General features: G+C 61.4%; 54 protein-coding genes and 2 pseudogenes (2 of these 56 only partly in view). 24 read left to right on the forward strand and 32 right to left on the reverse strand.

The window, feature by feature from the left end; translation table 11 throughout:
- A protein-coding gene (locus AC56QQ_RS17405) for a monovalent cation:proton antiporter-2 (CPA2) family protein (RefSeq protein WP_497122797.1) crosses the window boundary here: on the reverse strand, window positions 1–672 show its 5' end (the start). It extends 1164 nt beyond the left edge of the window; 672 of the gene's 1836 nt are visible here — the first part of the coding sequence; the start codon lies at window positions 670–672; the stop codon falls past the left edge of the window.
- Between the two features lie 455 nt (window positions 673–1127).
- Between AC56QQ_RS17405 and AC56QQ_RS17410 the strand changes: the two genes are divergently transcribed.
- Window positions 1128–1394, forward strand: a complete 267-nt coding sequence (locus tag AC56QQ_RS17410) for a hypothetical protein (protein WP_172228649.1) — start codon at window positions 1128–1130, stop codon at window positions 1392–1394.
- A gap of 80 nt (window positions 1395–1474) precedes the next feature.
- On the opposite strand, the gene AC56QQ_RS17415 is transcribed toward AC56QQ_RS17410, so the two are convergent.
- From AC56QQ_RS17415 to AC56QQ_RS17430, 4 genes are all read right to left on the reverse strand, one after another.
- Window positions 1475–2029: a hypothetical protein gene (locus AC56QQ_RS17415; RefSeq protein WP_497122798.1), complete on the reverse strand. Its 555-nt coding sequence runs from the start codon at window positions 2027–2029 to the stop codon at window positions 1475–1477.
- A gap of 123 nt (window positions 2030–2152) precedes the next feature.
- Entirely contained in the window at window positions 2153–3244 is a 1092-nt protein-coding gene (locus tag AC56QQ_RS17420) for a YcjF family protein (RefSeq protein WP_497122799.1), read from the reverse strand.
- Window positions 3241–4719 (reverse strand): YcjX family GTP-binding protein, encoded by a 1479-nt coding sequence (locus tag AC56QQ_RS17425; protein ID WP_497122800.1) that lies wholly within the window; start codon window positions 4717–4719, stop codon window positions 3241–3243. Before AC56QQ_RS17425 ends, AC56QQ_RS17420 begins: the two co-directional genes overlap by 4 nt.
- Before the next feature lie 76 nt (window positions 4720–4795).
- Window positions 4796–5299, reverse strand: a complete 504-nt coding sequence (locus tag AC56QQ_RS17430; RefSeq protein WP_497122801.1) for a SixA phosphatase family protein — start codon at window positions 5297–5299, stop codon at window positions 4796–4798.
- Between the two features lie 259 nt (window positions 5300–5558).
- Between AC56QQ_RS17430 and dksA the strand changes: the two genes are divergently transcribed.
- Complete coding sequence (dksA, locus tag AC56QQ_RS17435) at window positions 5559–5975, forward strand: RNA polymerase-binding protein DksA (protein WP_010909647.1); 417 nt, start codon at window positions 5559–5561, stop codon at window positions 5973–5975.
- A 161-nt stretch (window positions 5976–6136) separates the two neighbouring features.
- Here the strand turns inward: dksA and AC56QQ_RS17440 are convergent, their stop codons facing one another.
- Window positions 6137–6877 carry a hypothetical protein gene (locus AC56QQ_RS17440; RefSeq protein WP_497122802.1) on the reverse strand — a complete coding sequence of 247 codons (741 nt, stop codon included), beginning with the start codon at window positions 6875–6877 and terminating at the stop codon, window positions 6137–6139.
- Window positions 6878–7098: 221 nt separating this feature from the next.
- On the opposite strand from AC56QQ_RS17440, the gene cckA reads away from it, so the two are divergent.
- Together cckA and AC56QQ_RS17450 are read left to right on the forward strand one after the other, a co-directional pair.
- On the forward strand, window positions 7099–9672 hold the full coding sequence (gene cckA, locus AC56QQ_RS17445) for a cell cycle histidine kinase CckA (protein ID WP_497122803.1): 2574 nt from the start codon (window positions 7099–7101) through the stop codon (window positions 9670–9672).
- Between the two features lie 86 nt (window positions 9673–9758).
- A complete protein-coding gene (locus AC56QQ_RS17450) occupies window positions 9759–10469 on the forward strand; it encodes a purine-nucleoside phosphorylase (RefSeq protein WP_497122804.1) in 711 nt (236 codons plus the stop codon).
- Window positions 10470–10478: 9 nt separating this feature from the next.
- Here AC56QQ_RS17450 and AC56QQ_RS17455 read toward each other — a convergent pair whose 3' ends face one another.
- The 5 genes from AC56QQ_RS17455 to AC56QQ_RS17475 all read right to left on the reverse strand — a co-directional run bounded on the left by AC56QQ_RS17455 (window position 10479) and on the right by AC56QQ_RS17475 (window position 15291).
- Entirely contained in the window at window positions 10479–11696 is a 1218-nt protein-coding gene (locus tag AC56QQ_RS17455) for a c-type cytochrome (RefSeq protein WP_497122805.1), read from the reverse strand.
- Entirely contained in the window at window positions 11693–13459 is a 1767-nt protein-coding gene (locus AC56QQ_RS17460) for a GMC family oxidoreductase (protein WP_497122806.1), read from the reverse strand. Before AC56QQ_RS17460 ends, AC56QQ_RS17455 begins: the two co-directional genes overlap by 4 nt.
- 2 nt (window positions 13460–13461) lie before the next feature.
- Window positions 13462–14298, reverse strand: coding sequence for a gluconate 2-dehydrogenase subunit 3 family protein (locus AC56QQ_RS17465; RefSeq protein ID WP_497122807.1), 837 nt, complete (start codon window positions 14296–14298; stop codon window positions 13462–13464).
- A 449-nt stretch (window positions 14299–14747) separates the two neighbouring features.
- Window positions 14748–15053 (reverse strand): ribbon-helix-helix domain-containing protein, encoded by a 306-nt coding sequence (locus AC56QQ_RS17470; protein WP_091575035.1) that lies wholly within the window; start codon window positions 15051–15053, stop codon window positions 14748–14750.
- A gap of 67 nt (window positions 15054–15120) precedes the next feature.
- On the reverse strand, window positions 15121–15291 hold the full coding sequence (locus AC56QQ_RS17475) for a hypothetical protein (RefSeq protein ID WP_489863717.1): 171 nt from the start codon (window positions 15289–15291) through the stop codon (window positions 15121–15123).
- Here AC56QQ_RS17475 and AC56QQ_RS17480 point away from each other — a divergent pair.
- From AC56QQ_RS17480 to AC56QQ_RS17505, 6 genes are all read left to right on the forward strand, one after another.
- Window positions 15269–15664 (forward strand): VOC family protein, encoded by a 396-nt coding sequence (locus AC56QQ_RS17480; protein WP_497122808.1) that lies wholly within the window; start codon window positions 15269–15271, stop codon window positions 15662–15664. The genes AC56QQ_RS17475 and AC56QQ_RS17480 overlap by 23 nt on opposite strands.
- 81 nt (window positions 15665–15745) lie before the next feature.
- Window positions 15746–16276 (forward strand): gluconate 2-dehydrogenase subunit 3 family protein, encoded by a 531-nt coding sequence (locus AC56QQ_RS17485; protein ID WP_497122809.1) that lies wholly within the window; start codon window positions 15746–15748, stop codon window positions 16274–16276.
- A gap of 48 nt (window positions 16277–16324) precedes the next feature.
- A complete protein-coding gene (locus tag AC56QQ_RS17490; RefSeq protein ID WP_497122810.1) occupies window positions 16325–17896 on the forward strand; it encodes a GMC family oxidoreductase in 1572 nt (523 codons plus the stop codon).
- Between the two features lie 381 nt (window positions 17897–18277).
- Window positions 18278–19981 (forward strand): sensor histidine kinase, encoded by a 1704-nt coding sequence (locus tag AC56QQ_RS17495; protein WP_497122811.1) that lies wholly within the window; start codon window positions 18278–18280, stop codon window positions 19979–19981.
- A complete protein-coding gene (locus AC56QQ_RS17500) occupies window positions 19981–20616 on the forward strand; it encodes a response regulator (protein WP_497122812.1) in 636 nt (211 codons plus the stop codon). Before AC56QQ_RS17495 ends, AC56QQ_RS17500 begins: the two co-directional genes overlap by 1 nt.
- Window positions 20609–21634: a lysylphosphatidylglycerol synthase transmembrane domain-containing protein gene (locus AC56QQ_RS17505; protein ID WP_497122813.1), complete on the forward strand. Its 1026-nt coding sequence runs from the start codon at window positions 20609–20611 to the stop codon at window positions 21632–21634. Before AC56QQ_RS17500 ends, AC56QQ_RS17505 begins: the two co-directional genes overlap by 8 nt.
- Before the next feature lie 57 nt (window positions 21635–21691).
- Here AC56QQ_RS17505 and AC56QQ_RS17510 read toward each other — a convergent pair whose 3' ends face one another.
- The 6 genes from AC56QQ_RS17510 to AC56QQ_RS17535 form a co-directional block, all read right to left on the reverse strand.
- Window positions 21692–23116 carry a GMC family oxidoreductase N-terminal domain-containing protein gene (locus AC56QQ_RS17510; RefSeq protein WP_497122814.1) on the reverse strand — a complete coding sequence of 475 codons (1425 nt, stop codon included), beginning with the start codon at window positions 23114–23116 and terminating at the stop codon, window positions 21692–21694.
- A 16-nt stretch (window positions 23117–23132) separates the two neighbouring features.
- Entirely contained in the window at window positions 23133–24227 is a 1095-nt protein-coding gene (locus tag AC56QQ_RS17515; RefSeq protein ID WP_497122815.1) for an HAD family hydrolase, read from the reverse strand.
- Window positions 24224–25219: a UbiA family prenyltransferase gene (locus AC56QQ_RS17520; protein WP_497122816.1), complete on the reverse strand. Its 996-nt coding sequence runs from the start codon at window positions 25217–25219 to the stop codon at window positions 24224–24226. Before AC56QQ_RS17520 ends, AC56QQ_RS17515 begins: the two co-directional genes overlap by 4 nt.
- Before the next feature lie 44 nt (window positions 25220–25263).
- On the reverse strand, window positions 25264–26823 hold the full coding sequence (locus tag AC56QQ_RS17525; RefSeq protein WP_497122817.1) for an ArnT family glycosyltransferase: 1560 nt from the start codon (window positions 26821–26823) through the stop codon (window positions 25264–25266).
- 35 nt (window positions 26824–26858) lie between these two features.
- Complete coding sequence (locus AC56QQ_RS17530) at window positions 26859–28337, reverse strand: aspartate aminotransferase family protein (protein WP_497101023.1); 1479 nt, start codon at window positions 28335–28337, stop codon at window positions 26859–26861.
- A gap of 137 nt (window positions 28338–28474) precedes the next feature.
- Window positions 28475–28873 carry a hypothetical protein gene (locus AC56QQ_RS17535; RefSeq protein ID WP_489861673.1) on the reverse strand — a complete coding sequence of 133 codons (399 nt, stop codon included), beginning with the start codon at window positions 28871–28873 and terminating at the stop codon, window positions 28475–28477.
- 313 nt (window positions 28874–29186) lie between these two features.
- Here AC56QQ_RS17535 and urtA point away from each other — a divergent pair, with 313 nt between their 5' ends.
- The 6 genes and pseudogenes from urtA (at window position 29187) to AC56QQ_RS17565 (ending at window position 35404) form a co-directional block, all read left to right on the forward strand.
- Complete coding sequence (gene urtA / locus AC56QQ_RS17540; protein ID WP_489861672.1) at window positions 29187–30497, forward strand: urea ABC transporter substrate-binding protein; 1311 nt, start codon at window positions 29187–29189, stop codon at window positions 30495–30497.
- A 110-nt stretch (window positions 30498–30607) separates the two neighbouring features.
- A complete protein-coding gene (gene urtB / locus AC56QQ_RS17545) occupies window positions 30608–32224 on the forward strand; it encodes an urea ABC transporter permease subunit UrtB (RefSeq protein ID WP_497122818.1) in 1617 nt (538 codons plus the stop codon).
- Window positions 32221–33449, forward strand: a pseudogene (urtC, locus tag AC56QQ_RS17550) (urea ABC transporter permease subunit UrtC). Before urtB ends, urtC begins: the two are co-directional and overlap by 4 nt.
- A 5-nt stretch (window positions 33450–33454) precedes the next feature.
- Entirely contained in the window at window positions 33455–34201 is a 747-nt protein-coding gene (urtD, locus tag AC56QQ_RS17555) for an urea ABC transporter ATP-binding protein UrtD (protein WP_256750362.1), read from the forward strand.
- A 69-nt stretch (window positions 34202–34270) separates the two neighbouring features.
- A complete protein-coding gene (gene urtE, locus AC56QQ_RS17560; RefSeq protein ID WP_056576776.1) occupies window positions 34271–34966 on the forward strand; it encodes an urea ABC transporter ATP-binding subunit UrtE in 696 nt (231 codons plus the stop codon).
- A 261-nt stretch (window positions 34967–35227) separates the two neighbouring features.
- On the forward strand, window positions 35228–35404 hold the full coding sequence (locus AC56QQ_RS17565) for a hypothetical protein (RefSeq protein ID WP_489861668.1): 177 nt from the start codon (window positions 35228–35230) through the stop codon (window positions 35402–35404).
- A 222-nt stretch (window positions 35405–35626) separates the two neighbouring features.
- On the opposite strand, the gene AC56QQ_RS17570 is transcribed toward AC56QQ_RS17565, so the two are convergent.
- Window positions 35627–35836: a hypothetical protein gene (locus AC56QQ_RS17570; RefSeq protein ID WP_497122819.1), complete on the reverse strand. Its 210-nt coding sequence runs from the start codon at window positions 35834–35836 to the stop codon at window positions 35627–35629.
- A gap of 134 nt (window positions 35837–35970) precedes the next feature.
- Here AC56QQ_RS17570 and AC56QQ_RS17575 point away from each other — a divergent pair, with 134 nt between their 5' ends.
- The 4 genes from AC56QQ_RS17575 (at window position 35971) to AC56QQ_RS17590 (ending at window position 38219) form a co-directional block, all read left to right on the forward strand.
- Window positions 35971–36504 carry an inorganic diphosphatase gene (locus tag AC56QQ_RS17575; protein WP_497122820.1) on the forward strand — a complete coding sequence of 178 codons (534 nt, stop codon included), beginning with the start codon at window positions 35971–35973 and terminating at the stop codon, window positions 36502–36504.
- 216 nt (window positions 36505–36720) lie between these two features.
- Entirely contained in the window at window positions 36721–37005 is a 285-nt protein-coding gene (locus AC56QQ_RS17580) for a PRC-barrel domain containing protein (RefSeq protein WP_497122821.1), read from the forward strand.
- A gap of 72 nt (window positions 37006–37077) precedes the next feature.
- Window positions 37078–37629 carry a DUF6894 family protein gene (locus AC56QQ_RS17585; RefSeq protein WP_497122822.1) on the forward strand — a complete coding sequence of 184 codons (552 nt, stop codon included), beginning with the start codon at window positions 37078–37080 and terminating at the stop codon, window positions 37627–37629.
- A complete protein-coding gene (locus AC56QQ_RS17590; RefSeq protein WP_497122823.1) occupies window positions 37611–38219 on the forward strand; it encodes a cysteine hydrolase family protein in 609 nt (202 codons plus the stop codon). Before AC56QQ_RS17585 ends, AC56QQ_RS17590 begins: the two co-directional genes overlap by 19 nt.
- Window positions 38220–38236: 17 nt before the next feature.
- On the opposite strand, the gene AC56QQ_RS17595 is transcribed toward AC56QQ_RS17590, so the two are convergent.
- The 9 genes from AC56QQ_RS17595 to AC56QQ_RS17635 all read right to left on the reverse strand — a co-directional run bounded on the left by AC56QQ_RS17595 (window position 38237) and on the right by AC56QQ_RS17635 (window position 47037).
- On the reverse strand, window positions 38237–39388 hold the full coding sequence (locus AC56QQ_RS17595; protein ID WP_489861662.1) for a GGDEF domain-containing protein: 1152 nt from the start codon (window positions 39386–39388) through the stop codon (window positions 38237–38239).
- Window positions 39389–39586: 198 nt separating this feature from the next.
- The gene (locus tag AC56QQ_RS17600) at window positions 39587–40390 is read right to left on the reverse strand and encodes a DUF72 domain-containing protein (protein ID WP_497122824.1); all 804 of its coding nucleotides are present in this window, start codon (window positions 40388–40390) and stop codon (window positions 39587–39589) included.
- A gap of 72 nt (window positions 40391–40462) precedes the next feature.
- A complete protein-coding gene (locus AC56QQ_RS17605) occupies window positions 40463–41059 on the reverse strand; it encodes a hypothetical protein (RefSeq protein ID WP_489861660.1) in 597 nt (198 codons plus the stop codon).
- Between the two features lie 18 nt (window positions 41060–41077).
- Window positions 41078–41530: a GNAT family N-acetyltransferase gene (locus tag AC56QQ_RS17610; protein ID WP_497122825.1), complete on the reverse strand. Its 453-nt coding sequence runs from the start codon at window positions 41528–41530 to the stop codon at window positions 41078–41080.
- Between the two features lie 35 nt (window positions 41531–41565).
- Window positions 41566–44487 carry an excinuclease ABC subunit UvrA gene (uvrA, locus tag AC56QQ_RS17615; RefSeq protein WP_497122826.1) on the reverse strand — a complete coding sequence of 974 codons (2922 nt, stop codon included), beginning with the start codon at window positions 44485–44487 and terminating at the stop codon, window positions 41566–41568.
- Between the two features lie 714 nt (window positions 44488–45201).
- Complete coding sequence (locus AC56QQ_RS17620) at window positions 45202–45498, reverse strand: hypothetical protein (protein ID WP_497122827.1); 297 nt, start codon at window positions 45496–45498, stop codon at window positions 45202–45204.
- 100 nt (window positions 45499–45598) lie between these two features.
- Window positions 45599–46204: an ATP-dependent Clp protease proteolytic subunit gene (locus tag AC56QQ_RS17625; protein ID WP_489861656.1), complete on the reverse strand. Its 606-nt coding sequence runs from the start codon at window positions 46202–46204 to the stop codon at window positions 45599–45601.
- 21 nt (window positions 46205–46225) lie between these two features.
- Window positions 46226–46708, reverse strand: coding sequence for an SRPBCC family protein (locus AC56QQ_RS17630; RefSeq protein WP_497122828.1), 483 nt, complete (start codon window positions 46706–46708; stop codon window positions 46226–46228).
- Between the two features lie 14 nt (window positions 46709–46722).
- The gene (locus AC56QQ_RS17635; protein WP_497122829.1) at window positions 46723–47037 is read right to left on the reverse strand and encodes an ArsR/SmtB family transcription factor; all 315 of its coding nucleotides are present in this window, start codon (window positions 47035–47037) and stop codon (window positions 46723–46725) included.
- 226 nt (window positions 47038–47263) lie between these two features.
- Here AC56QQ_RS17635 and AC56QQ_RS17640 point away from each other — a divergent pair, with 226 nt between their 5' ends.
- The gene (locus AC56QQ_RS17640; RefSeq protein ID WP_497122830.1) at window positions 47264–47782 is read left to right on the forward strand and encodes a single-stranded DNA-binding protein; all 519 of its coding nucleotides are present in this window, start codon (window positions 47264–47266) and stop codon (window positions 47780–47782) included.
- 136 nt (window positions 47783–47918) lie between these two features.
- The gene (locus AC56QQ_RS17645) at window positions 47919–48344 is read left to right on the forward strand and encodes an OsmC family protein (RefSeq protein ID WP_489861653.1); all 426 of its coding nucleotides are present in this window, start codon (window positions 47919–47921) and stop codon (window positions 48342–48344) included.
- A 25-nt stretch (window positions 48345–48369) separates the two neighbouring features.
- On the opposite strand, the gene AC56QQ_RS17650 is transcribed toward AC56QQ_RS17645, so the two are convergent.
- From AC56QQ_RS17650 to AC56QQ_RS17660, 3 genes are all read right to left on the reverse strand, one after another.
- Complete coding sequence (locus tag AC56QQ_RS17650) at window positions 48370–48999, reverse strand: MarC family protein (RefSeq protein ID WP_489861652.1); 630 nt, start codon at window positions 48997–48999, stop codon at window positions 48370–48372.
- A gap of 111 nt (window positions 49000–49110) precedes the next feature.
- A complete protein-coding gene (locus tag AC56QQ_RS17655; RefSeq protein ID WP_497122831.1) occupies window positions 49111–49488 on the reverse strand; it encodes a VOC family protein in 378 nt (125 codons plus the stop codon).
- A gap of 32 nt (window positions 49489–49520) precedes the next feature.
- Complete coding sequence (locus tag AC56QQ_RS17660; RefSeq protein WP_497122832.1) at window positions 49521–50072, reverse strand: hypothetical protein; 552 nt, start codon at window positions 50070–50072, stop codon at window positions 49521–49523.
- 85 nt (window positions 50073–50157) lie between these two features.
- Between AC56QQ_RS17660 and AC56QQ_RS17665 the strand changes: the two genes are divergently transcribed.
- Window positions 50158–51057 carry a helix-turn-helix transcriptional regulator gene (locus AC56QQ_RS17665; protein ID WP_497122833.1) on the forward strand — a complete coding sequence of 300 codons (900 nt, stop codon included), beginning with the start codon at window positions 50158–50160 and terminating at the stop codon, window positions 51055–51057.
- On the opposite strand, the gene AC56QQ_RS17670 is transcribed toward AC56QQ_RS17665, so the two are convergent.
- Entirely contained in the window at window positions 51021–51641 is a 621-nt protein-coding gene (locus AC56QQ_RS17670) for a ParB-like protein (protein ID WP_497122834.1), read from the reverse strand. The genes AC56QQ_RS17665 and AC56QQ_RS17670 overlap by 37 nt on opposite strands.
- Window positions 51638–53404, reverse strand: a pseudogene (locus tag AC56QQ_RS17675) (SulP family inorganic anion transporter). The gene AC56QQ_RS17670 and the pseudogene AC56QQ_RS17675 overlap by 4 nt, the downstream one beginning before the upstream one ends.
- A gap of 132 nt (window positions 53405–53536) precedes the next feature.
- Here AC56QQ_RS17675 and gyrA point away from each other — a divergent pair.
- A protein-coding gene (gyrA, locus tag AC56QQ_RS17680) for a DNA gyrase subunit A (RefSeq protein ID WP_497122835.1) crosses the window boundary here: on the forward strand, window positions 53537–55812 show its 5' portion. 529 nt of this gene lie beyond the right edge of the window; the window shows 2276 of its 2805 coding nt (coding positions 1–2276); it begins with the start codon at window positions 53537–53539; its stop codon lies off the right edge, out of view.

Raw genomic sequence — 55812 nt, forward strand, 5'->3', positions numbered from 1 at the left:
CGTCATCACTTCGCGGGCACGGGCATCCGCCAGGATGCGGAAGAACGGATTGAGCAGATAGCGTCCGGCCAGCACCAGTCCGACGATCGCCGCAAGGCCGATGCCGATCTCGGTCAGGCGTTCCGTCAGGCTGGTATCGGCACCACCGGGCGCCAGGAAGGCAATCAAGGCCAGCAGTGGCACGATCGCCAGATCCTCGAGCAGCAGGATGGAGACAATGCGCTGGCCTTTTGGCGCGGCGATTTCGCCGCGCTCCTCGAGCAGTTGCATGACGATTGCCGTCGAGGTCAGCACGAAGCCGGCGCCGGCGATGAAGGATTGCGAGATTGGAAAGCCTCCGGCCACGCCGACACCGGTCAGCAAAACGGCGCAGACGCCGACCTGCAGCGCACCGAGGCCAAAGATCTCGCGGCGCAGGCCCCAAAGCCGTGATGGCTGCATTTCCAACCCGATGATGAACAGGAACATCACCACGCCGAGTTCGGCGACATGAAGAATGGCTCCTGATTCGGAAAAGATGCGAAGACCGAAGGGGCCGATCACCACGCCGGCGGCCAGATAGCCAAGAATGGAGCCCAGGCCCATGCGCTTGAAGATGGGAACGGCGACAACGCCGGCAGCAAGCAGTGCCACCACCTGGACCAGATCGCTGCTCGATGCCTCTACCGCCATGCCCGCCATTCCGCTCGTTTGAGGACCGCAGCCTTATGCAGCCGGAGTTGCAGCACAAGACAGTCCTCGCGGACTTCCAAAAGACGCTGCAGCACTTCAATTTTGCGCATTATCCCAGCGAAAATCGATTCCGATTTTCGTAAGGCAGCATTTTGTTTTTGCACATGGATCCCAGCGAAAATCGATTCCGATTTTCGTAAGGCAGCATTCTGATTTGCACATGGCCGCCGCGGAAATCACTCCGATTTTCGCGGGTATGCGCCAAGCGGCACAGGTGGGAGCCTCGGCGGGGCGCGAACAGTGCAAATCCCACCGGCCATGTTGGAAGCGCGTTGCACAAGTTTACGCCAAACGCGCGTTGCTTGTTGCCACAATCGAAGGCTAAGGACGATTGGCTTCGGCCATTGGAGGGCGAGCGACGATCAAGTCGTGCCCTTTTTGAGGAGATGACTGACATGAAGAAGTTTTTGTTTGTTGCCGTCGGCTTGGCGGTGCTTGCTGGCTCGGCTTGTTCGAAGGCGCCGGAGTGCACGACCGAGATCGCGACCAAGAAGGCGCAGGACATGGCTGCGGCGCTGCAGGAGGCGATCACCAAGGATCCGTCCAAGGCGGCCGATCTGACGGCCAAGGTCCAGGCGGTGACGACCAAGTATCAGGGCGCCACGACACTGGCCGACGCCTGCAAGGCCTATGACGAGGTGACAGCCGCGATCAAGGGCTAAGTGCCCTGATTAAAACGGTTTCCAACGAGGCGGTGACCGTTGGGTCGCCGCCTTTTCTGTAGCAGGCGACCGATGATTGTTCAGTTCGGCGCGATGGAGCCGACTTCGACCGTATCAACGCGCTTCAGGCTCATGCCGATCACCGGCACCAGCTGATCGGAGACCCGGACCGCAACGGTCACCGTCATCGAATTGTCGTCGGGAATGCGAGCCTGCATGACACCGCGCAGCTGATTGCGATTGATGGTGAAAACCACCTTGCGGGCATCGACCACATTGCCGCCGATGATATCGAGACCGGCGCCGGCCGCGCCGCCCATGAAGCTGCCTCTGTAGCCTTCGCGGCCCTTGCGCTCGATCCTGGCCGACATTTGCTGGGTGAACATGCCGACCCGGCAGCCACCATCGAGCGTCATGCCCATCTTGCCGTCGGGCGTCGAGCCGGTGAAGCTGCAGTTGAATTTCGTGCCCTTGTACTTGCCGGCGACGATTTCTCCCGGGCCGACCCACTTGCCTTCGGCCGACTGGAAGAATTGCTTGTCCGGTTCCGCCGCGGACGCCCCTGAGGCAATACCGACGACTGCGGCGATCGCGGCCGCCAAGGGCAGGACGCTGGACAGAATTACGCTTTTCATCGACGACACCCGGCAACAAAGAGGCTGTTTGGAACCCGTCTGACCATGAACAAGATTGGTTAATGCTTCGTCACTGCCAGGCCTCGAAACCGCAATCCGGCAGCCGTGCGGAAGGCGCGGGCGTTATTTGCCGGGTTCGGTTGTTTCGGCGTCTTTCCTTGTTGCAAATGAGGTCAGCGCGGACAGGAAATCGCCCAGTCCCGGACGCCTGGCGGCGCTGAAGGGCAGGGGTCTTGCTGTCTCCATCGCGGCGATGCCGATGCGCGCCGTCATCATGCCGTTGATGACACCCTCGCCAAGCTTTGCCGAAAGGCGTGCAGCCAGGCCGTGGCCGACGATCTGCTGGACAAAACTGTCGCCAACCGCGATCGAGCCGGTGACCGCCAGATGGGCGAGCACGCTGCGTGCCAGGCGGAAGAAACCCAGCGTTCCTGGCCGCCCTCCATAGAGTTCCGACAGGCGGCGAATGAGGCGCCCGGCCTCGAACACGACATAGGCGACATCGACGAGCGCGCGCGGGCTGACCGCCGTCACCAGCGAGACGCGTTTGGCGGCCTCGAGAATCATCACCTTTGCCCTGGCATCGAGAGGGCCAAGAATTTCCGCTTCGGCCAAGCGCACCAGATTGCCGCCATCGATGATCTCGCCGCGCAGTTCGGCGAGCGCGCGCCGGCCGGCCGCGGTCTCGGGTTTGGCCGCGACAAAGGCCGACAGCTCGTCAACAACCGACCGTGCCGCCCTGGGATCGTCACGCGCGATCGCATCGAGAGCCCGCTTTTGCAGCTTTTCGACTTCGGCGAGGCGGGCGATGGCCAGGAACTCGCGAATCAGGATGACCAGGAGTGCCAGTACGGCGATGGCCGCCATGCCGGCTGCCAGCCAGCCCAGCCATTCGGCGCGCGCGAACAGCTCGCGTATCAGCTGATCTGTCCACAGGCCGACAGCCAGCGAAACCAGCACCCCAAACGCGCCGAAGAAGATGCTGCCGAGCAGCGAGCCTTTTCTGGGGGCGATCGCTGGTGGCGGTTCAGCGGCGACAATGTCGGGCTCGTCGAAGACGTCGACCTGTGCCGGTATGACCAGCGCGGTGTCGGCCTTCATCGCGCGGGGTTTCCGCGGGGTCTCAGCCGGGGCGCGGCGCGCCTCCGGCGCCTCTTGTCTTGATACGGCTTCCGGCTCGATGCGGAATGCAGCCGGCTTGCGGGGCGCGGTCATGCCAGACGATCTCCAATCAGGAACTGCAAGGCGCGGTCGAGCCGGATATGCGGCAGCGACAGCGTGACGCCTTCGGCCGTGCGTTCGAGCTTTGGCGGGCGGAAGCGGACGAAGCGGATTGTCGGATCGGCGGAGTCCTGTCTGTGGTCGGGTCCCGAAACATCGAATACAGCATCAATGTTCTCCGGCAAGTCACCGGGAAATATGGCCGTTTCCGTCTTTCCATCAAACATTTCGCCATTGATCTTCTCGCCAGCGATCGGGGTGCCCATAATGACTGGAAGCGTCTCCCGGCCTTGCTTGACGGTGCCCTCGCGCGTCGCGCGCACCGCCGCCATGGCGACCACATCGACATCGGCGCCGGTGAAATTCGCACGCGCCACGGCGCGGTCGGCCAGCCGCCGTACGATCGCCTGCAGACGGTCATGGCTTTCATGGTGCAGGTGATCGGCCTTTGTCGCGGCGACCAGAATGCGGTCGATGCGCCGCGAAAACAGGTCGGTGAGGAAGCTGCCCCGGCCAGGACGGAAACAGCTGAGGATCTCGGTCACCGCACGCTCAAGGTCAGCCATGGCGCCAGGGCCGGCGTTCAGCGCCTGCATGGCGTCGATCAGCACGATCTGGCGATCCAGACGCGCGATGTGTTCGCGGAAGAAAGGCTTGACGACATGGGTCTTGTAGGCCTCGTAGCGCCTTTCCATCATGGCGTGCAACGACCCGGGGCGCGGGCGCCTGTCGCCGACATCGGCCAGGGGCGCGAAGGTCAGCGCCGGAGAGCCTTCGAGATCGCCAGGCATCAGGAAGCGACCGGGCGGCAAGGTCGAAAGCGCCCGCTCGTCGAGCTTGCATGCTTTCAGGTAGGCGGCGAAGCTTTCGGCGAGACGGCGCGCGGTCATCTCGTCGGCGTCGGCGTTCGGGTCGATTTCGGCTGAGATTGCCCGCCAGACTCGCGACAGGTCTTCGCGCACCGGCAGAGCGGCCAGTTCGAGCGCCTCGCGCGAAAAGTCGCCGAAGGATTTGCCCAGCAGCGGCAGGTCGAGCAGCCATTCGCCCGGATAGTCGACGATATCGACCGACAGTTTGCCGGAGGAAAACATGCGGCTCCAGCCCGAGGCCGATTCGTATTCGATGGTCAGCCGCAGCTCCGAAATGGCGCGTGTCGAGTCAGGCCAGGCGCGGTCGTTGACCAAGGCGGCGATGTGATCTTCGTACTGGAAGCGCGGTACGGCATCGTCCGGCTGCTGCTCAAGGAAGGCGCGGGCGATGCGCCCGGACTTCTGCGCTGCGAACAGCGGCAGGCGCCCACCATGGATCAGGTTGTGAACAAAGGCGGATATGAAGACCGTCTTGCCGGCGCGTGACAATCCCGTCACGCCAAGTCGCAGCGATGGAGAAAAAAGCCCGGTGGCGCGGCCCGAGAGCGTGTCGAGTGCAATTCTCGCCTCGTCGGTGAAGGTGGTCAGCGATGATGCCAAAATATGATCTTTCGGGCTTCGGTCCGTCCGATATAGGCTCTGGAACCCGGCTTTGAAATGGCGCCGGAGACCGACATCAGAGATCGGCCGGTGTCAGGAAGGCCTCGAGATAGCCGGCGCCCTGAGTGGCTTTCGCCAGATCGCCGCCGAAGCGCACGACTGCCAGTCCCGAAGTCGGGAAACCGTGGCTCAGCATCGCCCGGGCCATCTCGTCGCCGTCGCCCGAAACCGCCAAGGCGAGATCTTCCGTCATCGGGTTGTGGCCGATGACCAGCAACGAGCCGGAGCCGCCATTGCCTCGTATTATGGACAGGTATCCGGCAGCGTCTTCGCTGTAGAGCGTATCGAGGAACAGAACCTTGCCAGTGTCGGTCTGGTTGGCCAGCCCCTCCAGCGTCTCGCGCGCGCGTTTGGCATTGGAGCAAAGGGTGAGGTCCGGAATATAGCCCCTGGCGCGCATGGCTGCCCCCATAGCCTCGGCATCGGCGCGGCCGGATGCATCGAGCGGACGATCGAAATCGCGCACGCCGGGCAGCGCCCAGCCGGCCTTGGCATGTCTCAACAGATAAAGTCTGTTCACCGAACCCCCGTTGGTGTCGCGTGGCGAAGCCCAAGACGTTGCCGGATTAGCCATGAGAAAGGCTGGGCGCACAATGGCCCTTTCCCATCAAGCATAACGAATCACATGTGAATTTGCTCGCATCGATCTCGGAAAGGGCGCCGCTGATGCTCCGCTACCTGACATTAACAATTGCGTGAGACGGCGGCCGATTGCGCTTGTGCAGGCGTCTGGCGGCGAATATATAGGCCCCAAATTTGGGGCAGTTTGGGTGAGTCGAATGAACGACATCGTTACCGCCGATTACGTACCCTCCGAAGACGAGCCGTTCATGAACGAACGGCAGAAATCCTACTTCCGCCTGAAGCTCGTCACTTGGAAGAATGACATATTGCGCGAAGCGCGCGAAACTCTCGAAATCCTGCAGCAGGAAAACGCCAACCACCCCGATCTCGCCGACCGCGCCTCTTCGGAAACCGACCGCGCCATCGAGCTCAGGGCCCGCGACCGTCAACGCAAGCTCATTGCAAAGATCGATTCCGCCTTGCAGCGCATCGACGAAGGCACCTATGGCTATTGCGAGGAGACCGGTGAGCCGATCGCGTTGAAGCGGCTCGATGCGCGTCCAATCGCGACGTTGTCGATCGAAGCGCAGGAGCGGCACGAGCGCCGCGAAAAAGTCTATCGCGACGACTGACGCATCGCCCAAAAGGGCGGCGGCCAGGACAGTTTGCGGCGATGTTGATGTTGGAATGGCCGGCTTTTCGGTTATTCCATGGCCACGCCACGCATCGGTGCAAAGAAGCCCAAGGCCTTGACCAGTCCAGTTCCACCGGCGGGCGGCGACCCGGGAACCGATTATCTCTTGTGGCTGGCGAGCTCGCCTAGAAGCTTGGTCATTTCATCGTCGAGCGACGGCGGTGTCTTTGCCGCCGGTTTGCCCACCGGGCCGCCCGAACGGGGCTGGTCGAGCGAGACTTCGAGCTCCTTCATCAACGTATCGTCGATGCTGTCCTGGATTGGCGGCGGCGGCGCGTGCCGAATGACATTGGCGTTCGCTGACCCATAGGCTGGCAACGGCGTGACGTTGGTCGGCTGGTAGCTTTGCGTCACCGGTTTCGGGGCTGGCGCTGGAGCCGGCTCGGCCGGACGCGGACGGGCAGGCGCCGCCGTGGTCACGGGCTGCGGAGCCTGTCTTGGAGGCGGTGGAGCGGGTTGAGGCGCACGCGGTCGCGCCGCCGGGGCGGCGGTAGCCTGGACCGGTTGCAAGCCGCCATCTCCGGTCAGCGCCGGACGGCGCGGCGCCGACAGCCGGATATCGCGTTCGACGACGACGTCGGTCGGGCCGCCAATCAGAATCAGATGTTCGATGTCATCCCGGCGCACCAGCACCAGGCGGCGATGACTATCGACGGCGGTCGCGTCCATGACGGCCAGCCGCGTCTTGCGGTTCCTGCCGCCGGCGACAAAGGTTCCGAAGGTCAGGTTGCGCACGAGCTTGATGACGACGAGAACGATGACCAGCAGAATAAGAGCTGCAAAAGTCCACAGCAGTGCCGCGGCATATCCGGGGCCCGCCACGCTATCCAGCCATTGCATTGGTTTCCCCTGATCGCCTTTGGAAGTGAAGCGACTCTAGACCGTAGCGACTGGCTACCGCAAGTTGCCATTCATGCTCGTGAACAGCTTGAAAACTCCAAAGGCCGAAGAACGTCATTTTTATCTGACATTTGCCGCCCAGGCCTTTTCCGGACTAGGAGAATGTGATTCAACCCGCTAGGGGCGGGTGTCGGACACCGGAATTCACGAGCAGGGGGCACATGGCCAAGGAAGCGCGCGGCGATTTCTATCCGGTACCGATCGTCGACCAGAACACGCGACCGGGCGCGGTCACCCGGCTTATCATTTTCATCGTCGTTCTGACTGGGGCCGCGATCATCTTCGGCCTCTTCCGCGAGCGCCTCGGTGATCCTTTCCTGCTCGGCATGCTCGGCGTGCTGGCGATGATCGGTGTCGGCTTCCTGTTCGCCACGGCGATCGGCTTCGTGCAGATCACGCCACGCTCGACAGGCGATGAACTGTCGAAGGCATTCGTTGATTCGATGTCGCAGGGCCTTCTGGTGACGGATACCAAGGGCCGTGTCGTCTACGCCAATCGATCTTATGCCGACATGACCGGAGCGTCGTCGGCGGCCGACCTGAAGACGGTCGAGGGCTTGCTCTCGGATGTTCCCGAAGCCTCCGTGACGATTTATCGTCTGGCGTCCGGCCTGCGCGACGGCCAGCCGGGTGATGGCGAGTTTCGGCTCGCGCAGTCCATTCGGCCAGGCGCCGAGCCGGGCGCCCGCTGGTACCGGGCCCGCGCCCGCACCTTCAGCGTGCCGGGTCAGCGGCTGCCGATGCTGGCCTGGCAACTTGCCGACATTTCGCAGGAGCGGGCCGAGCAGGAGCGCTTCTTCCTCGACCTGCAGAAGGCGATCGATCACCTCGACCACGCGCCGGCCGGCTTCTTTTCGGCCGACCAGGATGGCCGCGTCACCTACATCAACGCCACGCTTGCCGAATGGTTGGGTATCGACCTCACCAGCTTCACGCCCGGCTCCGTCACCTTGCCGGAGATCGTAGCCGGCGATGGCATGGCACTGGTCCGCTCGGTCAAGGCCGATCCGGGCACCACGCGCAACGCAGTCCTCGATCTCGATCTGACGACAACGAAAGGCGAGGCGCTGCCGGTACGCTTCATGCATCGCGTTTCAGCCAGCCGCGAAGGTGTCAACGGCCCGACGCGCACGATCGTGCTCAACCGCACGCAAGGCGAGGATGCCTCCGCCGATCTTCGCGCCTCCGAGGTCCGCTTCACCCGTTTCTTCAATTCGACGCCGATGGCCATTGCCGCTGTCGACAAGAGCGGGCGCATCCTGCGCACCAACGCGCCGTTCCTGTCGCTGTTTTCCTCCGTCGTCGATGGGGACGCGGTCGATCGCCGCGTGCGGCTGGACACGGTGATCCACGAGCGCGACCGGCCGGCCTTTGCCTCCGCTTTCGAAAAGGCCCGGCAGCGACAGGCCGACATCGAGCCGATCGACACCTTGTTGCCCGGCAATGATGAACGGCACATTCGTTTCTACGTCAATGCCGTCGCCGACGGGACCGGCGGCGAGGGCGCCGAGGAGTCGGCCATCGTCTACGCCGTCGAGACCACGGAGCAGAAGGCACTCGAAGGCCAGATGGCGCAAAGCCAGAAGATGCAGGCGGTCGGCCAACTTGCCGGCGGCATCGCGCACGACTTCAACAATGTGCTCACCGCCATCATCATGGCCTCGGACCTGCTGTTGACCAACCACCGCCCGTCGGACCCATCCTTCCCCGACATCATGAACATCAAGCAGAATGCCAACCGGGCAGCCTCGCTGGTGCGGCAACTGCTGGCGTTCTCGCGCAAGCAGACGCTGCGGCCCGAGGTGCTCAACCTGACCGACGTGCTCGCCGACCTCAGGATGTTGCTGGCCCGTCTTGTCGGCAATGACATCAAGCTGAAGGTCGACCATGGCCGCGACCTGTGGCCGGTCAAGGTCGATATCGGGCAGTTTGAACAGGTGGTGGTCAACCTTGCGGTCAACGCCCGCGACGCGATGCCGGCCGGCGGCGATCTCACCGTGCGCACCCGCAATGTGACCGCCGAGGAATGCAAGGCCTTTTCCTACCGCGAACTCACTGCGGCCGACTATGTCGTGGTCGAAGTCGAGGATACCGGCAGCGGCATCGCGCCCGACGTGCTGAAAAAGATCTTCGAGCCCTTCTTCACCACCAAGGAAGTCGGCAAGGGCACCGGCCTTGGCCTGTCGATGGTCTACGGCATCATCAAGCAGACCGGCGGCTTCATCTTCTGCGATTCCGAGGTCGGCAAAGGGTCGACTTTCCGCATTTTCCTGCCGCGCCACATCGCGGAAGTGAGGAAAGCGGGCGAGCCCGGCGATGTGCCGGCGGTGCCGGCGAAGGTTGTCGATACGGCCAAGGATCTGTCAGGCTCCGCCACGGTGCTGCTCGTCGAGGACGAGGACGCCGTGCGCATGGGCGGCATGCGGGCGCTGGTGTCGCGCGGCTATACCGTGCACGAGGCATCCTCGGGCGTCGAGGCGCTGGAAGTGTTCGAGGCGCTGGGCGGCAAGGTCGACATCGTCGTGTCCGACGTGGTGATGCCGGAGATGGACGGGCCGACGCTGCTTGGTGAACTGCGCAAGCGCCAGCCGGATATCAAGTTCGTCTTCGTGTCCGGCTATGCCGAGGACGCCTTCGCCAGGAACCTGCCGGCAGATGCGCATTTCGGCTTCCTGCCGAAGCCATTTTCGCTCAAGCAGCTGGCAACGATCGTCAAGGACGTGCTGGAATCCTAGGTGCTTCTGATGCTCTGCCCTTGCGTAATGCCGTGCCAACGCCATGATTGTGGGTGAAACGGCACGCGGGCTTGGGAGAGCAGCGGTTGACGCCACATATCGAGGCAGACAAGGGCGACTATGCTAGTACGGTGTTGCTGCCGGGCGACCCGCAACGCGCCGAGTGGATGGCGGAAACATTCCTGGAAGCGCCGCGCTGCATCAATCGCCGGCGGGGCGCGCTTGGCTTTACCGGATTGTTTTGCGGCAAACCGGTCAGCATTCAGGCGACGGGCATCGGCGTCTCCTCGTTTCTGATCTATGCGCATGAGCTGCTGGATTTTTATGGTGCCCGGACATTGATCCGCACCGGTACCTGCGGCGGCCTGACCGCCAAGACAAAACTGCGCAGCCTTGTCATCTCGCAATCAGCACGAGCCGAAAGCGCCCAAAGCGGTCAGGTTTTCGGCCTTTATGAAGCCGCTGCCGGCCCGGATCCGGCGCTGCTTGCCCGCGCCTTGGCCAAGGCGGCCGAATTTGGCATCGACCCCCACGCAGGCCTGACGGTTTGCAGCGATATCTTCTATCATCCGGAAGGCCGCGCCCGCTTTGTCGAAGCGCAGGCAGCCGGAGCTCTGGCCGTGGATATGGAAACCGCCGCGCTTTATCGCATCGCGGCTTATTTCGGCGCCCGGGCGCTGTCGATCCTGACCGTGGTCGACAATATCGTCACCGGTGAACAAACCGACTATTCCGAACGCCAGGCGCTCTTCACCGATATGAGCCGGCTGGCGTTCGCTGTCGTTGCAGAGAGCTAAAGTGCGGACTTACGGCAGCAGTTCCTTGCGTGTGGCTGCCACGTCGTCGGATGAGATCTCCGGAGCTGAATTGCCCCAGCTAGCGCGCACGTAGGTTAATACGTCGGCGATCTGCTGGTCTTTCAGGCGCCAGGCCAAAGAGGGCATGGCGGGCGTTGTCGGCGCATCCGCCGTGTGCACGGCCTGACTTCCGGCGAGGACGAGCCGGGCCAACGTTTCAGGATTGCCCTGCGCGACGATTGAGTTGCCGGCGAGGGCCGGGAAGAGCACTCCCGATCCGGCACCATCGCCACCATGGCAAGCCGAACAATTGTCACGGTAGATTGCTTCGCCCGCGACCATCCGTGTTTGGGCAGGCTTTGCCGGCTGGGTGGTGCCGGCGTCCGAGTTCAGGCCCTTGAGGTAGACGGCGACGGCTTTCAGATCTGAATCGGTCATTTTCGAGGTAGAGTTCTCGATGGCCTCAGCCATGGGACCCGATGCGATCGAATGCGCGTTGACGCCGGTCCTGAGGTATTTGACCAGATCCTCTTCGGACCATTTCCCAAGACCCGTTTGTGCATTGTTGGTGATGTCCGGGGCGAACCAGCCCTGCAGGGATGCGCCCTGCAGGAAACCGCTATCCTCGTCGGCTCCAAGGAAGGATTTGGGCGTATGGCAGGTGCCGCAGTGACCGGGGCCCTGGACAATATAGGCTCCGCGATTCCAGTCGGCCGGCTTGGAGGGATCGGGCTTGAAGGTTGCTTCGGTGAAGTTGAGGGCATTCCAACCCAACATCGCCAGCCGAATGTTCAGCGGGAATGGCAGCTGATTGGCCTCGACCTTGTTCGAAACCGGCTCAACGGTTGTCAGATAGGCCCACAGGTCGGCGATATCCTGCTCGTTCATCTTGGTATAGGCCGGATAGGGCATGGCGGGGTAGAGCCGCACGCCATTGTGGCCAATGCCGATTTTCATCGCGTTGCGGAAGTCGGTCTCCGACCAATTGCCGATGCCCGTCTGACTGTCGGGGGTTATGTTGGGCGCCACAAGCGTGCCGAAGGGTGTCTCGAGCGCCAGTCCGCCGGCCAGAGGCTTGCCACCGGGTTGAGTGTGACAACCCGCGCAGTCGCCGAGCACGGCCTGATACTGTCCGCGTATGATCTGGTCGGCCTGGTCGGCACCCGCGGCCGGGCCGATAGCGAGCGCCGCAACGCCAACGGCGAGTGTGAGAATGAGCTTCTTCATGCTTGCACCAATCGTGCCCCCGGATTGCGCAGATATTGGTTGCGGATGGCATCGGCGGCGCGAAAGGCCAGGGCGCCGACCGTGCCTGTCGGGTTCTTGCCGGCGTTCTGCGGGAAGGCCGAGGCGCCAACGACAAAGACGTTGGGGACATCCCAGCTTTGCAGGAACGTGTTGACCGCGCTTTTCTTCGGGTCCGTTCCCATGATGGCGCCGCCCGTATTGTGGGTGCTCTGATAGGGAACGCTATCCCAGCCCTTCTTGCGGCGGCTGACGCTGTATTGCTTGCCTCCCAGCGTCTTGGCGATTTCCTCCATCCGGTCGCTCACATAGGTCGACATCCGGATATCGTTGTCGGGAAAATCGAACGTCATGCGCATCAGCGGCCGGCCGAAACGATCCTTGTAGGTCGGGTCGAGATCGAGATAGTTGTTGCGCGTCGCGTAGCTGCTTCCCTGGGACGAGTAGGCAAGCGTGCTCTTGTAGCCCTCGACCGTCGCCTTCTTCCAGGCGCTGCCCCATTTCGGTGTGCCGGGCAGGGTCGGTCTGGTCCCGATCGGGCGCCCATTGGTGGGTATGCAGTTGATGCCCGCGCCGCCGACGAAATCCAGTGCGCCATGATCGAAAGCGTCACCATTGTAATCGTCGATTGTCTGGCCGAGCGCCCCTGCCGCGATGAACGGATTGAAGTTCTTGTCGTCAAAGAACACCTGCACGCCGGCATTGGTCTGATAGCAGTAGTTGCGTCCGATCGTTCCTTCGCCGCTGGTCGGGTCGTAGATCTTTCCGATGCCCGACAGCATCATCAACCGGGCATTGTGCAGGCCGTAGGCACACAGCAGCACGAGATCGGCGGGCTGGAAGTACTCCTGCCCCGAGGTGTCGACATAAGTCACGCCGCGCGCCGACTTGCCTCCGGCGGCGAGATCGACATGCAGTACTTCGCTGTCGGTCCGGACCTCGAAATTGGCCTTCTTCATCAGGACGGGAAGGATGGTGGTCTGGGCGCTTGACTTGGAATAGTTGGCGCAGCCAAAACGTTCGCAGAACCCGCAATAGGTGCATTGACCCATGGAGATGCCCAGCGGGTTCACGTAGTTTCGCGACATGTTGGCGGATGGTGTGGGGAAAGGGTGCAATCCCATCGATCGGCAGACCTCGGCGAACAGGGTCGGCGCGTAGGTCATCTCCATCGGCGGGTTCGGATAATCCCGGGACCGCGGATCCTCGAACGGATTGCCGCCTTCCTGAAGCTTCCCCTTGATGTTGCCGGCCTTGCCCGAAATCCCGGCCAGGTATTCGAACCTGTCGTAGTAGGGCTCCATTTCGGCACCTGTCACGCCCCAGTCCTCGACCTGGAGATCGGCTATTCTCGACGCGCCGTATTTCCTGGTGAGATTGGTCCTTATCTGAAAGTCCGAATCCCAGAATCGCCAAGTGTGGCCATTCCAGTGCACACCTGCACCCCCGACACCGTTGCCGGGTAGAAAGGAGCCGAAATCGCGCATCGGCAGCGCCATCTGCGACGGGTCGTTGCGGACGGTCATGGTCTCAACGGCCGGCTGCAGAAAGAGGTCGCGCCGAACGCCGTAGCGCAGTTCATCCTGGACATACCCGATGTTGAAATCGGTTGCCGTGTCGCGCCATGGACCGCGCTCGATGGCCAGCACGTCCAGGCCATGATCCGTCAATTCGTGGGCAAGGATAGCTCCTGTCCAGCCGAGGCCGACGATCACGACGTCTTTGCGAGGCAGTATCGTTGTCATGGTCAGGCGCCTTTCCTGAGCCACTCAGGGCGCCCGAAGATCGAGACAGGCGGCTGCGGGTATGGCTGGTTGTGTTTGCTGACGTGATCCCGATAGTCATAGCGCGCACCCGGAAAACCGAGCATGCGCCACGAAACCATGTCCTTGTTGCCGCCATAGACCGGGTCGGCAAAGAACCCTTCCATCGTGTTCTGCAGCAGAAGCGCGAAGAAGCCTGGGGCTTTGACACCATTCGGCAGGTCGACCTTTCCGGCTTCCATCGCCGTCAGGAATGCATCCTGGTCCGCAGGCTGAAGCTGAACGAATGTCTTGCCATCCCGTTGCTTCAGGAAAGCGTCGATCGCGGCGAGGCCAGTGCGGTAGCGCTGGGCGGGATTTGCCTCGCCCTGATAACCTTGCGTGGGCAACCCCGGCAGGAATGGCCCTTGAGTATAAAGCCGGCTCGATGTCCCGAACGCACCCATCAATTGCCTGTCGATATAGATGGCGCAACCGGCTTCTTTGCCACCCATGCTGAGGTCATCGGCGGGAATGATACGGTCGACAATGGCCTCGACGAGCGCGGCTTCCTGTGGCGTGAAAAACTGCCAGCCCTCGGGCAAGACCTGCGTTGGCGGATCGGCTGCGAATGGCGCCCAGGGCAGAGAGCCCGAGAAGGATCGCGCAAAGCCCGCCGATGTCGCGGTTGCGGTAAACATTGCGACTGAAGAGAGGAAAAGACGCCGATTCATTCGGATGGGGTTGCGATGGCTCATTTTAGGAACCTTGAAAGTAAGCAGAAGCACTCGGGAAGTGACGCCCAAGTAAACATGACAAATACAGTTAAGTTTAAGCCGCACTCATCGAATATCGGTAAACTGCGAGATGAAAATGGTCCCGTCAACCACATCACAAAATCGTTAGTGCGATCCGCTTTGCTGTAGATCGGGCTAATAAATGGCTGACGGGCCTTGCTCCGAGGCCCGAGTGGAAGATCACTTATCTGGCTAGGTCGCGGTCAGCGAAGCTGCCGCAGTCGCCTTCCACACCGGAGGGCTACCGGCCAACACTTTCGCGGAGCAGGGTTTCGGTCGGCCGTGTGCCAACCGGGCCGCATCCTTGCCGGGGATGCGCCATCGGGCGCCTGGGCGGCCGGCCGTCCCTGAAATGGGCTGCGGCGTCGTGGCCTTGTCGAGTATCCCGGCGTCTTCGGCCGGATGCTGGACCGATAGAAACAGCGTCGTGCCATCAGGCATGTGAAGCGCCGGCCGTGGCGTCGACCCGATGCGAGCGGATGACGCGGCCAGCGCTAGGCGGCTTGCCGCTTCGGCGCCATCTGCTCCTCCATGCCCGGCCGATGGCCGCGCAGATAAAGGGCACAGGTGGTGCGCAGCATCGACGCGAAGTTTGGAATGGCGCCATTGATCTCGATGGCTTCGTCATAGAGCTTCGAGATGAATTTCGGCGTCGTCAGCCCCTGGCTTTCGGCAATCTCGTCAAGCAGTGCCCAAAATGTGGCCTCGAGCTGAATGCTGGTCGAATGCCCGTCAATGCGGATCGACCGGTTGATCTGGCGATAGCCTTCGGGGTCCTGGCCCGCAAATACCCTGCACATCCGACAAACCTCCCATGATTGTTGGTTTTGGGTGGACGCGCCGCACTGCTCGTCCCCAATGGTACTTTCAGGCAAAAATGCCGTTACGGCAATCGGACTTTCGTCCCTGATGGGGCGGGCGGGACATTTCACGGGCCTGGGCGTGGTAACCGGCTGCCACCATCTTTTGCCCGCGCCGCTCATAATCGCTTCCGTTCACCACGGCGGAGACTGATTTGGCAAAGGCGATCCACAGCATGATCCGGGTTCTCGAGGAGGCCCGATCCGTCGACTTCTACAGACATGCCTTCGGGCTCGATGTCGCCGACAGGCTGGACTTCGAGACATTCACGCTCATTTATCTCAGCAACGCCGAGACAGGGTTCGAGGTCGAACTGACAGTGAACAAGGGGCGGCGGGAGCCCTATGTGCTTGGCGACGGCTACGGCCACCTCGCGGTCTCGGTCGTCGATCTCGACAGCGAACATGATCGCCTCGGCGCGCTTGGCCTCAACCCCAAAAAGATCGTCGAGTTCAACCACGACGGTTCGCTGATCGCCCGCTTCTTCTTCATCGAGGACCCCGACGGCTACAAGATCGAGGTTCTGCAACGCGAAGGTCGTTTCAAATAGGAGACATCGCGGCCGCACCGGGAGGCGCGGCGCCAGCAACGGCACTCTCAACGGGTGCAAATAGCAAGCAGGGAGGAATACATGGTCACGATCTATGACGGGAAGCCTGGACTTTCACGTCGTGAGCTTCTCAAACGCAGTGGCATCGGCGCTTTGCTCGTCATTTCGGGCAGCGCCGTCATCAGCCCCGAACATGCCTGGGGGCTCGAGACATCGGCTCTCAAGCCCGAAACGATGGCGACGCTGATCCAGATGGCGCGCGACATCTATCCGCACGATCAGGTTCCCGACAAATACTATGCCATTGCCGTGAAAGCCCATGACGAGCAGGCCGGCAAGGACGCCGCCCACAAGGCGATGATCGAAGACGGCATCGCCGATCTCGACAAGAAGTCGGGCGAGGGAGGCTACCGGGCCCTTGGCTGGGAAGACCAGCGCCTCGCGGTGTTGAAGCAGATCGAGGCGACGCCATTCTTCCAGGCCATCCGTGGCGGCCTCGTCGTCGGTCTCTACAACCAGAAAGAGGTATGGCCGATCTTCGGCTACGAGGGCGAGTCCTATTCCAAGGGCGGCTATATCGCGCGCGGTTTCAACGACATCGAGTGGCTCTGAGCCCCTTCGTCCCGAGACCCCGCAAACAGAAAATCATGGGAGGAAACCATGGCAGCAGCATTTGATCTCAAAAACGACGGTGTGGTCGTCATCATCGGCTCGGGCGCCGGCGGCGGCACGCTCGGCAACGAACTTGCCCAGAAGGGTGTCGATGTCGTCATCCTGGAGGCCGGCGCACGCCACGAATACGAGGACTTCATCAATGACGAGTGGGATTCCTTCACCCAACTCGCCTGGAAGGACAAACGCACCACGTCGGGCGACTGGCGTGTGGCCAAGGATTTCCCAAACCTGCCGGCCTGGATCGTCAAGTCGGTCGGCGGCTCGACCACGCACTGGGCCGGGGCTTCGCTGCGCTTCCAGGAGCATGAGTTCAAGACGCTCTCGACCTATGGCAAACTGGAGGGCGCGAACCTGCTCGACTGGCCGATCACGCTGGCCGAGATGGAGCCCTACTACGCCAAGGCCGAAGCCAAGATGGGCGTGACCGGCACCAACGACTGGCCGAGACTGCCGGGCAACAACAACTTCAAGGTGCTGAAGGCGGGCGCCGACAAGCTCGGCTACAAGGAATGCCATACCGGCAACATGGCGATAAACTCGGTCCAGCGCGACGACCGCAATTCCTGCCAGCAGACAGGGTTCTGCTTCCAGGGCTGCAAATGGGGCGCCAAATGGTCGACGCTCTACACCGAGATTCCCAAAGGCGAGGCGACAGGGCATCTCGAGGTCAGGCCGAACGCAATGGCGATCAAGATCAACCATGACGCTAGCGGCAAGGTGACCGGGGTCGTCTATGCCGACAAGGATGGCAAGCTGCAGGAACAGAAGGCCCGCATCGTCGCGGTTGCCGGCAACTCCATCGAGAGCCCGCGCCTGTTGCTGAATTCAGAATCAGCCAAGTTCCCGCACGGCCTCGCCAATTCGTCGGGGCAGGTGGGCAAGAACTACATGCGCCACACCACCGGCTCGGTCTATGCCATTTTCGACAAGCCGGTGCACATGTATCGCGGCACCACCATGGCCGGCATCATCCGCGACGAGGCGCGCCATGATCCGTCGCGCGGTTTCGTCGGCGGCTACGAGTTCGAGACGCTGTCGCTCGGCCTGCCGTTCATGGCGGCCTTCCTCGATCCGGGCGGCTGGGGCCGGTCGTTCACCACGGCGCTCGACCATTACGACCACATGGCCGGCCTGTGGATCGTCGGTGAGGACATGCCGCGCGCGGAGAACCGCATCACGCTGCATGCCGACATGAAGGACGAGCATGGCATGCCGATCGCCGACGTGCATTTCGACGATCATCCCAACGACACCGCGATGCGCAACCACGCCTACAAGCAGGCCTCGGCGCTTTATGCCGCGGTCGGCGCCACGCGCACCTTCCCGACGCCGCCCTATCCGTCGACCCACAATCTCGGCACCAACCGGATGAGCGAGAAAGCGGCCGACGGCGTCGTCAACAAGCATGGCCAAGCGCACGACATCAAGAACCTGTTCGTGTCCGACGGCAGCCAGTTCACCACGGGTGCCGCCGAAAACCCGACCTTGACGATCGTGTCGCTGGCGATCCGCCAGGCCGACTACATCGCCGCGCAGATGTCGGCCAAGACCATCTGAGCCGCCAGAACATCGACCCGCATCGGGTCGATGCGGAAGCCCAGCATCCTCCCAGACCGCTAAGCGGAACGCGCAACCCGCGTTCCGCTTTTTTGTGACCAGGCTGGGCGCTGACCTTGCGGCGGATGGGAATGGCTAAGACCCCGATGTCACGTCCATTTGGTATCCTTGGCTTAGCCGGACTACCACGTTTTGGTACGGTGCAAGGACACCGTCGATACCTTAATTCTTCCTTGTCCAGCTCCTGCACCGGCGTGCTCATCCTGTTCGCGCCGGAGGCGACGCAATGGCTTGCGCGGTAGTCCCAGCTCGCTCGCACGCTTATTGAGGGTCGCGTGGCTCCGCCGGCCGCGATGCACGGTGCCTCGACAAGGAGTTTGCATGACAAGCCTTGATTTTGGCCTTGTTACTCAGATCAGGCGTGCCAGCTTGGACGCCCGTCCAATGAGGATTGGGAGATCAGCCAGCAACATCCTGTTGGCATCGAATCCCGAAGCGTTAATCAGCTTAGGGCGCCTGGTCACGGCGCTATTTGCCGTTCTCGCTGTCTATCTTGACCCCACCCAGCCAGCGCCGTTCCTGGTTAAATCACAGGTAACCCTTGGCCTTTACGTAGTGTTCTCCCTGCTTCTGGTGATATTTCCGGTCCGAAAATCTCTCGACAGCCCGGTTCATCTCGGCGTTCACTTCATCGATGTAGCGATACTGGGCTTTCTCACTTTTTTGACGAACGAACTTTCAAGCCCCTTTTTTTCCTTCTCGCCGTTTATACTGCTTGCCATGACCCTGCGCTGGGGATTGAGGGGGGCTGTCATGGGCGCGGTCGCCCTGCAGGCCGTTCTGATCATTGTCGGCTTGCCCGATCTGGAAGACGGTCAGTCCGAGCTCAATGTATTTATCATGCGGTCGACCTATTTCATGGTTTCGGCCGCTATGCTTGGCTATCTCGGCGCCTATCGTGAACATCACCGGAAGCGTTTGGCGCAGCTTGCCCATTGGCCGTTCGATGCAATTACCGGCGATCGGCTGTCATGGCTGCGCGGCCTTTTCAATCACGCGGCCGCGGTGATGGGTGACCCCGGCCTGTTGGTCGTTTGGCGGGATCAGGAGGAAGATACCGGCAGCGTCGCCTATTGGCGGCAGGGCGATCTGCGGCTGATCGACGTTCGGGACGCGACTTTCTGGAACCAGCACGATCCGGAACCGCCGATGTTCAATCTCGACCGAGGCGGAATCCCAAGAGTCAGCGCCGACGAAGTGGCTGGAATTTTCCGCGACCTGCCGGAGTTGGGGGCGGAAGTTCGCACGCCATTCAAATATACCTGCTCGGCGGCATTCTCCAGCGTGCGGTACCGCGGGCGGGTTTTCGTCATCGATCCGGCCTGTCATCCGGACGAATGCGGTTCACTCACTGAAATCATCGCCATGAGATTCAGATCGGAACTAGGGCGTCTGGCGCTGATGCAGCAAACAACCGAAGCGGCGCGCGCCGAAGAGCGCGCACGGCTCGCGCGCGACCTGCATGACAGTATCCTGCAGGATCTCACGGCCGCCAGCCTGAAACTCAAGCTCATCGCCAAATCCGTTCCCAAGGAACCCAAGGCGAATGTGGTCGACGTGAATACGCTTGTCTTCAATTTGCAACAGCGCATCCGGCAATATGTTGATGACCAGCGTCCAGACCGCCAGAACGATGAGGCGCCGCTCTACCAGGCATTACCCGGCCTGGCCGAACTCCTGAGGGAGCAATGGGATTGCCGAATCGAGGCTACTCTTGATCCGCCGAACCTCGAAGTTCCAAGATCCATGCAGCACGAAATCATGCAGCTTGTCTCGGAAGCCACCGCCAACGCCGTCAAGCACGGCAAGGCGACGCAAGTGCGGATTGAACTTGTTCGTGCCGATTGCGGCGTTGAGATCAAGATTTCCGATAACGGATCGGGACTAGGAACTGATGTCGAACCGAAACGGCCCTCATCGCTGTGTTCGCGGGTTAGCGGGCTCAAGGGCAACCTGACGATCTGCGGCGCGTCGCCGGGACTTAGCCTGCGCATTGCATTGCCCCTGGGCCAGGTGGCGCGGTGATGTATTCCGTAGTCCTTGCCGATGACCATCCCTTGCTGCTTCGCGGATTGCAGGGCCTGCTGAAAACAGCGCCGGATTTCAACGTGTTGGCGGCAACGGCGAGCGGGGCGCAAGCGCTGTCGCTCATTAGCGATCTCCGCCCCGATCTGGCCGTGCTTGATGTTTCCATGCCGGATGTTGGTGGACTGGAGATCCAGCGAACCGTTTCCAAAAGGCGGTTACCGGTCAAGATGATTTTCCTCACCGCGTCTCTGACGGGCCGCCAGATTGCGGACGCAATATCAATGGGGGCGTGGGGCATCCTCTTGAAGGAATATGCCCCCGAAGCACTCCTGGATTGCATGCGGCAGGTCGCAGGCGGAGAGAAGTGGCTGCCGCAGGAGCTCGTGCTCAGGGCAACGAGCGCCGGGCCATCCGATAGCCCTCAAAAACTCGATCTGCTGACCGTGCGCGAAAGGGAGGTCGCGGTACAGATCTGCGGAGGATTGTCCAACCGGGCCATCGCACAGAAGCTGGGAACCACCGAAGGGACTATCGGCATTCATCTGAACAACATCTATCGCAAGCTGGATATCACCAACCGCACCACACTCGCCGCGCTCCATCTTCAATATACGGCAGGTCCGAATGGTTGATCAAACTGAGTTCAATCAGGGCCGCACAGGCAGAATAATCAGGGTTGGACTTGGCTTGATTGTCGGGGCGACGTTTGTCCTCTTTGCCATGCGCAATGTCCACTTTGCAGAGGTTGGTGCTATACTGCGCCGTGCGACTGTCGCGCCGCTCGTCCTTGCCGTCGTGGCCTTTGTCGCTGACTTTCTTCTGAGGGCAGTCCGGTTCTGGATGATGCTGCAATCGACGACCGGTCGCCGCTTGCCGTTGCGATTGATGATCGGCCCCTTTATCGCCAGCTTTGGCATGAGCGATGTTCTTCCCCTGCGGGTAGGGGATGGTTTTCGTGTTTTATGGTTTAGCCGTCAGTTCGATATTCCGGCGGGGACAATTATCGGCACGATGATCGTCGAGCGCATTCTCGATCTTGTCACCATCGTCCTGTTGGGCGGGATGTCGCTGGCGCTGGTTGACCTCACTGCTCCACCCGCATTGGTGTGGAATTTCCAGCTTTTGCTCGCCATCGCGCTTGCCGGCGGATTGGGGATGCTATTTGCCCCAGCGCTTTCTTGCCGCTTGCTCGAAAAACTGTTCCGGCAAATCAACTTTGGTCCCATCGTTATTCTGATCGCTGCGTTGCGGGCCGCATCGGAGGCTGTCGCGCAAATCAGCTCCTGGCGCCGGCTGAGCATGCTCACCGTCATGTCATTTGCTTTGTGGCTTTTGGAAAGTGGCGTTTTTCTAGGTGTTTGGGTCAGCCTCGGCGGATCAACCGATGCCTTGTTGAAACCGTCTCTGGCCTTCGCCCTCAGCACGCTCGGCACACTCGTGCCCAGTCTCCCCGGGCATTTTGGCCCGTTTGAATTTTTTGGTCTTCAGGCCTTTAGACTTGCCGGAGTGGACACCTCAATGGCTGCGGCCGTCGTGCTGCTGGCGCATCTTATTCTGTGGGCGCCGACGGCGCTCTTTGGAATCAGCTGGCTGCTGTCGGCGGCGATGCACAAACCGGACGCGTCCAGCAAAATCCAGAGCTCGGTCTGATCCGCATCGAGCAGGGAAGGGGCCCCACGGAACCCCGGCTCACCCCTACAATATCACTCAGTTAAATCGGCTTTCAATGGCGTGCGTCGCATTGCGATGGGCAATGGCCATGACGGTGCCCTGAGGATTGACGACAGTCGGCCCGCACAAGAGGGACGCGTCAGCGATGTAAAGGCCGTCCGTATCGCGCAGGCGGCCGAACGAATCCGTCGCGCAAATGGCCTCGTTTCCTCCCATCGGACATGAGGAGAACACATGCACGGAGGTCACGCTGCCATCGCTTCCGGCAAAGGTGGCGGGAAGATTGCGGACGTCTTCCATGGAGCGGAGCACCGGATAGCCCTGGACGCTGGGATAGATGGCGACAGCGCCGGCTGAAAACAGTGCCTCGGCCAGTCGTTTCAGGCCATCTGCCAGTTTTCTGAGATCCGCCTCATTTTGCCAAACCCTCACCAACGGATCGCGAAAAAATGGCAGGTTGCGTACCGTCGCCTTTCCGCTCGCCGCCTGAACGTAATATATGCCCATGCGACGCCAATGCCTGTCGATTTCAGCGAAGTGGTTGGCATGATTTACCATTGCGAGGCCGAGCATCGGCCGTTTGCTGATGGAGCATCCCATACCAAAGGAAGGCTCGAATTCCCTGATCTGATGAACCGGGTCGGGATCGCCCGGATTGTTCACATCCTCATCAAACTGCGCGACGACTTTCAGCATTGGATGGAAATACAGGGAGTTGCCAATATTTCGGGTCAAACCGGATCGGCGCAGAAGGGCTGGCGTCTGAACCGCGCCGCAGGCCACGAAAATCCGGTCGGCGGAAATTTCTATCGGCCGTGGCGGGCCGTCTGCCGGCGCGTGCAGCGCCTTCACGTGCCATTTGCCACCTGAGCGTGTTAGTCGGGTCGCACGTGTGTCAGCGATCAAACGGCCACCTGCTTCGAGAAATCGCGGAACGAAGGTTTCCGACATGGATTGTTTTCGGCCTGATCTTCCCATGCTGCTGTACCGGTACAAACGTGGCGCCTCGGTCACTTGCCAGCCGAGACGGGCAGCCCCGTCACGCAACCTCGTCGAGATAGGGGGCAACTCGCCGGGAAGATATTCGATCTTGGCGGTGTTCTCGCAGGCAATGAAATGGGGCATGAGCCGGTCGAGAGACAAATCATCGACCTTGAAGACGGCGGCCCACTGGTCGAGGAGGTATTCCGGCGCACGGTGATAGAGCCCACGATTGATCTCGCTGCCGCCCCCGACGCACCGACCTTCGACATAGGCAATTTTTGACGGGCCAAGCGCTATGCAGATACCGGCATTCCGATATTTGAGAAGCAGTTCCTCCTTTGAAAAAGGTGGGGCCGACTGAAGCGACAGATTTTGGCCTTCTTCGACCAGAAGCACTGACTTGCCCCCTTCCGCGCACAAGGTCGCGGTCACCGCGCCGCCGGGTCCGGACCCGATCACCACAATGTCGGCCGTCATTTGGCTCGTGACAGGCTCAGTTATGATGTGCCCCACGTTCCACGTCCTGCTCGTAGAGGTCAGAATAGAGCCCAAAGAAGGTCAAAGTCCGGTAAAAGGAGATTAGCGCGGGCCGGATCTGCAGACGTGAATGCTGCCAACGCCTCAACTGATCCATGCGTTGGTCAGGGCTCAGTAGATGAAATGGCTTTCCAACCACCGGATAAGACCAGGCATCGAATACGACGGTCAAGATACGGAAGGCCAGACGCAGGTAATCCGGCATGCTTGCATGCGTCGCCAGTACATAGGCCTCGATGGTTCCAGCGTTTTCGGGATTTTCTGGCGCGGGCAGTTCCTGCCGGATCAAGGTATCGACTATGGCCCGGACACTTTTTTCAAAACTCGGAAGCCTGAATGCACCGCTTTTCTCCAGCGATGGCAAAACCGGTTGAAACAGCGCGTCGTGATACGACTGGAAAGTCCCGCATCTCGGGTCCGTGCGCCTGGATCTTATGATGGCAGGCATGCCGACACGGTTTGCCACCGCCCAATCGCGGTCGAAGCGGTCACCGACCATCAGCGAACGGGTGGCATCCACACCGGCCGCACCGAGTATCTTGTGCAGCCCGGCGGGGTCGGGTTTCATCCTTCGCACGTCGCTGTCCGAGGCGCTGACCACAAAGTCCGCCTTGAGCGCCAGGGCCTTGAGCTTTTCGGCGGCAGGATAGTCGGAATATACCGCAATCGTGCGACCTGAGCGGCGCAGAGCATCAAAAAGTCCTTCAACCCCAGAATAGCGGCAAGCGCCGAGATGGGCGAGCGGGCGTCGCTCGATCCATTCTTGGACAACCTCGCGAACATAGACCACGGAACAGCCGCATCGCATCGCCGTGTCTTCGAATTGGCGGTCCACGAAATCGGTCAGCACTTGCTCCGCCAGCGCTTCCCTGCATTGCCGGAATGTGCGCAGAACACTCAAAGTCTTGAGGCTTCTCGCCCGCACGGCATCGTGCAGCAAATTCAGCGCCATGCGTGTTCTGAGACGCCGCTGGTCATAGAGGGTCCCGTCCAGGTCGAAGACCACGAGGTCGATATTGTTCCAGACGATCGACTGGTCGGGTTGTTTCATTGCATGTCGACGGGTTTGAAGTTGGGTGCCGACAGGTCGTAAAGCCACGGCAAATCGACGAACGACAAGATGAATATCGCCATCACCGCCAGGATCAGCGACGCCAGCAGCCGGCGCGACCGAAACATTCTTTCAGGACGCTGCGCGATGGAGTTCTTCAACAAGGAAAGCCACAGGTAGGACGTGAACAGGATCGCGATAAAGGGCAGAGCCAATATGTATTCGAGCCGGTATTTGGTCAGGAAAACCGCAATGAAAAATGCTGACATCATGGCGTAGAGAAAGCAGGAGACCGTCAGGTTCTCTGCCGTGTAGAAACGGAACGATCGGCGGTAGCGCTGTAGCAAATCCTTGTTCCCGCTGTTGGCAATGTCGCGGTATTCGGAAAGCCGCTTTGCCCCCATAAGGAAGGCGCCGGCAGCCCAATACCCTAAAAGCAGGCTGCTGGGTGGGAGTGCGGCGTGGTCAATCATCGTCCAGCCAAGCGTCAGTCTGATGGGATTGTTCACGGACTCCGAAATCACATCCAGATAAGGCAAGTCCTTCGATCGAATGGGCTTCACGTTGTAGATCAGCCCCGAAATCAGAAAGACAACGGAGGCCAGGAAAAACGATGTTCCGACCGTAGCGGCGAGCAGAAGACCGACCGACGCAAAAAGGAGATACTCGAGATAAACCAGATGCGGTGACAGCGACCTCAGCACGGCGCTGCGAGTGCGTTTGGTTGGATGAAAGGCGTCGAATTCTCGGTCGAGCCATTCATTCAGGACGTAGTTCGCTGAGGCGATGGCAATCGCGCTCAGGAACCCAGCGGCGATTGCCAGCGCCGCACGATCCATGGGCGGCTCACGCAAGGCATAGGCTATGATGATCCCCGGCAGGATGAAGACATGCTTGGTCGCATGGTCGAAGCGGGCAATTGCCAGATATTGCTTAAGGCTTGCCCGGGGCGGGGAGATCGCGGCAGCCGGTTCAAATCCATCCGCATACATGTGGTTGCCCTCCGGTTGCCGGTGCCCGCAACACGACCTCGCTGTTACCTGGTCGTTTTTGGCATCGCATAGATACGGCCATCCGCCTCGGTTGCGACGGTGACGAGCGAGAGACGCTGTTTCAGTTCAGCTTCGCTGACGAGATAGAAACGCCAGTCGATGGCGTCGAAGATCGCTACATAGGAATGCTCTTTGGTCAGATCGTCGCGCAGCGTTTGCAGCTGTCTCTCGTACGGATTGGCTGGGTTGTCGCGGCCCGTTCGCAACTGTATGCGTTCCGGAAGGAAATGGGATTCTCGTCTCAGCACATAGGCGACGACGTCGGCGCCATTGCTGTAGATCGATGCATCCGCCGGCAGTTGTCGCAGCGCCTGCATTGTCGGGGAGTTCACCCATTCGCGGCTGGCATAGCCGATCCCTGAACGATACGCCTCGGACGATCGCACGGCCGTGCGGACCACGTGGCCGCCGAACACCAGAAGGGCGAAGCAGACAAGCCCGTAGTGGAGCAGCTTCACAAGCCCCTTGGCGTCGCCGACATGGGCTAGGACGATGGTGATCATCAAAGCGGTGGTCACGTACACCGGAAAGGCGTAGCGGCCACTCAAAGACAGGTTCGCCTCGACCGAGGTCGAAAGAACCATGAAGCCCAGGTAGAAGAAGAAAAACAGCCCGAAAAGGGTGGGCAGCAGAGCGTCGGCGACCTTGGCCTGCCCTGCGTGCCGACGCGGTTCACGGGCATGAAGGAAGGTCAGGTAGGCGGCGGCGGCTGCAAAAGCGCTAAGCAGGACAACGCGGGCCACGAATGGCACCTCGTCGGGCAGCAGCCATGCCGTCATTGCCCCAAGGCTTTTCAGCCACTCGCTGGCCCCCATATTGCCGTAGAACCAGAGCGCGCGACCAATGGAACGGTCGGCGATGATCTCACTCATCACCGCCCAGCAGAGGAAGATCGCCGTGCTCACCACCGCGAAAATAGTGGCGTCGACGAAGCGGCGGGACAGCGTGTGCCGAGGATTGAGAAGAAGGCATATCGCAATCGCCGCGCCAAGCGGCGGCGCGGTAAAGCGCACCAGCGTCGTAAGGCCGAGCAGGACCGCGCTTGCCTTCAGCCATGTCCTGTCGTCGGTCTCGAAATAGCGCAACAGCGCAAGCACGGTGACCAGGAGGAAAAACAGGAACGGCGGTTCCGACATCGCGAGCGAGTGAAGCGTCACGAACTGAGGGGCAAGCGTGATGATCGCGGTCCCCGCGGCAGCGTAGACATATTTCCCGCTGGCGCGCACCAGCAGATGCCAGATCAGGATCGTGTTCGCACAGACGAAGAACAGGCCGATGGCTTTTGCTCCGGCTGACGGGTCGACCCCGGTCGCGGAAATCCCCATCAGCAGCCATGCATAGAGCGGCGCATCGTAGGGCCGTTCGCTGATCCCCATATAACGCAAGCTGTCGGGATAGATTCCGATGCCGTGGCGGGTGTTGATCAGGAATAGAACAAGGGAAGCCAGCGAAAAGAAAGCCATTCCGGCCCAATAGAGCCGGCTCGCCAGACCGATATCCGATGTCCAGCGGCTCTCGGTCGAATTGAGGATGTAACCATCCATGTCCAGGCCCCCATCGCAGACTCTGCGTGCCGCCTTCAGGCGATGCCTCGAAAGACGCGCTTGATGTTTTTGGCTACAAAGCGAACGGCAGCATCGCTCAATCCTCGAGAGAGAATGTCGTCCAGCGCCGCGATGAGCTTGTCGATCTGCTCTTCCCGCACCACAAAGGGCGGCATGAAATGCAGGATGTCCCGCGCGCCCGGCTGGAAATGCACCAGTATGTCGTGGCGGTCGTAAAGCTCGCGGACGAGGGCGCCGATCAACACTGTCTGATAGGTCTGGAACAGTGGATTTTTGTCGATGTCGACCAGCTTTTCCGCCAGATCCTGATGAAAGTTCAAACGGATCGCCTGAAACATTCCACGTCCGCGCACATCGAGAACGTGCCTCGGGTGTTTTGCCTTCAGCCGGTGAAGACCATTGGAGAGATAGCCCCCCATCCTCTCGGCGTTCTCGATAAGTCTTTCGTCTTGCAGGATATTCAGCGTCTCGATCGCGACGGCGCAGCTTTCGCCAAGCCCGCTGAAGCTGGAACTGTGAAGGTTGCAGTCCTGTTTGTTGCCGTAAGCCCGATCAAACAATAGTTGGGAGGTGACCATGGCAGCCACTTCCCGCTTGCCGCCGCCCAGGGTCTTGGCAAGCGTCACGATGTCGGGAACGGCTCCTTCATGCTGGAAAGCACAGAACCTGCCGCTTCGTCCCATGCCGACCTTTACTTCGTCGAAAATGGACAGGATATCGTTGTCCCGGCAATGCTCCACGAACTGCGTCAAATAACCGGCAGGGGGGATTTCGCAGGAGGTACCACGAATTGTCTCGACGATCGCGGCTATAATGGAATTGCCGCCGCTACCATCCGTCTCCGCGCGGATCGCCTCTCGCAGTGAATCGATGTCGCCATACCTGGCATAAATGACGTTTTCCTTTGGCACGCCCAAAAGGAACCCGGATTGCACGTCCGTCGCGGTCGTCAGGGATAGCGCGCCATGGGTTTTGCCGTGAAACGCGCCCTGCATGCAGAGAAATTTCTTCTTGCCTTTGGGGGTCTGCACGCGTTCGCTCAGTTTCATCGCCGCTTCATTCGCTTCGGCGCCCGAGACTGCGAGAAACGAGACCGCTAGTGGCGCGGGCAGGAAACGCGACAGGTTATACGCAAGAGCGCCCTGCAATTTGTGAGGCGCGATTTTGATGCAGTCGACGATCTTGCGCTCATGGCATTTGCGCTCCGCCTCTATAATGCGCGGATGGTTGTGACCGAGCCCAAGGACACCGAGGCCAGCGGAAAAGTCGAGGAGCGTACGGCCGTCATTCAGCCAGATCTCGACGCCCTGCGCGCCCCTCATGTCCATATCCTTCAGTCCAAGGATATCGAAGAGCTGGAGCATGTATTTATTCAAATGTTTTGCGTAAAGCTCATTGGCGGCTTTGCTGTCCAGGTCAAAGCACTGCTCAAGGGTTAGCAGTGACTTTTCATTGGTTTCTGAGCTTTTAGGCGACGCCGCGACGCGCATCATATTCAATTGCTGTACTCCCAAGCTCCAGCGATTGAATAATTCTTAACATGGGCGGCAACGCGCCGCTATTTAACGAATTATATATGTCAGGGCTTATAAACAGCCGGGTTCCGCGCAGTTCCGGACTTGTCGCCTTGTTAGTGCTTGGTGCAGGTCGAGGCGGTGAAGGCACCGTCCGGTTGCTTCATGATGATGTCGAAGGAGGGCGGGGTCTCGCCGTCAAGCGTGGCCTGGGTCAGCGAGATCGAGTTGCCGCCGGCGGTGTAGCCGCCCAACGGTCCCAGCCAGGAGATCACGCCGTTTGCATCCATCTGATAATTGTAAGCCTGCTGGGCGGTCCCAAAGGTGACCGGGCCGCTGTAGACGTTTCCCTTGATGGTGATGTCGCCGAGATTGAGGAACAGGCCGAGCAGGTAGACCTCGCAATGATAGGTGCCATCCGGCATCTTGCCATCGCTGAAGTCGGCTCGTGCGGTGCCGGTCGCCGCCGCAAGAAGCAATATGCCGATGAAAATGCGTGAAATTCTGGATGCCATGACGTGCTCGCTTGAGCGGCGAGCTTGCCCTATTTTTGCGCTGTGCCGCAACATTTGTTGTCTGCGGTGCCGCGCCTGACGATCAAAATGTAGGCACACGGTCAAATTGGGCGAAAATTAGGCAAAACCCTTGCGCGTTGCGCAAATTTCTCTCAATCAATTTTTAACCGGCTCTCTTTGTTTTCAGAACTCTAATATATCAAGCAGTTGATAATATTGCATTATCATCCCTTCGTCGACACCGCCTTGGCGGTTGGCATGGGGGTTGCATCGTAGTGTTGCGGTGCAATCAACCAGCTTGGGAGTGTTAGGCATGAGGGGTAATTTCTCGACAATTACAAAAATGTTTTCGGCGAGCGTGGTCGCGGCAGGCCTGTTGATGTCCATGCCCGCCAAGGCGGCTGACGACACGATCAAGGTCGGCATTCTCCATTCGCTGTCGGGGACCATGGCGATTTCGGAGACGACGCTGAAGGACGCCATGCTGATGCTCATCGACGAACAGAACGCCAAGGGCGGCCTGCTCGGCAAGAAGCTCGAAGCCGTCGTCGTCGACCCTGCTTCCAACTGGCCGCTGTTCGCCGAGAAGGCGCGCGAGCTGATCTCCAAGGACAAGGTCGCGGCGGTGTTCGGCTGCTGGACCTCGGTCTCGCGCAAGTCGGTGCTGCCGGTGTTCTCCGAACTCGACAATATCCTGTTCTATCCCGTCCAGTATGAGGGCGAGGAAAGCGAGCGCAACGTGTTCTACACGGGTGCCGCGCCGAACCAGCAGGCAATCCCGGCGGTCGACTATCTGATGAGCGAGGACGGTGGTTCGGTGAAGCGCTGGGTGCTCGAAGGCACCGACTACGTCTATCCGCGCACCACCAACAAGATCCTCGAGGCCTACCTGAAGGCCAAGGGCGTCGCGGCGGAAGACATCATGGTCAACTACACGCCGTTCGGCTTCTCCGACTGGCAGACCGAAGTTTCGGCCATCAAGAAATTCGGTTCGGCCGGCAAGAAGACCGCCGTGGTGTCGACCGTCAACGGCGACGCCAACGTGCCGTTCTACAAGGAACTCGGCAACCAGGGCATCAAGGCCGAGGACATTCCGGTCATGGCCTTCTCGGTCGGCGAGGAAGAACTTGCCGGTCTCGACACCGCGCCGCTGGTCGGCCATCTCGCCGCCTGGAACTATTTCGAGAGCGTTGACACGCCCGAGAACAAGAAGTTCATCGCCGACTGGCACAAGTTCATCAAGAACGACAAGCGCACCACCAACGACCCGATGGAAGCCCACTATATCGGCTTCAACATGTGGGTGAAGGCGGTCGAGAAGGCCGGCACCACCGATCCGGACAAGGTCATCGACGCCATGATCGGCGTTTCGGTCCCGAACCTGACCGGCGGCTACTCGACGATGATGCCGAACCACCACATCACCAAGCCGGTTCTGATCGGTGAAATCCAGGCCGATGGCCAGTTCGAGACGGTTTCGCGCACGCCGGGTCTGGTGATGGGCGACGAGTGGTCCGACTACCTGCCTGACTCCAAGGACTTGATCTCCGATTGGCGCGCGCCACTGTCCTGCGGCAACTTCAATGTCGCCACCGGCAAGTGCGGCGGCAAGGGCACGAACTGATCCTCCCAGGGCTGGACCTTCAGGTCCGTGCCCCGCAAGCGCTCCGGGCGGGCTTCGTCCTCCAGTCCGCCCGGGCGCGAAATCAACCTTTCAGGAGCTGCCTGAAGCCAATGAACCTGTTCCGTGCGATTGGCCTGACACTGCTGGTCCTGCTGGCGACGCTGTCGTCATCGGGTGCAAGCGAAGCCGATCTGCGTGGCATCATCGCCAAATTCGCGACGGCCAAGGGCTTTTCGGAGATAGGGGCGGTCGTTCACGAACTGGCGGCTACAGGCGACCCGGCGGTCGAGCGGCCGCTTGCCGCACTTGCCGACGGCAATCTCTATATCCGCAAGGCCGATTCCCTGGTCTTTGTCGGCAAGGAGACTGGCGACAGCGTTGAACTGCTCGACCCGCTAAGTGGCGAGAAGTCGGCCGACGCCGCCAAGGACGACATCACCAAGATCAAGGTCAACAACACGCTGCGCCGCGTCATCCGCGATGCGCTCGGCACGCTGACGCTTGGCGCCAAGGACCCGGCCGTGCGCATCGCCGCCGCCGACACCATGTTCAAGACACCCGATGCCGCAAACATCGAGCCGCTCGACGCCGCGATCGCCAAGGAGACCGTGGCAAGCGTCAAGGCCCTGCTCGAACAGGCCCGCGCCGCCTCCGTCCTGGTCTCCGACCGGCCGGATGCCGACAAGCTCGCCGCAATCGCGCTGATCGGCGCACGGGGCGACCGCGACGCGGTTTCGCTGCTCACCTCGGTCGAGGCGAACGCCCCGGACGCGGTCAAGGAAGCGGCGACAGCGGCTATTCGCAACATCAATTCGACGCTGGCGTTCTGGGATGCCGGCCAGAACATCTGGTACGGCATTTCGCTGGGCTCGGTCTTGCTGCTTGCCGCGATCGGGCTTGCCATCACCTTCGGCGTCATGGGCGTCATCAACATGGCGCATGGCGAGATGGTCATGCTCGGCGCCTACACCACCTTCGTCGTCCAGCAGGTGATCCGCACATCATTTCCCGGCCTGTTCGACTGGTCGCTGGTGATCGCCCTGCCGCTCGCCTTCCTCGTCGCCGCGCTCGTCGGCCTGGCAATAGAGCGCGGCGTCATCCGCTTCCTCTATGGGCGGCCACTGGAAACGCTGCTGGCGACTTGGGGCGTCTCGCTGATCCTGCAGCAGGCCGTGCGCAGCATATTCGGTCCGACCAACCAGGAGGTCGGCAATCCGTCGTGGATGTCGGGCTCGTTCAATGTCGGACAGCTTGCGATCACCTGGAACCGCCTATGGATTCTGGTTTTCGCGCTCAGCGTCTTCGCGGTGCTGCTCTATGTGATGAAGCGCACGCCCTGGGGGCTGCAGATGCGCGCCGTCACCGCCAACCGGCGCATGGCCGCTTCGATGGGCATCAGGACGCCATGGGTCGACGCGCTGACCTTCGCGCTCGGATCCGGCATTGCCGGTATCGCCGGTGTCGCGCTCAGCCAGATCGACAACGTCTCGCCCAATCTCGGCCGCGGCTACATCATCGACAGCTTCATGGTTGTCGTCTTCGGCGGTGTCGGCAATCTGTGGGGCACGCTGGTCGGCGCCTTCTCGCTCGGCATCGTCAACAAGTTCCTCGAGCCCTATGCCGGCGCGGTGCTCGGCAAGATCGTCGTGCTGGTCCTGATCATCCTGTTCATCCAGAAGCGCCCGCGCGGCCTGTTCGCGCTTAAGGGCAGGGCGGTGGAAGCATGATCACCGGACGCTTCTTTGCCGCGGGCGCGGATCGCCGCATCGCCATCACCATCTTCATGCTGCTGGCGGTGGCCCTCATCGTGCCGCTGCTCAATCTCGTCGTATCGCCGACGAGCGCCTTCTATGTCCCACCCTACATCGTCGCACTGACCGGCAAATATCTCTGCTATGCGCTGCTTGCCTTGGCGCTCGACCTTGTCTGGGGCTATTGCGGCATTCTTTCGCTCGGCCACGGCGCCTTCTTCGCGCTTGGCGGCTATGCGATGGGCATGTATCTGATGCGCCAGATCGGCTCGCGCGGCGTCTATGGCAACCCCATCCTGCCGGACTTCATGGTGTTCCTGAACTACAAGGAATTGCCGTGGTTCTGGTACGGCTTCGACCATTTCTGGTTCGCTGGCCTCATGGTGCTGGCCGTGCCCGGCCTGCTCGCCTTCGTCTTCGGCTGGTTCGCCTTCCGCAGCCGTGTCACCGGCGTCTATCTGTCGATCATCACCCAGGCGATGACCTATGCGCTGCTGCTCGCCTTTTTCCGCAACGACATGGGTTTCGGCGGCAATAACGGCCTGACCGATTTCAAGGATATTCTGGGGTTCAACGTGCAGGCCGACGCGACGCGCTCGGCGCTGTTCGCCGCCAGCGCGGTGACGCTCGCGCTTGCCGTCTTCGTCACCTGGGCGATCGTCGGCTCCAAATACGGCAAGCTGCTGATGGCCGTGCGTGACGCCGAGAGCCGCACGCGCTTCCTCGGCTGGCGGGCCGAGAACGTCAAGCTGTTCGCTTTCACTGTCTCGGCCGTCATGGCCGGCATAGCAGGCGCGCTCTACGTGCCGCAGGTCGGCATCATCAACCCCGGCGAATTTGAACCGTCCAATTCGATTGAGGTGGTGATCTGGGCGGCCGTCGGCGGTCGCGGCACCATTGTCGGACCGATCATCGGTGCTCTGCTCGTCAATGCCGGCAAATCCTGGTTCACCGGTGTGTTGCCGGAATTCTGGCTGTTTGCGCTGGGCGGCCTGTTCGTCGCCGTCACGCTGCTTTTGCCCAAGGGCATCATCGGCATGTGGGATTCTGGCGCGGCAACGCCAGGGCGTTGCGAGCGGCATCCGCCGCCGAAGAAGCCGGCACGTATGTCGACCCGGCGCCACCGAAGATCGTCCGGGCAGCAGCAAGAACGCCAGGCGAATGGTCTTCGTCCAACCCCGAACCACAGCCGGCGGAGTGAGGGGCATGTCGAAGAGCAACACCATCCTTTACCTCGACGGCGTCTCGGTCTCGTTCGACGGTTTTCGCGCCATCAACAATCTGTCGCTGGTGCTCGACAAGGGTGAGATGCGCGCCATCATCGGCCCCAACGGCGCCGGCAAGACGACGATGATGGACATCGTCACCGGCAAGACGCGGCCCGACGAGGGCGAGGTGTTCTTCGACGGACAGGTCGACCTCACCAAGCACGACGAAGCCGAGATCGCCATGATGGGCATCGGCCGCAAATTCCAGAAGCCGACCGTCTTCGAAAGCCACACGATCGAGGAGAACCTGATGCTGGCGCTGAAGGGGCCGCGCTCGATCTTTCCGGCGCTGTTCCACCGGCGCTCGGCCGCGGAGGCGCGGCAGATCGACGATATCCTCGGCATCATCCGGCTAGGCGACAAGCGCGACGAACTGGCGGCCAATCTCAGTCACGGCCAAAAGCAGTGGCTGGAGATAGGCATGCTCCTGGCGCAGGACCCGAAGCTCCTTCTGGTCGACGAGCCGGTTGCCGGCATGACCGATGCCGAGACCGAGGAAACCGCACGGCTGCTCAAGGACATTGCCCGTGACCATTCGGTCATCGTCGTCGAGCACGACATGCATTTCGTGCGCGAACTCGGCGTCAAGGTCACCTGTCTGCACGAGGGTTCGGTACTGTCCGAGGGCACGCTTGATTTCGTTTCGGCCGACGAGCGCGTCGTCGAAGTCTATCTGGGGAGATGAGCATGGTGTGGCGGGTTCAATTCCATCGCTTCGATCTGTCCTTCCTGAGGTTCTGGAAAAGGCGCTGACATGCTCGAAGTTTCGAACGCCACGCTTCACTACGGCGCCGCCCAGGCGCTGCGTGGCGTATCGCTGAAGGCGGGCGCCGGCAAGATCACCTGCGTGCTCGGCCGCAACGGGGTCGGCAAGACCAGTTTGATGAGATCGATCGTTGGCCACCATCGGCTGACGAGCGGAAGTGTTGCCTTCGAGGGGAAGGCGCTCGACCGGAGCGCGGCGTATGACCGCGCCCGGTCGGGCATCGCATTCGTACCGCAGGGCAGGGAGATCTTTCCGCTGCTGACGGTGCGGGAAAACCTCGAATCAGGTTTCGCGCCGCTGAAACGGGCCGACCGCAATGTGCCCGCCCATGTCTTCGAGCTGTTTCCGGTCCTGAAGCAGATGCTGGGTCGCCGCGGCGGTGACCTTTCCGGCGGCCAGCAGCAGCAGCTCGCTATTGGCAGGGCATTGGTGATGCGGCCGAAACTGCTGGTGCTCGACGAGCCGACGGAAGGCATCCAGCCGTCGATCATCAAGGATATCGGCCGTGCCATCCGCTATTTGCGCGACCAGGCCGGCATTGCCGTGCTGCTGGTCGAACAGTATCTCGATTTCTGCCGCGAACTCGCCGACGAGGTGAACATCATGGACCGGGGGCTGATCGTCCACACTGGTCCGGCGGAAGATCTCGACAGGGCGGACGTTCGCAAATTCCTGACGGTGTAGTCCGTCTGGTCGTCACCCGCGCGGTCGCGCCCCAATCTTTCTTCAAAGACCCCCGCGCAACTCTGGCACGTCGACCGTGGCGTGTTAGTCTTTATTTGGCCTTGGTGAGTCGGCCGCTTTCCGTATCAGTCTGGTTGGTTGCAGATCAGGGGAAGGTGCAGGCTCCAGCCGGCAAGTTCCACGCAAGCAAGGCTCCCTAGCTTCCCTCCTGCGATCTGTTGGTCGTTCAACGCGTTTGGGCACACAGGCCAAGGGACAGCCATGGAACGCTATGTCGAAGATTACCAGAAGCGGCGGCTTACGGAGCGCGTCGATATCATCACCGCCATCAACATATTGAGGTCCCAGGGGTACGACTACGACGAGCTGATCGAGGAAATCACCAAGGTCTTCTATGTCGACCTCGATGCCTTCAATGAAGTCGTGATGGCGGCGTAGAAAGCGCTTCGATCTCATTGTATGCAACAGATAACCGGCGCTCGTCCGCCTGCGGCAAGCCAGTTGTTTGAACCAGATGCCCTCTGGTCAAGGATCAGCCTGCCGGGGTTCTGTGCCGAAAATCAGGCCGGCAATGGTTGTTGAACAGGCGGCGATGGAGTAGCCGGCCATCCTGCACGCTGGCATGATCCTGTCCTCGGCATGAGGGATGCTTTCGGTCTTCTAATCGCCGCTCCGGTGCTTTTCAATTTGGTATGTCAGCCAGCGGCAGAACATTCCAACGATGGAGAACGCTGCGCCGCCAATCAAGCAGGCGGTGAGCAAAGCGCTTTCCGAAGCGCTTGACCAACTCACGATGGCGAGCAGGATTACGCTCGCGGTAGAGATCAAATAGCCTACCCCCTTCAGTAGGTGCAGAGAAGCTTTTGTCATGCCTGGACTCTCCTGAGGGGCCTTCTTCTTCGGAACATTCTTTGCGTTGTGAAGTTCCATCGCCTGCCGCCGTGCGATGCGAATAGCAACGAAATCTCGCGAAGATGGGGGCTTAACCGAGAAGAGGCACCTGGATGCCCAATTTTCTGAAGCTGCCGGCAACCACGAAGGGCCTCGTTCGAGTGGTGATCGAAACTCCACGTGGCGCGATGGCGAAACTGGCTTTCGAGCCAGAAACGCAGATGTTCGGCTATGTCCGTCCCTTGCCGGTTGGAATGATGTATCCTTACGATTGGGGCTTCATCCCTTCAACGTTGGGTGAAGATGGTGATCCTCTCGACGGGCTTGTAATCCATCAGGCAGCAACAGCCCCCGGCGTGGTGATCAAATGCAACCTGCTAGGTGCCTTGCGCGTCAAGCAGAAGGACGAAGGCGGCGAGGTCCTGCGCAACGACCGTTATGTCTTCTGTCCGCATAGGGAGGATGCTTCCGACGAACTCGTTGCAGCGGATCACGTTCGAGAGGATCTGCGACGTGAAATCGAGCAGTTCTTTGCCTCGTCGGTGCTTGGGACCGGCAAGACCATCAAGTTCAAGGGCTGGCAAAATGCTGCGGAAGCTCGCAAGGCCATCAAGAAGGGTATGAACGCTTTTTCAGCGCGCCGTTGAGTTGAACGCAGGTTGAATTTTAGCCTGCGGGCCATGAAGTCGTTCATGCCGGATGCCGAGCGATCAGCTGTTCCAGCTGCCCTTGAAACGCGTCGGCGCTGACCGAGACCTCGGAATGAAGGTCTGCCTCCAAATTTTGCCACGCGTCATCAATCCACGCGGAACCGTTCGTCGCGTCGCAGGTTGCAACAGTCTCACACGACAGGAGATGCAGCCATGGATCACATCAACCACGTACGCCTTTCCGGCAATGAATTGACCTCCGAGATGCTCGACGGCGCGACCATCTACGGCGCCGACGACGAGAAGGTCGGCACGGTCTCTCATCTGCACGGCAGCCAGGTCGTCATCGATGTGGGAGGCTTCCTAGGCATTGGGGCAAAACCCGTTGCTGTGCCCGCCAGTCAGTTGGACTTCATGCGTGACGAGGCCGGCGATGTTCACGCGGTTACCACCTGGACGAAGGATCAGCTCAAGGACATGCCAGAGCATCAGGATTGAAGATCAATAAAGGCTTGGCTTCGGTCGGCCCCGATGTCGGCCCCGATTTTGTGAAGACGACAGGAGTCCGCCATGCAAATCATTAGAACCGAAGTCAAGAATGCCGCGGCACCAGATGGTCGGTCCGTCCGTCGCGTCCTGTTCTACGGCGAGGGCAGTGAATGTGTCACCGTGGACATGGCTGGTGCCGACGGAAAGAGCGAGGAGGACGCGCTGACTCGTGCCAGGGCGATCCTGGTTCAGACGGCTACGTTCGGCCTTGCCGCTAACGACTATGATGCGAATAGCAATGGCAATTTTGATGAGCTTGCGGTCACGGCGGCAAGCGACGGGAATGGTGATGCGTATATCTTTGAATATCGCGACGGAGACACCATCCGACGGATACCTCCGTCCAGGATGCCAAACCTTGATGCCGCCCGGTCGGAGGCAATCCGCTGTGCAGTCGATCTCCTGCTCGACTTGCAGACCGGCACGGACGATTTGTCCGGTTGGCTGGTTCGCGTATTCAGCGAAAACGGCGAGCTCCTCTGTGTGGTTGACGTGGCCGAGGCGCAAGCGGCCAGGCAGGGAAGCCAGCAGCGCATGGCTGGCGGAGACCAGCCGTGGCCGCGCGAGGGTTAGTTCACGGACCTCTTGGCGAAAACTGCCTGCATGTCTGCGTCGACATGCAGCGCCTGTTCGGCGTGGGCGGGCCTTGGGCCGTGCCATGGGCCGAGAAAGTGGTACCGGCCATAGAGGAACTGGTGGCCAGGCAGCCGGAGCGAACACTTTTCACCCGCTTCATTCCCGCCCAGCGTCCGGGCGAGGGTCCAGGAATGTGGGCGAGCTACTATCGTCGATGGGCGGAGGTGACGCTTTCACGTATCGATCCAGGTCTGATCGAGCTCATGCCTCAACTTCGACGCTTCGTGCCACCGGCCAAACTTGTCGACAAGCACGTCTATTCGCCATGGACTGAAGGGCAGCTCGACGCCCTGCTGCATGGCTCAGCCATAAATACCTTGGTGATTACGGGAGGTGAAACCGATGTCTGTGTGCTCGCCACAGTACTTGGCGTCATCGATCGTGGCTTCCGCGTTGTTCTCGTCACCGACGCCATCTGCAGTTCCGCAGATGAGACGCACGACGCGCTGATGGAACTCTATCGTTCGCGGTTCAGCGAGCAGGTCGAGGCAGTGACCATGCGGGAGGTCACGCATAATTGGCGATAAGATCGAAGGCCGCCCCTCTAGCCCGCGCGGCGCAATGCCGAGGCGGTGACCCGGTTGCGGCCGCCGCGCTTGGCCGCATAAAGCGCCTTGTCGGCGGCGCTGAGCACTTTGTCGAAGCTGAGGCCTTCCTTGGTGCCGAAAGCAAATCCAGCGCTGACCGTGCATGTCAGGGGGCCGGCCTCGGTTTCGATGCGATACGCGGCGAAAGCTGCCCGTATCGCCTCGGCGGTGGCCTCCACCGTTTCGGGCAAGGTCCGTTTCAACACCAGCGCGAATTCCTCGCCGCCCATGCGTGCTGCGACGTCGGTCGGGCGAAGATTGGCGGCGAGTTCGCCGGCAAATACCTTCAGGACTTCATCACCCGCGGCGTGGCCAAATTCATCGTTGACGGCCTTGAAGCTGTCGAGATCGAACACGACCACCGCGGTGAATGCGCCGACCGGTGCATTGCCATGCAGATCGAACAAGGCGCGGCGGTTGAGCAGGCCGGTCAAGGGATCGGTCAACGCATTGCGGCGGTGATGTCCGGCCAGGCGTCCCTGATTGAGCGCCAGCGACAATGCGCCAATACCTGTCATGCTGGCGATGACAATGATGAGGCTCAGATCCTCGGCCCAGTTGCTTGGGGCATGTCCAAGAATCAGTCTGCCATCCCATGCCAGAACCGCCGCGCACAGTACGAAGGATATGGCCGTGGCCGAATAGAGCGCGGCGGCACCGATCGCCAGGGCAGGGGCCTCGGCGCGCCCCTTCCAGTACTCGGCGGCCGTCGCGAACAAAAGCAGCGCGGCGAACATGTTCTCGAACATGAAGCCGAGACCGTCATAGCCTAAAGCCATGGGCGGCAGCGTCACCGCAAGCGCAATGCCGCTGCCCATCAGGATATGTGGCATGGGTGAGCCGCCGCTTCTGAACTGATGGGCGGCGCCAAGCATCATCGAGAAACCGACAAGCAGCAAGGTGAAGGCGGCCAACCCGAGGATGCGTCCGGGCGTGGCGATATAGGCGTCGTAGGTGAAGACGTCGCCGACCACCAGCAATGCGCTGATCGCCCATGTCAGCAGGAACTTCTCCGTGCGAGCGGTCAGCCACGTACCGAACAACGTCAGGCTCAGGCAGGCAGCCGAAAAACCAACTGCCAGCAGAAGTGAGTTGTAGTCGAGCGACATGCCCCTTGTTCCTTGCCCGCGGCGGTCCCGGATATGCGACTTGGCCGCGCTGGATTCATGCAGCAAGGAGGTATCGATAAGGTTACGATGAGGGCGACGATGCGCGATTCCGCGGCGTCAAAGCATCGTACCCAAAAGGGGCACCGGTTTTGGATCCGATGCTCAAGACAAGAAGTTGAAGGGCAGCCGTCCCGCCCTCTAGCTCACGCGTTTCATCAGCGCCATCGCCCCGAATGGCGCACGCACCTTGCCTTCGGTGATGAAGTAGACGAACACGTCGCGTGGCTGCACGGGCGCCTCGGTGGCGGGATCGGCGCGCGGCAGGTCGGCTGGCACCTTGCCCTCCGCCCATGTCCTTGCGCGTGCCGCCCACTCGTCGAGACCTTTCGGCGTGTAGCAGTCAGGGTTGTCGTCGCTGCCGGTCTGCAGCCGGGCATAGATGAAATCGCCGGTGACATCGGCGATTGCAGGGTATTTGGCATGGTCGGCATAGACGATCGCGACCTTGTATTTGCGGGCAAGCGCGGCGAATTCCGGCACGATGAAGCTGTCGTTGCGGACCTCGACCGCATGGCGCAGCGCAACCCCGTCCTGCTTTGCCGGAAGCAGTTTCAGAAAGGCTTCGAAATCATCGGGATCGAATTTCTTGGTCGGCGCGAACTGCCACAGGATCGGCCCGAGCTTTTCGCCGAGTGCGGCAACGCCCGAGCCAAGGAAACGCATCATCGATTCGCCGGCCTCGCCGAGCACGCGGCGATTGGTCACGAAGCGGTTGCCCTTCAGCGCATAGACGAACCCGTCCGGCGCCTCGCTTGCCCATTTGACGAAGGTAGGCTCCTTGAAGCTCGAATAATAGGTGCCGTTGACCTCGATGCTCGGCACTTGCCGGCTGGCATAGTGCAGTTGCTTCGCCTTGGACAGTTTCTCGGGATAGAAGGACGTGTCCCAGGGCTCGAAGGTCCAGCCTCCCATGCCGGCGCGGATTGTTCCCGATTTGCTCATGGACTTCTCCTCCAATATGTTTTCGCTAGGGTATTGCGTTGGTCAAATTCGATCCGCAAAGGGCTATTTCGATTAGGCGGGCGGCTGCCAATCCGCTGGAAAGATTGTCGGGGTTCCTGAGGGGTAAAGGCTTTTCCGCAGCCGCATAACGCGAAACTGATTTCCGTCCTCGACGATGTCGTAGAGAGCCTTGATCGGCTGATAGCGTGCGCGGCGATAGTCGTGCAACATGACGATCGTATCGGCGTGACATAGCAGTGTCGCCATGAACGCGCATTCCATCCGGCGCCGGCCGTCAATGAAGATGAAGTCGAATTTGCGCTTCAGGCTGAGCGGCCAGGTCGAATAGTTGAGTTCCGGATCGCGGTCGCCGAGCTTGGGGCCCTGGAGGTCGAGGCAGATCGGATGGAAACCGCTCCACTGCGGCAACTGCGGCAGGAGTTGATCGAGGAAGGACTGGTTGTCGTCGATCGAAAATAGATTGTCGACGGCGAGCTGGTTCCTCAACTCAAGCATCGCCAGCGTTGTGTGGCCCGTGCCCCATTCCAAATAGGCTCGCGTCTCCGGCCTAACCTGATGCAGCAGGATGCGTTGGAATTCGGACAAATAGTCGGCGCCGTAAGCATGCGACGAGCGGACAACGCCACCTAACACCAACTTGTTTTCCATAGGACCTTCTTGCGGCATTCACATCGCCTTCGCCATGTCGACGAGCATCCATCCTGGCCGGTAGGGATTGGGCCGGCGACCCGTCTCGTGGAAACCGTAGGCCAGATAGAGCGCGATGTTCCGCTCCATCCTGGCATTGGTGTAGAGGCGTACCTCGGGCAAGCGCCACAGGCGGGTCTGTTCGTCCGCGTGCTTGAGCAGCGCGATGCCGAAGCCCTTGCCCTGAAATTCTGGCGCGACAGCCACGGAGAAGATCATCGCGTGATCATCATGCCGCTCGAGCGTCAGCAGTCCAGCCAACTCGCCGCCACTCTCCAAGAGCCAGACCTCGCCGCGTGCGATGCGTGGCGCATAATCCTCGGTGACCGGGATCGGCGGCGCGCCAAACAGTGCGGAATAGGGGGCATAGGCCGCTTCCGTCAGCGAGACGACAGTCTGGAGATCACCGGCAAGCGCTTTTCTGATGGTCATTCAAAAAGCTCTCCAGGCGCCAGCCGGTCCGACCATCACTCCGCCGCTTCGCGCTTGCCTCCGGGGCGCCGTTCCAGAAGCTCCTTGAGGAACTGGCCGGTGTAGCTGCGCTTCTCGCGCACGATGGCTTCCGGCGTGCCGGACGCCACCAGTTCGCCGCCACCATCGCCACCTTCGGGACCGAGGTCCAGCACCCAGTCGGCGGTCTTGATCACCTCGAGATTGTGCTCGATGACCACCACCGTGTTGCCCTGGTCGACCAGTTCGTGCAGCACTTCCAAGAGTTTGGCGACGTCGTGAAAATGCAGGCCGGTGGTCGGCTCGTCCAGGATGTAGAGTGTCTTGCCGGTCGCCTTGCGCGACAGTTCCTTGGCGAGCTTGATGCGTTGCGCCTCGCCGCCGGACAGCGTCGTCGCCTGCTGGCCGATATGGATGTAGCCAAGACCGACCTGCTTCAGCGTATCGAGCTTGTCGCGAACGCCGGGCACGGCGGCGAAGAAATCGACACCTTCCTCGACCGTCATGTCGAGCACGTCGGCGATCGACTTGCCCTTGAACAGGACGTCGAGCGTCTCGCGGTTGTAGCGCTTGCCGTGACAGACGTCGCAGGTGACGTAGACGTCGGGCAGGAAGTGCATCTCGATCTTGATGACGCCGTCGCCTTGGCAGGCCTCGCAGCGGCCGCCCTTGACGTTGAACGAGAAGCGGCCGGGCTGATAGCCGCGCGCCTTGGCTTCGGGAAGGCCGGCGAACCAGTCACGGATAGGCGTGAAGGCGCCGGTATAGGTGGCCGGGTTGGAGCGCGGCGTCCGTCCGATCGGCGACTGGTCGATGTCGATGACCTTGTCGAGAAATTCGAGACCCTCGATGCGGTCGTGCTCGGCGGGATGTTCGCGCGAGCCCATGATGCGGCGCGACGCGGCCTTGAACAGAGTCTCGATCAGGAAGGTCGACTTGCCGCCGCCCGACACACCGGTCACGGCGGTGAAGGTGCCGAGCGGGATTTCGGCGGTCACGTTCTTCAGATTGTTGCCGCGCGCGCCGACGATCTTCAGGCGCCGGTTCTTCTTGGCCTCGCGTCGCACGCCAGGCGTCGCCACTTCCAATGCGCCCGACAGATATTTGCCGGTGATCGAATTGGGATTGGCCATGACCTGCTGCGGCGTGCCCTGGGCGATGATCTCGCCGCCATGGATGCCGGCGGCCGGACCCATGTCGACGACATAGTCGGCATGCAGGATAGCATCCTCGTCGTGCTCGACGACGATCACCGTGTTGCCGATGTCGCGAAGGTGCTTCAGCGTGTCGAGCAGGCGGGCATTGTCGCGCTGGTGCAGGCCGATCGACGGCTCGTCCAGAACATAGAGCACGCCGGTGAGGCCGGAGCCGATCTGCGAGGCCAGGCGGATGCGCTGGCTTTCGCCGCCCGACAGCGTGCCGGAATTGCGCGACAGCGTCAGGTAGTCGAGCCCGACATCGTTGAGGAAGCGCAGCCGCTCGCGGATCTCCTTGAGCACGCGCCCCGCGATCTCGTTCTGCTTGTCGTTGAGCGACGCCGGCAGGTCAGTGAACCACTGGTCGGCCTTGCGGATGGAAAGCTCGGTGACTTCGCCGATATGCTTGCCAGCGATTTTCACGGCCAGCGACTCGGGCTTCAACCGATAGCCCTTGCACACCGGGCAAGGCGTGGCCGACATGAAGCGCTCGATTTCCTCGCGCATCCAGGCGGATTCGGTCTCCTTCCAGCGCCGCTCGAGATTGGGGATGACGCCCTCGAAAGTCTTGGTCGTCTTGTAGGAGCGCAGGCCGTCATCGTACTGGAAGGTGATTTCGCGCTCGCCGGTACCGCGCAGGATGGCTTCCTGAGCTTCAACCGTCAGGTCCTTGAACTTGTCGCCGAGCTTGAAGCCATAGGCCTTGCCGAGCGCTTCCAGCGTCTGCGCATAGTAGGGCGAGGTCGACTTCGCCCAGGGGCTGACGGCGCCATCGCGCAGCGAAACGTTCTCGTCGGGCACGACGAGGTTGGGATCGATGGCGCGCTGGCTGCCGAGGCCGTCGCAGGTCGGGCAGGCGCCGAACGGGTTGTTGAAGGAGAACAGGCGCGGCTCGATTTCCGGAATGGTGAAGCCGGAGACGGGACAGGCGAATTTTTCCGAGAACAGGATGCGCTCATGCGTCTCGTTCTTCGACTTGTTGACCGAATCCTCGCCGGTCTGGCTGGCGTCGAGCGGTTTGTCGGCGAATTCGGCCACCGCCAGCCCGTCGGCCAGCTTCAGCGCCGTCTCGATGGAGTCGGCGAGCCGGGTCGCCAGATCGCCGCGTACGACGATGCGGTCGACGACGACGTCGAGGTCGTGCTTGTACTTCTTGTCCAGTGCAGGCACGTCGGCGATCTCATAGAACACGCCGTCGACCTTGACGCGCTGAAAGCCCTTCTTCTGCAGCTCCAGCAATTCCTTGCGGTACTCGCCCTTACGGCCGCGCACCATCGGCGCCAGGATGAACAGGCGCGTGCCTTCCTCGACCGCCAGCACGCGGTCGACCATTTGGCTGACCGTCTGGCTTTCGATCGGCAGGCCGGTAGCCGGCGAATAAGGGATGCCGACGCGCGCGAAGAGCAGGCGCATATAGTCGTAGATCTCGGTGACGGTGCCGACCGTCGAACGTGGGTTCTTCGAGGTGGTCTTCTGCTCGATGGAGATGGCGGGCGACAGGCCATCGATCTGATCGACGTCCGGCTTCTGCATCATTTCGAGGAATTGCCGCGCGTAGGCCGAAAGGCTCTCGACATAGCGGCGCTGGCCTTCGGCGTAGATGGTGTCGAAGGCAAGCGACGATTTGCCGGAACCCGACAGGCCGGTCATGACAATCAGGCTGTCACGCGGCAGGTCGAGATCGACATTCTTCAAATTATGTTCGCGCGCCCCGCGAATGGAAAGGTACTTATGGTCGGCCATCGCCGGTCGCCGCCTCAAATCTGGAATTCATGGGATTGGCGGGTATCTCCCGGCCATCCCCTATGTAGGTCTTTTTGCCGCCACGTCGAGAGACGCCACAAACTCTCGATCAGAAGCGTTTAACCGTCTTTCGCGCGAAGGGGCAAGCAGAAAGAACAAAGGCCGAACATGCTCCTGACAAAAGCTGTGCATGCCACGTTGGTCGGCGGGCCTGGCGATCACATTTTTCGCAATCGGCTATTGAACGGTTGACGTCCCCGACTCAGGGGAGCAAAGTTCAAAGGGTCAACGAAGCCGGCCGTCTTTCGATGGCCTCGCCGCCCAGAGGCGGCCTGCGAGACGCCGCAGGCATTTGCGATTTGCGCTTCGGGACGACAACGACGCAACGGACAAGGAGCGGAGCATGACGCCACCGGACAGTCCCTTGAGGCTCCACGTGTCGCTGGAGCCGCGGCAGGCATAAGTGCCAGGGCCAGGCGTTTGCGCCGCCCGACAAACCGTGACCTGCCATATCCCGCAAAAATCAGAGACTGCTAGTCGGATCGTCGGCTGAATGCCGCGAAGCATCCGAAATCAAACGCCGGCAGTACACTCCCGGCAAAATATGGATTTTAGATCCAGAAAAGCCCCGTCCGATGCTCAAAGCACGGCGGGGCTGTTTTTTTGTGCGGCGACGGTACTTTTTGTGCGCGACGTACTTTGGCACGCGCAACGTCAGTGACGCGGCAGCCCGATTGCACCAGCGCCCATATCGACAGTGATGCTGCCGGAAATCCTGACATCCGTATCGCCGATCTTGAATTGGCCGTTCCCACTGCTGGGGAGCGCGTCGTCGGGTTCGGGCTCGGGGGCCGGCTTGGCGATGTGATAATCGCTCGTTACCCCGGGCAGGGCGCCTTGCTGTGCCTTAGCCGAACTGTCTTCGGCAAAGGCAGTGCCGCAGATCATGGCAGCGGCGGCGAGGCCAGCAATCAGCCGGTTCAAACCAGTGCGAGAAACGTTGAGGAGCATTAGCCAACTATAGTGCCGCGACCGGGCTGAAACCAGAGTGGCAGCGGCAAAAATCGTCGGCGGCCGATCGACCTCGGTTCAACTCGGCGGCTGCGCGCCTTCACGCCGCCTTTTTGCGCGTATCGAAAACGTGGTCGACGATGCCCCAGGCCTGGGCCTCGCGGGCCGTCATGAAGTGATCGCGGTCGAGTGTGCGCTCGACCTCCTCATAGGTGCGGCCGCAATGCCGCGCATAGAGTTCGGCCATGTGCCGCTTTGTCTGGCCGATGCGCTCGGCATGGCGCTGGATGTCGGAGGCCTGGCCCTGGAAGCCGCCCAGCGGCTGATGCAGCAGGATGGTGGCGTTCGGCAGGGAGATCCGGCGCCCGGCGGTGCCGGCCATCAACAGGAACGAGGCCATCGAGGCGGCAAAGCCCATGCACACGGTCGACACCGGGCAGTTGATGTATTGCATCGTGTCGTAGATAGCGAAACCGCTGGTCACCACGCCGCCGGGCGAGTTGATGTAGAGCGAGATCTCCTTGTCGGGATTGTCCGATTCCAGCGACAGCAGTTGCGCGCAGACCAGCGCCGAGACGTCGTCGTTGATCTCGCCATTGATGAAGACGATGCGCTCGCGCAGCAAGCGCGAGAAAATGTCGAAGGCGCGTTCGCCGCGGCTCGATTGCTCGATCACCATCGGCACCAGATTGGCAACACCGCTCATAGTCTTCTCCATTGTCCTTGTTCAAGCCGCGCGCTGCGTCAGCAGAGGCGTGTTCGCGGCGATGGGTCTTCGGGTCCCGCGCACCCCCAGCGAAAGCCGGCAGCCGGGGCCTGCCATGGCAACAGCGGGCATCGCCTTGCGAGCAAAACCATCATGAACAATGCGCAGATGTGTGCCGCCGGAAATAGTGCGGGCGAGTGTGAAGGTGACGGTGCTGTCGAGCGGGTCCTGCCGGACGACATCGCCTGGCTGCGGCCGCTCGCACCAGGAATAACGCAAAAGCCGTTCGGGCTCGGCGTCGAGAATTTCGCATTCGATCGGCGCACCCGGAACGGCGAAGGCAAAACGATTGCCGATCTCCGGCCTGATGTCGTTCGGCATCATCCAGGCGGCGAGCAGGTCCGGCATGGTCAGCGCCCGCCACACCTTTTCCGGCGGCTCGGCAAGGTCATATTCGAACTCGAGTGCATCAGGGGCGACTTCGCCTTGGCTTTCGTCGGTCATTGATCCCGTGTCCTTCATTGATCCATGTCCTTCAAAACCGCCTTCAGCCTCTCGATGCGCTCCGGCCAGAAGGTCCGGTAGCGTTCGATCCAGGTGAGCAGGGGAGCAAGTCCTTGCGGATCGGCGCGGTAGTAGGCGTTGCGGCCAGCCCGCCGCTCGACCACCAGGCCAGCGCCGCGCAGCACCGCCAGATGCTGCGACACCGCCGGCTGCGACACCGTCATGCCGCTGCGCAGTTCCGACACGCTCATCTCGCTGGTGGCGAGGCGCTCGTAGACGGCGCGTCGCGTCGGGTCGGCCAGGGCCCGAAAAATCTCTGCTTCGATCATGGTAAAAGCATAAGTCGATACTTATCAATTTGGCAAGCGCTGTTTTGAAACCCATATGGAAGGGGCGGGCATTGCTGCCATTCCTTGACAATCAGCAGCGATGCATATAGGAACGAAAAGGGAACAAAAACCTTGTGGGAAAAGGCAGCCACAGCAGGCGAGGATCGTCCGGAGCCTGTAAGGTGCGCCAACAAAAAATTGTTTCGGATGAGCGCGGAGAAGTAAGATGGCGGGTAGCGTCAACAAAGTCATTCTGGTCGGCAATCTCGGCGCGGACCCTGAAGTCCGCCGGCTGAATTCCGGCGAGCCGGTCGTCAACATCCGCATTGCGACCTCGGAAAGCTGGCGTGACAAGAATTCCGGCGAGCGCAAGGAAAAGACCGAGTGGCACAACGTCGTCATCTTCAATGACCAGCTCGCCAAGGTGGCCGAGCAGTATCTGAAGAAGGGCATGAAGGTCTATGTCGAGGGCCAGCTGCAGACACGCAAATGGCAGGACCAGACCGGCAACGACAGGTATACGACGGAAGTCGTGCTGCAGAAATTCCGTGGCGAACTGCAGATGCTCGACGCGCGCGGGCAGGGCGAAGGTGGCCAGGTCGGCGGCTATTCCGGTGGCGGCAGCAGCCGTGGTTCCGATTTCGGCCAGTCCAGCCCGAGCGAAGGCTTCAATCGTGGCGGCGGCGCTCCCAAGGGGGGCGGCGGTGGTTCGTCGCGCGAACTGGACGACGAAATCCCGTTCTGATCGCAACGTCGAACGCCATTTTTGGCTTAAGTCAAGCGCAATGCCCCGAGAGTCGTTCATGGACTTTCGGGGTTTTGCGTTGTCGAATTGAACGCTGACTTAGCGATCAAGGAAATATGGTGAAAGGAACGGTTCTGTGAAAGCACGGGTCAAATGGGTCGAGGAGCGCACCTTCGTCGGTGAGTCCGCTAGCGGTCACAAACTGGTGCTGGGAACCGCGTTTGGACCGGAAGGCAAGACGCCAGGCCCCAGCCCGATGGAACTGGTGCTGATCGGCACTGGCGGCTGTTCGGCCTATGATGTGGTGCATATCCTCGAAAAGGGGCGCGAGGCGGTCGAGGACTGCGTCGTGGAGCTCGACGCCGACCGGGCCGAAACCGAGCCCAGGGTTTTCACACGCATCCATATGCATTTCGTCGTCAAGGGCCGGTCGCTGTCCAGCGACAAGGTCAAACGGGCGATCGACCTGTCGATCGAAAAATACTGCTCAGCCTCTGCGATGCTGGCTAAGACCGCCACGATCACCCATGATTTCGAAGTGATCGATACGACGGCGAAGTAGGGTTCGGCCTCGGGTTGGTCGCGCACTACCCTGCCATCAGCGCCTTGATGCCGTCGGCAACGAACTGCACGGCAAGCGCCGCCAGGATGACACCGAGCAATCGCGTCAGGATCGAACGGCCGGTGTGGCCGAGGATGCGGTCGATGCGCTCCGACAGCACGAACACCAGATAGGTGATGGCGAGGCAGACGAAGATGATGCCGACCAGCGCCGCCTGCGCGGCAAAACCCTGAAACGAGCCCGAGAGCAGCACGGTCGCCGAAATGGCGCCGGGGCCAGCGATCAGCGGGATCGCCAGCGGGAAAGCGGCGATGTTGTGGATCATGTCCTTGGTGATGGCGACGTCGCCGATCTTCTCCTTGCGGTCCTGCCGGCGCTCGAACACCATTTCGAAGGCGATGAAGAACAGCAGGAAGCCGCCGGCGACGCGGAAGGCCGGCAGCGTGATGCCGAACACCGACAGGATCGAGGCGCCGGCGACCGCGAACAAAGCCATCACCAGGAAGCCGATGACCGAGGCGCGGACGGAAACCTGCTGGCGCTCCTCGCGGTTCATGCCGCGTGTCACGGCGAGGAACAGCGGCGCCAGCCCAGGCGGATCGATGGTCACGAGAATGGTGACGAAGGCGTTGAACAGGCTGTCGAAATTCGGCATCTCTGACCCCTCCCACCGGGCAGAGCCCGCACCATGGTATTGGTAGAGCAAAGCCCGGTCGGTGGGAACTGTCGGAGCGACGATACTGACGATACTGGAGACTTGACTGGTTCAGCCGGCAGCGCCGCAATAGGCCTCGAGGCGGTAGCCGTCCGGATCGATGACAAAGGCGGCATAATAGTTTTCACCGTAGTCGGCGCGCAGGCCCGGCGTTCCATTGTCACTGCCACCTTCGCGCAGTGCACCGGCATGAAAGGCATCGACGCCGCCTCGCGTTGGCGCGGCGAAGCAGAAATGCAGGCCGGACTTTTCGTCTGCCGGTACCGGCTGCGGCGCCTCGTTGACCCATAGCGCGACGCTCTGTGCGCCATAGCCGAGCGAGCCTGGGGATTGGCTGAGACAGCTGTAGCCAAGCGGCTTCAGCGCGGCGTCGTAAAAACGCTTGGATGTTGCCGCGTCGCGGACACCGATCGAGATGTGATCGAACATATTTTTCTCCATTGATACAATGCCTTGTGGCGTCAGGTTGTTGTCGCCCGGCGCGCCAGGAACTCGACCTCCAGCCGCCATGTCGCGCCGTCGTCGAGGGAGCGTTCGCCAAGCCAGCGGAAGCTGTTGTCGGTGATGCGGCAAAAACTCCAGCGCACCGAAGAGCCTATGCCGTCGGCGCCCACCTGCACGATCGTGTCGCCCTCGGCGCGACCGAGTTGTCGGCTAAAATACTGGTTGCGCGGATCGCTCCAGAAGATGTGCCAGGCGTCGGCGCTAGGATCATAAACCCGCAGCGTCGTGCCATAGAAAGTCCATTTGCCCAGCGAGGGCGAGGGGCCGGCGTCGCGCGCAGGCAGGATCCAGACATCCTGGATCGCCCGGCCCTCCAGCACCCAGCCGAAATGCACCTCGCCATGCCCGGTCAGCACAGTGCCGTCCTCGAGATGGCGCGAGGCCTCGAACGTCCAGGCGCCGACGAAGCGGCCGTAAAGGGCCAGTTGTTCGGCAAACCCTTCTGCCGGTCCGGGGCTATGCAAGGCTTGTGCAAAGGAAGATTGGGCAAAGGAGGATTGGGCGGACATGGTTACGGCCTCTTCTTGTCAGGAGACCGGGAAGGGTAGGCGGTCACCGGGTTCAGGGCTTGGGAAAAATTGCTATAGTTCGGGCATGACAGCGACCACGCGCACGATCACATCCGGACCCGGTTGGCAGGTGTCGGACGTGGTGTGCACAGCCGGCGCCGGCGACCGGCCGTTCGAGGAAACACATCAGGATTTCTGCGTCGCCGTGGTCACCAGCGGCACGTTCCGTTATCGCGCGCAACAAGGCACGGCGATGCTGGCGCCCGGTTCCCTTCTGCTTGGCAATCCCGGCACATGCTACGAATGCGGGCACGAACATGGCAGCGGTGACCGTTGCCTTTCGTTCCATTTCGGACCGGCCTACATGGAGCGGATCGCCGCGGACGTACCGGCCGCCAGGAAACTGGCCTTCGAGGCGGCACGCCTGCCGCCCTTGCCGGCTTTCGCACCACTGCTGGCCACGGCGGAAGCCGCGCGAGACATGGCCGACAACGACGCCTTCGAGGAACTTTCCCTGCGCATCGCAGGTGCGTCAGTGACGGCCGCCACCGGTGCCACGCCTGTCAGGCGCGCGCCGAGTCGCCGCGATCAGAAACGGGTCGCCGAAGCGGTACGGCGGATCGAACTGGATGCCGACGGGCCGGTCTCGCTTTCAGCGCTTGCCGAGGAGACGGCGACCAGCCCCTATCATTTCCTGCGGATTTTCCGCCAGGTCGCCGGGATGACGCCCTACCAATTCCTGCTGCGGACGCGGCTGCATCGCGCGGCGGTGCGGCTGCGTATGGCGAACGAGACGGTCTCGGCGATCGCCTTCGAGGCCGGCTTCAACGATCTGTCGACTTTCAACCGTCGTTTTCGGCGCGTCATGGGTGTGACGCCCGGCGACTATCGCACCCGCCGGTCAAGCGGCGCCTTGCCGGCCATATCGGCCGTCACGGCCTTGCGAGGTCAGTCCGACGTCGGGCCGCACCAGCCCGGCAGATAGTCCGCGTCCTTGCCCTTGGCCAGCCTCAGTGCCTCCTTCATCGCCTTGTCGAAGTCCTTCGCCACGACGTCCGAGTCGATGCGGCGGCGCAGGAAATCCGCCCACAGGAATTCGCTGAACGGAGTCGTGTCCTTGGCGAAGCCGCCTTGCCGGCGCAGCTCACCCGCGATGCTTCGGTAGGGATCGTCGACCAGTCCAGCCATGGTTTTCGGAATGGCGCCGTAGTCGCGCCTCCGACCCGTTTCGTCGAACGGATGCATCCAGCCGCGATTGTCGAGCACGACGAAAAAGGCGTCCTTGTCGAGCGCCGACAGGTCGCTGGTCACCGTGACGAAGACATCCTTGATGCCTTCCTCGAGCAGCGCGCGAGCGAGATGGTGGTGATCGGTGACGTAGTTGCGCTTCTTTGGCCCCAGCACGACGGGGACCATATGCCTGCCGAGGAAAGTGCCGGTCTTCCTGGCACTCCGCGCGCGGATCATCTGGCGTTTCAAGGCCACTTCCCGCATGCCGACGGTGATCTGCGTCGGCCGCAAATCCCTGACGGCGACAGGGTTCAGCAGAGGCTCTCTTTGGGTGGTCATGTCCGGCTCTCCTGTTTCGGCGACTGCTGACCGGAATGCAGCGCCTTCACGGCGGCGTCGACGCTGTGGAATATCCGTTGTGGGCCGACGAGGTCGATGATGCCAAACCGCGCCAGCGCCGCCGGGCGCGCAGCGACTCCATCCTGGCAATGGCGAAGATCGCGCCCGCCTTGCGACAATGCGTTATGGTTTCGATCAGTGCCTGGGCGGCTGTATAGTCGATTTCGACGATGCTGCTCGCCTCCAGCACGACCAGTTTCACGCGTCCGTTGCCGGCGTCGACCAGATCGCAGAAGCCGCGTTTGAAGCGATCGGCATTGACGAAGGACAGGGGTGCCTGAAACGCGGCGACCAGCACGCCGGGCAGCCGCTCACCAGCATTTCCGACGGTCGGCGGCCACCAGACCGACGTGCCGGGAACCTGCTCCAGTTCGATGGGCTGCGTGCGCGTCGCGCTCCACACCCCATGCAGCAGCGAAAGGCCGATGCCGATCGCCACACCGATCTGTATGGGCAGTACGACGATAGCCGCCATGGTGATGAGGATCAGGAGGAATTCGAGCGGCGCCTGCCGGTAGACCTTGGCGAACACCTGCCAGCGCAGGATGCGCCGAGCCACGAACAACAGCACGCCTGCCAGGGCCGCCTGCGGGACGTTGGCCAGCAACCCGCCGCCGAATGCGCCGAGCGCCAGCACGATTGCGGCGGCGAAGAGGCCTGCCAGTTGCGAATGGCCGCCGGTCTGGGCAGCGATGGCCGTGCGCGGCGGGCTGGCATTGACCGGAAAGCCGGCAAACAGTCCCGACGCGATGCTGCCGGCGCCAACGCCGACAAAATCGCGGTTGACGTCCGGGGCCTCGCCCTGTTGCGGGACGAAAGAGCGGGCGGTGGCCGCTGTCTGCACCATGACGACGATGGCAATCAGCAGCGCCAGCGGAACCAGCGCCTGGATGTCGTCGAGGCGGACTAGCGGCAAGCCGGCACGCGGCAGGCCGTTCGGCAAGGCGCCGAGCACGGCTACGCCGCGATCCGTGAGACCAAAGGCGACGACGGCCAGTGTCGCCAGCACGAGGCCGATCAGCGCGCCGGGGATACGGGTGCTGACGCGCTCGGCGAGGAAGACGATGGCGAACACGCCAAGGCTAGGGGTTGGTGAGATGAAGGTCGGCGGCGATCTCACCGACGCGCCGCAAGGTTTCGCCGCTTTCGGCGGGCAAGCCAAGCAGCCCGGGCAGTTGCGAGACGATGATGTGGATGGCGATGCCGGCCAGAAAGCCGGTCGTGACCGGCACCGACAAGAGGTCGGCGATCCAGCCGAGGCGCAAGACCCCGCAAAGAATGACGACCAGCCCGACCATCACCGCCAGTGTGGCGGCAAGCGCAAGATACTGAGGCGAGCCGCTGGCGGCAAGCAAGGCAAGACCGCCCGCGAACAGCGGCGTTATGGTCGAATCCGCGCCGGCCGAAAGGTAACGACTGGCGCCGAATACCGCAAAGGCCAGTGATCCGGCGACGAACACGAAGAAACCGATCTCGGGTGCGAAGCCGCCCAGACGAGCCGTGGCCATCTGCTCGGGAATGGCAATCGCGGCCAATGTGAAACCCGCGACGAGATCACCATTGAGATATTTCGGCGTCCACCCACTCAGCGAGCGGAACGGCAGCCACGAGGTCCAGTTCGTCACGCTTGTGGTCCTCGCTCGAGAAACACGCTCCACCTTGGCCTTTGCTTCGGTGGTGGTCGCGAAAAGCACCTCGGCCATATCGTCGCAATTAGTGGTATCCTTTTGAAATTACCACTAAAAATGACACTGGAAAAGTGCTGCGAATATTGGAGTTTCGGGCTTGCTTCCTATATAAGCGTCAAGTGATTCCTGATTAGATTGTGATCCGATTTGACCGACCAGAAGACACCGCGCGGCGCCGACGGCGGCCCCACCGGCATTGAGCCGATATCCATCGTCGAGGAGATGCAGCGCTCCTATCTCGATTACGCCATGAGCGTGATCGTCAGCCGTGCGCTCCCCGATGTGCGCGACGGCCTGAAACCGGTGCATCGCCGCATCCTCTACGCCGCCCATGAGAGCGGCTATCACTGGAACCGCAAATATGTGAAGTCGGCGCGCCCGGTCGCCGACGTGATGGGTAAATACCATCCGCATGGCGACGCCTCCATCTATGACGCCTTGGTGCGCATGGCGCAGGATTGGTCGCTGCGTGTGCCGCTGATCGACGGGCAGGGCAATTTCGGCTCGATCGACGGCGATCCGCCGGCGGCGATGCGCTACACCGAAGCGCGGCTGACCAAGGTCGCGCATGAGCTGCTCGAGGACATCGACAAGGAAACCGTCGATTTCCAGGACACTTATGATGCCTCCGGCAGCGAACCGAAAGTGCTGCCGGCACGTTTCCCCAATCTGCTGGTCAATGGCTCCGGCGGCATCGCCGTCGGCATGGCGACAAACATTCCGCCGCACAATCTCGGCGAAGTCTGCAACGGCGCGATCGCCATCATCGACAATCCGGCGATCGACCTGCCGGCGCTGATGGAGATCATCCCGGGCCCGGATTTTCCGACCGGCGGTATCGTGCTTGGGCGTTCCGGCATCTACAGCGCCTATGCGACCGGCCGTGGCTCGATCGTCATGCGCGGCAAGGTCAACATCGAACAGCGCGGCAACGACCGCGAGTCGATCATCATCACCGAGGTTCCCTACCAGGTGAACAAGTCGTCGATGATCGAGAAGATGGCCGAGCTGGTGCGCGACAAGCGCATCGAGGGCATTTCCGACATTCGCGACGAGAGCGATCGTCAGGGCTACCGCGTCGTCATCGAGCTGAAGCGCGACGCCGTCGCCGACGTCATTCTCAATCAGCTTTACCGCTTCACGCCGCTGCAGACGTCCTTCGGCGCCAACATGGTGGCGCTGAACGGCGGCAAGCCGGAACTGATGACGCTGACCGACATGCTGAAGGCCTTTGTGGCCTTCCGCGAGGAGGTCATTACCCGGCGCACCAAATTCCTGCTGCGCAAGGCGCGTGACCGTGCCCATGTGCTGGTCGGTCTGGCCATCGCCGTCGCCAACATCGACGAGGTCATCAAACTGATCCGCACCGCGCCCGATCCGCAGACGGCGCGCGAGCAGTTGATGGAGCGGCGCTGGCCGTCCGGCGATGTCGAATCGCTGATCCTTTTGATCGACGATCCGCGCCATCGTATCAATGAGGACGGCACCTACAATCTGTCCGAGGAGCAGGCGCGCGCCATCCTCGAGCTGCGCCTGCAGCGCCTGACCGCGCTCGGCCGCGACGAAATCGCCGATGAGTTGAACACGATCGGCGCCGAAATCATCGACTATCTCGACATCTTGTCGTCTCGAGCCCGCGTCCAGCAGATCGTCAAGGACGAGCTTGCCGCAGTGCGCGACGAGTTCGGCACGCCACGCCGCACCGAGCTCACCGACGGCGGCGCCGACATGGAAGACGAGGACCTGATCCAGCGCGAGGACATGGTCGTGACGGTGAGCCATTCCGGCTACATCAAGCGCGTTCCGTTGTCGCTCTACCGGGCGCAGCGCCGCGGCGGCAAGGGCCGCTCCGGCATGTCGACCAAGGAAGAGGATTTCGTCACCCGGCTGTTCGTCGCCAACACGCACACGCCGGTGCTGTTCTTCTCCTCGCGCGGCATCGTCTACAAGGAGAAGGTCTGGCGGCTGCCGATCGGCAACCCGCAGTCACGCGGCAAGGCGTTGATCAACATGCTGCCGCTGGAGCAAGGCGAGCGTATCACCACCATCATGCCTTTGCCCGAGGACGAGACGAGCTGGGGCGAGCTAGACGTGATGTTCGCCACCACGCGCGGCACCGTGCGCCGCAACAAGCTCTCCGACTTCGTCCAGGTCAACCGCAACGGCAAGATCGCCATGAAGCTGGAGGAGGAGGGCGACGAGATTCTCGGCGTCGAGACCTGCACCGACAATGATGACGTGCTTCTGACCGCCAGCTCCGGCCAGTGCATACGCTTTTCGGTCGGTGACGTGCGCGTCTTCCAGAGCCGCAACTCGGTCGGTGTCCGTGGCATAGCCATGGCCGAGACCGACAGGGTGATTTCCATGGCCGTGATCGAGAATGTCGATGCGCCGCCGGCGGAACGCGCTGCCTATCTCAGGCG

Source organism: Mesorhizobium sp. RCAM 05099, from assembly GCF_059683685.1.

Excerpts from the sequence above, each read along its gene's own strand:
- AC56QQ_RS17580 (WP_497122821.1), top strand. The coding sequence starts at position 36,721 with ATGGATCACATCAACCACGTACGCCTTTCCGGCAATGAATTGACCTCC.
- urtB (WP_497122818.1), top strand. The coding sequence starts at position 30,608 with ATGAACCTGTTCCGTGCGATTGGCCTGACACTGCTGGTCCTGCTGGCG.
- AC56QQ_RS17460 (WP_497122806.1), bottom strand. The coding sequence starts at position 13,459 with ATGACAACGATACTGCCTCGCAAAGACGTCGTGATCGTCGGCCTCGGC.
- dksA (WP_010909647.1), top strand. The coding sequence starts at position 5,559 with ATGAACGACATCGTTACCGCCGATTACGTACCCTCCGAAGACGAGCCG.
- AC56QQ_RS17415 (WP_497122798.1), bottom strand. The coding sequence starts at position 2,029 with ATGAAAAGCGTAATTCTGTCCAGCGTCCTGCCCTTGGCGGCCGCGATC.
- AC56QQ_RS17525 (WP_497122817.1), bottom strand. The coding sequence starts at position 26,823 with ATGGATGGTTACATCCTCAATTCGACCGAGAGCCGCTGGACATCGGAT.
- urtA (WP_489861672.1), top strand. The coding sequence starts at position 29,187 with ATGAGGGGTAATTTCTCGACAATTACAAAAATGTTTTCGGCGAGCGTG.
- AC56QQ_RS17630 (WP_497122828.1), bottom strand. The coding sequence starts at position 46,708 with ATGACCGACGAAAGCCAAGGCGAAGTCGCCCCTGATGCACTCGAGTTC.
- AC56QQ_RS17490 (WP_497122810.1), top strand. The coding sequence starts at position 16,325 with ATGGCAGCAGCATTTGATCTCAAAAACGACGGTGTGGTCGTCATCATC.
- AC56QQ_RS17640 (WP_497122830.1), top strand. The coding sequence starts at position 47,264 with ATGGCGGGTAGCGTCAACAAAGTCATTCTGGTCGGCAATCTCGGCGCG.
- AC56QQ_RS17535 (WP_489861673.1), bottom strand. The coding sequence starts at position 28,873 with ATGGCATCCAGAATTTCACGCATTTTCATCGGCATATTGCTTCTTGCG.
- AC56QQ_RS17410 (WP_172228649.1), top strand. The coding sequence starts at position 1,128 with ATGAAGAAGTTTTTGTTTGTTGCCGTCGGCTTGGCGGTGCTTGCTGGC.
- AC56QQ_RS17635 (WP_497122829.1), bottom strand. The coding sequence starts at position 47,037 with ATGATCGAAGCAGAGATTTTTCGGGCCCTGGCCGACCCGACGCGACGC.
- urtE (WP_056576776.1), top strand. The coding sequence starts at position 34,271 with ATGCTCGAAGTTTCGAACGCCACGCTTCACTACGGCGCCGCCCAGGCG.
- AC56QQ_RS17500 (WP_497122812.1), top strand. The coding sequence starts at position 19,981 with ATGTATTCCGTAGTCCTTGCCGATGACCATCCCTTGCTGCTTCGCGGA.
- urtD (WP_256750362.1), top strand. The coding sequence starts at position 33,455 with ATGTCGAAGAGCAACACCATCCTTTACCTCGACGGCGTCTCGGTCTCG.
- AC56QQ_RS17670 (WP_497122834.1), bottom strand. The coding sequence starts at position 51,641 with ATGACCACCCAAAGAGAGCCTCTGCTGAACCCTGTCGCCGTCAGGGAT.
- AC56QQ_RS17530 (WP_497101023.1), bottom strand. The coding sequence starts at position 28,337 with ATGATGCGCGTCGCGGCGTCGCCTAAAAGCTCAGAAACCAATGAAAAG.
- AC56QQ_RS17585 (WP_497122822.1), top strand. The coding sequence starts at position 37,078 with ATGCAAATCATTAGAACCGAAGTCAAGAATGCCGCGGCACCAGATGGT.
- AC56QQ_RS17495 (WP_497122811.1), top strand. The coding sequence starts at position 18,278 with ATGACAAGCCTTGATTTTGGCCTTGTTACTCAGATCAGGCGTGCCAGC.
- AC56QQ_RS17515 (WP_497122815.1), bottom strand. The coding sequence starts at position 24,227 with ATGAAACAACCCGACCAGTCGATCGTCTGGAACAATATCGACCTCGTG.
- AC56QQ_RS17600 (WP_497122824.1), bottom strand. The coding sequence starts at position 40,390 with ATGAGCAAATCGGGAACAATCCGCGCCGGCATGGGAGGCTGGACCTTC.
- AC56QQ_RS17510 (WP_497122814.1), bottom strand. The coding sequence starts at position 23,116 with ATGACGGCCGACATTGTGGTGATCGGGTCCGGACCCGGCGGCGCGGTG.
- AC56QQ_RS17625 (WP_489861656.1), bottom strand. The coding sequence starts at position 46,204 with ATGAGCGGTGTTGCCAATCTGGTGCCGATGGTGATCGAGCAATCGAGC.
- AC56QQ_RS17440 (WP_497122802.1), bottom strand. The coding sequence starts at position 6,877 with ATGCAATGGCTGGATAGCGTGGCGGGCCCCGGATATGCCGCGGCACTG.
- AC56QQ_RS17620 (WP_497122827.1), bottom strand. The coding sequence starts at position 45,498 with ATGCTCCTCAACGTTTCTCGCACTGGTTTGAACCGGCTGATTGCTGGC.
- AC56QQ_RS17595 (WP_489861662.1), bottom strand. The coding sequence starts at position 39,388 with ATGTCGCTCGACTACAACTCACTTCTGCTGGCAGTTGGTTTTTCGGCT.
- cckA (WP_497122803.1), top strand. The coding sequence starts at position 7,099 with ATGGCCAAGGAAGCGCGCGGCGATTTCTATCCGGTACCGATCGTCGAC.
- AC56QQ_RS17485 (WP_497122809.1), top strand. The coding sequence starts at position 15,746 with ATGGTCACGATCTATGACGGGAAGCCTGGACTTTCACGTCGTGAGCTT.
- AC56QQ_RS17455 (WP_497122805.1), bottom strand. The coding sequence starts at position 11,696 with ATGAAGAAGCTCATTCTCACACTCGCCGTTGGCGTTGCGGCGCTCGCT.
- AC56QQ_RS17520 (WP_497122816.1), bottom strand. The coding sequence starts at position 25,219 with ATGTATGCGGATGGATTTGAACCGGCTGCCGCGATCTCCCCGCCCCGG.
- AC56QQ_RS17570 (WP_497122819.1), bottom strand. The coding sequence starts at position 35,836 with ATGACAAAAGCTTCTCTGCACCTACTGAAGGGGGTAGGCTATTTGATC.
- AC56QQ_RS17575 (WP_497122820.1), top strand. The coding sequence starts at position 35,971 with ATGCCCAATTTTCTGAAGCTGCCGGCAACCACGAAGGGCCTCGTTCGA.
- AC56QQ_RS17660 (WP_497122832.1), bottom strand. The coding sequence starts at position 50,072 with ATGTCCGCCCAATCCTCCTTTGCCCAATCTTCCTTTGCACAAGCCTTG.
- AC56QQ_RS17655 (WP_497122831.1), bottom strand. The coding sequence starts at position 49,488 with ATGTTCGATCACATCTCGATCGGTGTCCGCGACGCGGCAACATCCAAG.
- AC56QQ_RS17505 (WP_497122813.1), top strand. The coding sequence starts at position 20,609 with ATGGTTGATCAAACTGAGTTCAATCAGGGCCGCACAGGCAGAATAATC.
- uvrA (WP_497122826.1), bottom strand. The coding sequence starts at position 44,487 with ATGGCCGACCATAAGTACCTTTCCATTCGCGGGGCGCGCGAACATAAT.
- AC56QQ_RS17475 (WP_489863717.1), bottom strand. The coding sequence starts at position 15,291 with ATGCTGTGGATCGCCTTTGCCAAATCAGTCTCCGCCGTGGTGAACGGA.
- AC56QQ_RS17565 (WP_489861668.1), top strand. The coding sequence starts at position 35,228 with ATGGAACGCTATGTCGAAGATTACCAGAAGCGGCGGCTTACGGAGCGC.
- AC56QQ_RS17665 (WP_497122833.1), top strand. The coding sequence starts at position 50,158 with ATGACAGCGACCACGCGCACGATCACATCCGGACCCGGTTGGCAGGTG.
- AC56QQ_RS17605 (WP_489861660.1), bottom strand. The coding sequence starts at position 41,059 with ATGGAAAACAAGTTGGTGTTAGGTGGCGTTGTCCGCTCGTCGCATGCT.
- AC56QQ_RS17470 (WP_091575035.1), bottom strand. The coding sequence starts at position 15,053 with ATGTGCAGGGTATTTGCGGGCCAGGACCCCGAAGGCTATCGCCAGATC.
- AC56QQ_RS17610 (WP_497122825.1), bottom strand. The coding sequence starts at position 41,530 with ATGACCATCAGAAAAGCGCTTGCCGGTGATCTCCAGACTGTCGTCTCG.
- AC56QQ_RS17420 (WP_497122799.1), bottom strand. The coding sequence starts at position 3,244 with ATGACCGCGCCCCGCAAGCCGGCTGCATTCCGCATCGAGCCGGAAGCC.
- AC56QQ_RS17650 (WP_489861652.1), bottom strand. The coding sequence starts at position 48,999 with ATGCCGAATTTCGACAGCCTGTTCAACGCCTTCGTCACCATTCTCGTG.